Origin of the sequence: Janibacter sp. RAF52 (assembly GCF_052114035.1) — a bacterium.
GTDB classification, from domain to species: Bacteria; Actinomycetota; Actinomycetes; order Actinomycetales; family Dermatophilaceae; genus Janibacter; species Janibacter hoylei.
On the sequence record NZ_JBFRDY010000012.1, the window covers coordinates 1 to 55,248 of the forward strand.

The following is a 55,248-nucleotide window of genomic DNA, read 5'->3' on the forward strand; positions in this document are numbered from 1 at the left end:
CCAATCCATAACCCAACAAAGGGCTGAACCATGACTGAGCAAGAACAACCAGCGCAATCGCTGTTTGATTCATTGTCAACCAAAGGAAAAAAATTCGCTCGACCAACCACACCCAACCCCCACAACGAGGACCAGGCACAATCAGCCAAAACGAGGTATTGGCATCGATTTTTGACACGCTGTTGAGTTCTCAAGATTCACACGCACACCCCACACAACCCACCACATCAGGCGAACCGCACAAGGGGCAACTTCTCCAACTTACCGCTGTCCACGCTTGGGCGTCAACTCCGTGACCCGCTCTCAGAGCGGCCGGAGACCTACGCGCTTGGATCTTCAGCGGTGGCCCACCGTAGCAGTCTCGCTGCTCGGCTCCAAGTCCGCTTCCCTGACCTTGACGGCCAAGCCGATGGACCAAGATTCACTGGGCTGTCAGCCTGCGGGACCGGCCTGCCTGGGGCGACTGCGAAAGCCACCGCTTGGTGTCCGTTCCTCCCTCTCGGGCTGACATCGAGAACACTAGATCACGCCCGCCGCAGAAACCAAATCGGCGCCCGAGAGGGTGCTGATCGCCCCTCCGGGGTGGGTGGACGGGGGGCCCGGGCCCGTCAGCGACAGTCGGCCGGCCGGCCTCCCCAGTGCTCCGACCGTTCACTCGTCTCCCCCATCGGGGTCCACACCCCGCGGCCGATCATCACGGAGCGCAGGACGTCGGGACGGTCGGTGATGATCCCGTCCACCCCCATGTCGAGGAGCTCGTGCATCCGGGCGGAGTCGTCGACTGTCCAGACGACGACTCGCACGCCCAGGCGGTGGGCCCGCCGGAGCAGGGAGGCCGAGTGGATCGACAGCCGGCCGAGGTGGACCGGCACGTGGGCGAAGCGGCCACGCACGACGGAGGCCGGCGGCTGGACGCCCGCCTTGGAGGCCGAGATGAGGGTGACGAGCGAGCGCCAGCCGAGCGCGGTCCGCACGTGCGGGGCCTGGGAGGCGAGCATCTGCAACCACCCGTCCCAGGCCCCGGCGACACACACCCGCTCCGCGTAATCACGGCGCTGGAGCAACCGGGCCATGGGCGCGATGGCCGCGCGGTCCTTGAGGTCCACCGTGAAGCAGGCGTCGGGGAAAGAGACGAGCGCCTCCTCGAGGGTGGGGATCGGCTCGGTCCCGCCGACGCGCACCCGACGCTCCAGGTCGCGCAGGGACCAGTCACCCAGTCGACCCCGCCCCGTCGTGCAGCGATCGAGGGTCTCGTCGTGGAAGCAGACGAGGTGACCGTCCGCCGTCAGCTTGATGTCCGACTCGAGGTAGCGCAGTCCGAGAGCCGTGGACATCGCGAAGGCTGCCAGCGTGTTTTCCGGGGCGAGCAGCGCCCCACCGCGGTGCGCGATGGCCAGCGGCTCGCTCTCCTCGCCGTAGCTCATGTCTCGATGATGGACCCTGCGGAGAGCCTCCGGGCCGTGCTGGGGACGTCTGCGCCAACCGTTCACCGGGACTTCCCGGTCGCGTCGCCAGCAGGTCGCCGCGGGGCCCCCGGTCGCGCCGTGTCACTGCCTGATGTCGCGCAACCCGACCGGTGGGTAGGCTGATCGTCGAACTCACGTCACCCTCAGGTGGCTCGCACCGTCGACCAGGAGCAGCATGAGCAACGATCACGCCCGCACCGCCAGCACCGACCCCGCCGCCCGGCGCCTCGTCGGCCAGCCGGCTCCCGGCGACACCGAGCGCACCGTCGGCCAGCTCGTCGCCGACGCCTCGCACGACATCTCGGCCCTCGTCCAGAGCGAGATCCAGCTCGCCAAGGCGGAGGTCACCAAGGGGCTGTCCTTCGGCGGCAAGGGCGCCGGCCTCCTCGGGGGCGCGGCCTTCGTCGGGCTGCTCGGCCTGATCTTCCTCTTCCACACCCTCGCCCAGGTGATCGCCGTGTGGCTGCCGATGTGGGCCGGGTACCTCATCGTCACGGTGCTGCTCTTCGTCATCGCCGCCGTCGCCGGTCTGCTCGGTCTCAAGGCGCTGAAGAAGGCCAAGGAGAACACCGTGCCGCAGAAGGCGATCCGCAACGCGCAGGAGACGGTCGCCGCCATCAAGCCGGGCAGCTGAACCCGCCCGACGCCGCGGCCGCCCTCGTCGAGGGCCCGTGGGAGCACCGCTTCATCTCGGCCAACGGGGCCCGGTTCCACGTCACGTCGACGGGGACCGGGCCCGTTGTCCTCTTCGTGCACGGGTACCCGCAGTTCTGGTGGAGCTGGCGTGACCAGCTGCCAGCCGTGGCTGCAGCCGGGTACCGCGCGGTGGCGGTTGACCTGCGCGGCTTCGGGGCCAGCGACAAACCCCCTTCGGGCTACGACGCACCCACGGCGTGCGACGACCTCGCCGCCGTCATCCGCAGCCTCGGCGCCGAGCGGGTAGCGCTCGTCGGCCAGGGCCTGGGCGCCACCTTCGTCTGGAGCATGCCGACCCACCACCCCGGCGTGACCGCCGCGATCGCGCCCATGGGGATGCCGCACCCCGCAGTCTTCCACCACTCCATGTGGCGCCACCCCGTGCAGTGGCGCGCCAACCGCTACCTGCGGGCGATGCAGACCCCCTTCGCCTCGGAGCGGCAGTCGGTGAGCGTGGCGCGCCGGCTGCACGACTGGTCCGGCCACGACCGGTCCTGGATCACCGACGAGGTCGAGCGCCGCTACACCGAGGCGATGGCCTTCCCCTTCGCCGGGGTCGCCGCGGCGGAGTACCACCGGTGGTTCTACCGGTGCCGGCTCACGCCGACCGGCCTGCGGTACCTGCAGCGGGTCAAGGCTCCGGTGGAGGTGCCGGTCCTGCACCTGCACGGTGCGGAGGACCCGACCTCGCTGACGACGATGGCGGCGGAGTGCGAGCGGCACGTCACCGGGCCGCTCGAGGTGCGCACGGTGCCGGGCGCAGGGGCATTCGTCCCCGAGGAGGCGCCGCGGACGACCAACGAGGCGCTCATCGCCTGGCTGGCGGCCGTCCACCCGGCCCGGTGAGGTACTGCCGGACGAACCGCCACGGGAGGCGACGACGCCGGTCCGTGTCCCACGACTGGGTCAGACCGGCCGCGTCGAGGAGCACGCTGAGCAGCTGCGCGGTGAAGCCCCACACGAAGAGGCCGGCCACCTCGAAGCCCGGCCCCACGTAGCCGCTCGGCCCCTTGACCATGAAGCGGTTGGCGGGGTCGACGAGCTGTGCCACCGGCACCTGCTCGACCCGGGCCACCTCGCCGGGGTCGACCACCCGGAGCGAGCCGCCCTCCGGCCACCACCCGAGGACCGGGGTCACGGCATTGCTGCTCGGCCCGAGCCAGAGGTCCGGGAAGGACCCGACCACCTCGACGCGCTCCGGGTCGACGCCGACCTCCTCCCACGTCTCACGCAGCGCCGCCTCCACCGGGGTCTCCCCCGGGTCGAGCTTCCCGCCCGGGAAGGAGACCTGACCAGCATGACTGCGCAGGGACCCCGAGCGCTCGGTGAGGACGATGTCGTGCCCCGACTCCCCCGGGGTCACGAGCATGAGCACCGCGGAGCGACGCGGAGGCGCCTCCGGCGGGGCGAACTGCGTGAACCACCCCGGCAGGTCGGCCCGCAGGGAGTCCTCCGCGGTGAGCAACCAGTTCGGCGCGGCGGCGCTCACCCTTCGCTCCCGGCTGCGCTCGGCGCGAGCTCGTACCGCAGCAGGGACGCGGCCACCACGGGGTCGGTCTCTCCCACGCCGTAGGAGGGGCACCACCGGGCGACCGGGCAGGCGCCGCAGGCGGGCCGACGCGCGTGGCACGTGCGCCTGCCGTGGAAGATGATGACGTGGCTGAGCATCGTCCAGTCCTTGCGCGGGATGAGCTCGCCCACGGCGTGCTCGACCTTGACCGGGTCCTCCTCCGCGGTCCACCCCATGCGGCGCACCAGCCGCCCGAAGTGGGTGTCGACGGTGATCCCCGGGATGCCGAAGGCATTGCCCAGCACGACATTGGCCGTCTTGCGGCCCACTCCCGGCAGCTTGACGAGATCGGCCATGCGCGGTGGCACCTCGCCGTCGTGGCGCTCGACGAGGGCGGCTCCGAGTTTGATGACCGAGTTGGTCTTGGCGCGGAAGAAGCCGGTCGGCCGCAGCACCTCCTCCATCTCGGTGCGATCGGCGTCGGCGAGCGCCGCCGCCGTCGGCCACCGCGCGAAGAGCGTGGGCGTCACCTTGTTGACCGTCACGTCCGTCGTCTGCGCGGACAGGACCGTCGCCACGAGCAGCTGCAGCGGGGTGTCGAAGTCGAGCTCGCAGTGCGCGTAGGGGTACCGCTCCTGGAGCGTGCGGTACATCTTGCGGGACCGACGGGTCAGGGCCAGCTCGGACTCCTCGCGCACGACAGACACCCCCGCAGCCTAGGCCCCCTTGATGCGTGACACGTGGCACACTGCCCCCTGTGAACCTCGATGTCGTACGCCGCGCCCCGCTCTTCGCGACCCTTGACGACGCCGATGCCGCTGAGGTGATGGCGACGATGACTCCTGTGCGCATGGAGCGCGGGGACGTCCTCTTCAACGAGGGCGACCAGGGGGATCGTCTCTACGTGATCACCGAGGGCAAGATCAAGCTCGGCCGCTCGTCGAGCGACGGGCGGGAAAACCTGCTCGCGATCCTCGGGCCCTCCGAGATGCTCGGCGAGCTCAGCCTCTTCGACCCGGGCCCGCGCACGGCCACTGCGACCGCCGTCGCGGAGACCCAGCTCATCGGGCTGGGCAACGAGCAGCTCAGCCAGCTGCTCGGGGCGCACCCGCGCATCGCCGGCACGCTGCTCGCAGCGCTCGCCCGCCGCCTGCGTCGGACCAACGAAAACCTCGCCGACCTCGTCTTCACCGACGTCCCCGGTCGCGTGGCCAAGGCCCTCCTCGAGCTGAGCCAGCGCTTCGGGCGTCCGGTCGAGGACGGCGTGATGGTCGCCCACGACCTCACCCAGGAGGAGCTGGCGCAGCTCGTCGGCGCCTCCCGCGAGACGGTCAACAAGGCCCTGGCCGACTTCGCCGCCCGCGGCTGGCTGCGCCTCGAGGCCCGCGCGGTCCTCCTCACCGACGTCGAGCGCCTCCAGCGGCGCGCCCGCTGACCCCAGACTCCCCGCGAAGGGCCCGGCCGCCTCAGGCGCCGGGCCCTTCGCGCGTCCATCTGGATGAAGCGCGGATGGGGTGGCCAGCCCACGATCGGGAGATGGACCCAGCCAGCGGACGGTCCGCAGGCGCCTCAGGCGCCCTCGAGGTACCGCAGCTGCGCGAGCACCGACATCTTCGCCGCCGGCCAGACCGAGCGGTCGACCTCGGCGTAGACCGTGGCGACGACGGCGTCGGCGTCGGTCGCGCCGGCCGCCATCGCGGCCCGCACCTGCTCGAGCCGCTCCCGGCGGTGCAGGCGGTAGAAGTGGACCATCGCCGCCGCGTCAGGGACCGTCGGCCCGTGGCCGGGGAGGATCGAGGTCACGGCGCCGTTGCCGGTGAGCGCCGCGATGCGCTCGAGCGAGTCGAGGTAGGCCGCGAGCTCACCGTCCGGGTGGGCCACGACCGTCGTGCCGCGCCCGAGGACGGTGTCCCCCGTGAGCAGCGCGTGGTCGGCCTCGATCGCGAAGGAGACCGAGTCGGACGTGTGCCCGGGCGTCGCCACGACCCGGACCTCCAGCCCTCCGGCGCGCAGCACGGCGCCATCGGCGAGGTCGTCGTGGCCGCGTCCGACGGCGCTGACCGGCGCACCGGTCAGCGCGACGAGTCGCGGCACGCCCTCGTCGTGGTCACGGTGACCGTGGGTGACGACGATGCGCGCGACCCGGGCGCCGAGACCACTCACGTGATCGACGACGCGCTGCTGGTGCTCCGGCTCGTCCTCGCCGGGGTCGATGACGATGGCCTCGGTCCCCCCGGGCGCCAGCAGGACCCAGGTGTTGGTGCCGTCGAGGGTCATCGGCCCTGGATTGCCCTGCACGAGGCAGTGGGCGTGGTCCGTGATCTGTCCGCCCACCCACTGGCCGAAGGGAGCGGTGGGCTCGGGTGCGACGGCGCCGGTCACGGCAGTTGCACCCGCATCGCGGGCCCGGCGTCGGTGTCGACGAGGACAGGCATGACGGGGGCGATCGTCAGGTCGACGGCGAGCGCAGCGCTCACCGTGCTCGTGGCCGCCAGCTCCTCGAGGCAGACGAGCGTCGGGGGCATGAGCAGGATGTCGCCGTCCTCGAAGGCTCCCAGGGCGGCCGCCGGGCGCAGCCACTCGGAGCGGTCAGCCTCGCTCGTCTCCCCGTCGGGCTCCTGCCCCGCCGGCACGGCGGCGATGAAGAAGCGGGTGTCGTAGCGACGCGGCTCGACCTCGGCGGTGATCCAGTGCGCGCGGTAGCGCAGCAGATCGCTGCGCAGCACGAGGTGCTGGTCCAGCAGGACCTGGCCGAAGCCGATCTCGTGGGCGACGAGCTTGGCCCGCAGGTCGGCGGCGACCTCGGCGTCCAGGCGCGCGGGCTCCCCCTTCGTCGTGCCGTCGTCTGCGGCGGGCGAGGCGAGGAGGACACCGGTCTCCTCGAAGATCTCGCGGACCGCGGCCGCGACGAGCATCTGCGCGCTCGCCTCGTCGGTGCCGAGGAGCTCGGCCCACTCCTCGACGGGCGGGCCGGCCCAGGGCAGCTCGTCGTCGGCATCGCGGCGGTCGACGCCACCGCCCGGGAAGACGTGCAAGGACGGGGCGAAGGCCATCGACGAGACCCGACGCAGCATGAAGACCTCGAGCGGGCCCTCGTCGTCACGCACGAGCATGACCGTCGCCGCCAGCTTGATCGGCGCCGGCTCGAGCACCTCCGGACGCTCGCCGTCCAGCCCGAGCAGGGCCTCGCGGGCCTGCCCGAGGAGGAAGTCCCGCTCGGCCATCAGGACCGGACCCGGACCGTCACCTCGACCTCGACAGGCGCCCCGAGGGGCAGTGCTGCGACGCCGACCGCGGAGCGGGCGTGCTCGCCGGCCGCGCCGAAGACCTCGCCGAGGAGCTCACTCGCGCCGTTGATGACGCCGGGCTGCCCGGTGAAGTCAGGAGCGCTGGAGACGAAGCCGACGACCTTGACGACCTGCTCGATGCGGTCGAGGTCGCCGATGACCGAGCGGATCGCGGCGATCGCGTTGATGGCGCAGGTGCGCGCAAGATCCTTGGCGACCTCGGGGTCCACCTCCGCCCCGACGTGGCCGGTCGTGGGCAGCGCGCCGTCGACGAGGGGCAGCTGGCCCGAGGTCAGGACGTGGTCACCGTCGACGATCGCGGGCACGTAGGCGCCCGCGGGGGCGGGCGGGTCGGTCAGCGTGATGGACAGCTCTGCCAGGCGGTCGTCGATGCGTCCCATCAGGCGGCCTTGGGGCGCTTGAGGTAGGCCACGAGGTTGCCCCCGTCACCCTGCAGGACCTGCACGAGCTCCCAGCCGTCCTCACCCCACTGGTCGAGGATCTGCTTGGTCGCGTGGACGATGAGCGGAACGGTGACGTACTCCCACTGGGTCATGTCGGCACCTTACTCGTAGGCTGTCGGGCGTGACCCGCCGCTCCGACTCCCCCGTCCGCCTGCACGTCGTGACGGGCAAGGGCGGCACGGGCAAGACGACCGTCGCCACCGCCATGGCACTGGCCCTCGCCGCGCGCGGCCAGCGGGTACTTCTGGCCGAGGTCGAGGGACGCCAGGGTCTGTCGCAGGTGCTCGACGTCGCTCCGCTCGGCACGGAGGAGCGCACCCTCGTCACCGACCCCTCGGGTGGCGAGGTGGTCGGCCTGTCCGTCGATGCCAAGACCGCCCTGCTCGAGTACCTGCAGAAGTTCTACAAGCTCGGCCGCGCCGGCTCCGTCCTCGAAAAGGTCGGCGCCGTCGACTTCGCGACGACGATCGCCCCGGGCGTGCGCGACGTCCTGCTCATCGGTCGCGTCTACGAGGCGGTCGGCCGCGTGACGAAGGGGGCGAAGAAGCGCCCCGTGTACGACGCCGTCATCCTCGATGCCCCGCCCACCGGCCGGATCGGCCGCTTCCTCAACGTCAACTCCGAGGTGTCGGAGGTGGCGAGGGTCGGACCGGTGCGCAACCAGGCCGACTCGATCACCCGGCTGCTGCAGAGCCCCACGACCGCGGTGCACCTCGTCACCCTCCTCGAGGAGATGCCTGTGCAGGAGACGCTCGATGCCATCGAGGAGCTCGGCGGCCTCTCGCTGCGGGTCGGCTCGGTCATCGCCAACGGTGTCCGCGAGCCGCTCGTCGCCGACGCCGACGCCCCGGCCGTCGCGGCGCAGGACGACGACGTGCGCGCCCGGCTCGAGGCAGGACTCGCGGCCGTGGACGTCACCGCCGGCCCGGCCCTCGTGCGCGGGTTGCTCCAGGAGGGCGCCGACCACGTCCACCGGGCCCGGCTGCAGGCGGAGCAGCGGGAGGTACTCGACCAGATCTCCCTCCCGGTGCGGGTCCTGCCCCACCTCAGCGACGGGGTCGAGTCGGGCGAGCTGCGGTTGTTTGCCGACACCCTGACCGAGCAGGGAGCACTCTGATGGCCAAGGACCTCGGCCCCGGACTCGACCTCGACGAGGTCATCGGTGACCCGGAGCGGCGGATCATCGTCTGCTGCGGCTCGGGAGGAGTGGGCAAGACGACGACGGCGGCCGCGCTCGCGCTCCGTGCCGCCGAGCAGGGACGCCGCGTCGTCGTCCTGACGATCGACCCGGCCCGGCGCCTCGCGCAGTCACTCGGCCTCGAGGCGCTCGACAACACCCCCCGCCCGGTGGCCGGCATCGACACGTCGGCCGGCGGCTCGCTCGACGCGATGATGCTCGACATGAAGCGGACCTTTGACGAGGTCGTCGAGGCGCACGCCTCCCCCGACAAGGCCGCGCAGATCCTCGCCAACCCCTTCTACGTCGCCGTGTCGAGCTCCTTCGCGGGGACGCAGGAGTACATGGCGATGGAAAAGCTCGGCCAGCTGCGCGGCCTGATGGCCGACGGCACCCGGGACTGGGACCTCGTCATCGTCGACACCCCGCCCTCCCGGTCCGCGCTCGACTTCCTCGACGCGCCCCAGAGGCTCGGTTCCTTCCTCGACGGACGCTTCATCCGGCTGCTCACGGCACCGGCCAAGGTCGGTGGCCGGGCCTCGCTCAAGGTCTTCAGCGCCGGGGTCTCCCTCGCGAGCGGCATCATGACCAGGCTGCTCGGCGGCGAGTTCCTCCGCGACGTCCAGACCTTCGTCGCGGCGATGGACACGATGTTCGGCGGCTTCCGCCAGCGCGCCGACGAGACCTATGCCCTCCTCTCCCGGCCCGAGACGGCCTTCGTCGTCGTCGCCGCCCCCGAGCGGGACGCCATGCGGGAGGCCGGCTTCTTCGTCGAGCGTCTGGCGAGCGATCGGATGCCGCTGGCCGGGGTCCTCGTCAACCGGGTGCACGTCGCCGCGGCCAAGCAGATGGGGGCCGGGCGCGCGGACGACGCCGCCGCCCAGCTCGAGGAGCTGGGCGGCCACGACGTCGCCGCGGCCCTGCTGCGGGTGCACGCCGAGGTCGCCGAGACCGCAACGCGGCACCGTGGTGTCGTCACCCGATTTCGCACCTCGCACCCCGGAGTGCCGGTCGGGACCGTGCCCGCCCGCTCGGTCGACATCCACGACCTGGAGGGACTGCGCGAGGTCGGCGCATCGCTCGGGGGAGGCTGACCCCCTTCGTCGGCCCGCGCGGGCTCCCGGCCACGCTCAGGTAGCCCGGTTACCCTGTCGGCATGTCTGACTCCGGGATGCCTCACCTCGTCCGGCTGCTCGGCGCCTTCCTGGCGGTCGCGGTCGGGATCGGACTCATCGGCGCCGGCATCGTCATCCCGCTCGCGGGGGCGACCGGTGGGGCCGCGAAGTCGACGGCGACGGGCTTCAACAACCTCGACGACGAGTTCACCGCCAACCCGCTGGCCCAGCAGTCGAAGATCTACTCGGCCGACAACAAGCTGCTGGCGACGCCCTACGACGCCAACCGCATCGTCGTGCCGCTGAACAAGATCTCGCCGACGATGCGCAAGGCGCAGATCGCCATCGAGGACAGCCGCTTCTACGAGCACGGCGGCATCGACGTGCGTGGCACGACGCGAGCCCTCGTCTCCAATGCCTCGTCGGGCCAGACCCAGGGTGGCTCGTCGCTGACCCAGCAGTACGTCAAGATCATGCTGCAGGAAAAGGCGATCCGTGAGGACGACCAGGACGCCGCCCGCGCGGCGACCGAGAAGACCTACAGCCGCAAGCTCCAGGAGCTCAAGTACGCGCTCAACGTCGAGAAGACCCACACCAAGGACCAGATCCTCTCCGGGTACCTCAACCTCGTGTACTACGGCGACCTCGCCTACGGCGTCGAGGCAGCCTCGCTGCACTACTTCAGCAAGCACGCCAAGGACCTCAACCTCGGCGAGTCCGCGACCCTCGCCGGCCTGGTCCAGTCCCCCGACACGCTCAACCCGGTGAAGAACCCAGAAGGCGCCCAGGAGCGCCGCGACGTCGTCATCACCCGCATGCAGCAGCTCGGCATGGTGACCCCCGAGGCGGCGGACAAGGCCAAGTCGAAGTCGGTCAAGAGCATGCTCAAGGTGCGCAAGAACGAGGGCGGCACCTGCTCCAAGGCCGCTGACCCGTACTTCTGCAACTACGTCATCCAGTACCTGCGCCAGATGCCCGAGCTCGGGCCCGACCCGGACGCCCGTATGCAGGCCGTCAACACCGGTGGTCTGACGATCAAGACGACGCTGCGTCGCGACTGGCAGAAGCAGCTCAAGGAGGACCTCACCGACCGGGTCCCGGCCGGCACCGACAAGTTCGGCGCCGCCGGTGCGCTCGTTGAGCCGGGCACGGGCAAGGTGCGGGCCATCGCCCAGACCTCGACCTACAAGGTCGGCCTGAAGAAGGCCTCGACGAAGTACTCCGAGCAGGCCTGGAGCGTGCCCGCGCAGTACGGCGGCACCAACGGCTTCGCCATCGGCTCGACGGCGAAGATGTACGCCCTCGTCGCGGCGCTCGAGAAGGGCAAGCCGCTCAACTCGACGGTCAACGCTCCGCCGGCCGGCGTGAAGAACCCGCACACCTTCCAGGCCAGCGAGTTCCAGTCCAAGTGCACCGGTGACGTCGCCGGGTGGCCGGTCTCCAACGACTACCAGATCGGCGGCACCATGACGCTGGCCGAGATGACGAAGAAGTCGATCAACACCGCCTTCGCCCAGCTCGCCTCGGACGTCGGCTCGTGCAACATCCCCAAGGTCATGTCCAAGATGGGGCTGACCGACGGCTACGGCCTGCCCTACGGCCTGAGCTACGCCGACGGCAAGAAGGTCAAGGACGACTACGCGATCTCCAACCTCGTCCTCGGCTCCGACTCCACGTCGCCCCTGCAGCTCGCTTCCAGCTACGCGACCCTCGCCGCCGACGGCAAGTACTGCCCGCCCAACCCGATCGAGTCGATCACGACGGCGAGCGGCAAGAAGATGAAGATCAAGAAGCCCGCATGCAAGCAGGTCATCGAGCCCGACGTCGCCCGCGGCGTCACCCAGCTGCTGCTGGGCCCGCTCGAGCCGGGCGGCACCGCGGCCGGCAACGACCTGGACGGCGGCCGCCAGGCCGCTGGCAAGACCGGCACGACGGACAACCACAAGCAGTCCTGGTTCGCCGGCTACACCCCGCAGCTGTCGACCGCGATCTGGGTCGGCTCCCCGATCCGCGAGTACGACATGGACGGCATCACCCTCGGTGGTCGCTACTACGGCCAGGTCTTCGGTGGCACCATCGCCGCCCCGATCTGGAGCGAGATCATGAACGAGGCCTCCAAGGACATGCCGAAGAAGACCTTCAAGAAGCCCGGCCAGAAGGTCGTCAACGGCGACATGCGGGACATCCCCGACGTCACCGGTCTCGGCCCGACGCAGGCCGAGGAGCAGCTGAAGAAGGCCGGCTTCAAGGCCAAGGTCGGCAGCCAGGTCAACAGCGGCGTCCAAGCCGGAGCGGTCGCCTACACCCAGCCGCGGGGCAAGGCTCTCAAGGGCGCCACGGTGACGATGTACATCTCCAACGGCACACCGCCCTACACCCCGCCGCCGGCGCCGTCGACGACGCAGGCACCCCCTGCACCGTCAACGACCCAGCGCCCTTCCTCGAGCAGCTCGTCGTCGAGCTCGGCACCCACGTCGACGTCGAAGACCAGCTCGAAGACGAAGAACCGGCCCAGCCCGTCGTCGTCGAGACCCAAGCGGACGGCGTCACCCGACGAGGACTGACGCATGACGAAGGGGGTCGGGCCAGTGGCCCGACCCCCTTCGTCGTGTCCGTGGCTCAGCCGGCGAGGCGGGCCTTGACCCGGGCAGCGATGGCGCCGCCGTCGGCCCGGCCGGCGGCCTCGCCCTGCGCGAGCTTCATGACCTGCCCCATCTGGGCCATCGACGTCGCGCCGACCTGCTCGATCGCCCGGTCGACGATGGCGGTCAGCTCCTCGTCGCCCATCTGCTCGGGCAGGTAGCCCTCGAGCACGGCGAGCTCCGCCTCCTCGCGGTCCGCGAGCTCGGGGCGCTGGGCGTCGCGGTAGGCGGTGGCCGACTCCTTGCGCTTCTTGGCCTCCTTGGCCACGACCTTGAGCGTCTCCTCGTCGCTGAGCTCGCGGGCGGTGGTCCCGGAGACCTCCTCGTTGCTGATGGCGGTGAGGGTCATGCGCAGGGTGGCCACGCGCACCTCCTCGCGGGCCCGCATCGCGGCGTGCAGGTCGTGCTGGAGGGTGGCCTTGAGGGTGTCGGTCATGACTCGATTGTCTCAGCCCTCGAGCATCCCGTCGCTCCCTTTGCAAGGATGGGGTCGTGACACTCCCCCCTTCGACGCGCCTCGTGGCCGGCGCGGCCGCTGCGGGCGCCGCCGCTTTGGCGTGGGGCACCCTCGTCGAGCCGCGGCTCTTCACCCTGCGGAGGTACGCCCTGCCGGTGCTCCGGCCGGGGTCCCTGCCGGTGCGGGTGCTGCAGCTCAGCGACATCCACATGGTCCCCGGGCAGCGGACCAAGGCGGAATGGATCCGCGGGCTGGCCGCCCTCGAGCCCGACCTCGTCGTCAACACCGGCGACAACCTCAGCCACCTCCAGGCCGTCCCCCACGCGCTCGAGGCACTGAAGCCGCTGCTGGAGCGCCCCGGGGTCTTCGTCATGGGGTCCAACGACTACTACGGGCCGACGCCGAAGAACCCCGGCCGGTACCTGACCAAGGACTACGCCAAGGTCGTCGCCGAGCGCGTCGCGCTGCCGACCGAGGAACTGCGCTCGGGCATGACCGACGCCGGCTGGGTCGACCTCGACAATGCGCGGACGAGCCTGCACCTCGGCGGCCAGCGGATCGACCTCGTCGGCGTCGACGACCCGCACATCGAGCGCGACGACTACGCCTCGGTCAGCGCCCCCGCTGCGGCCGACGCGACGACGGTGGGCGTCGCCCACGCCCCCTACCAGAGGGTGCTCGACGCGATGACCGCTGACGGAGCGCGCCTCGTCATCGCCGGGCACACGCACGGCGGGCAGCTGTGCGTGCCCGGCTACGGCGCGCTCGTCACCAACTGCGACCTCGACCGTGGTCGGGCGAAGGGGGTCTCCCGCTGGTGGCCGGGTGCCGGCACCTCGACACCCCGCCCGAGCGACGCGGCGTGGCTGCACGTCTCCGCCGGCCTCGGCGCGTCGCGGTACGCCCCCGTGCGCTTCGCCTGCCGGCCCGAGGCGACCCTGATGACGCTCGTCCCGGAAGGACTCGACCGATGAACCTGCGCGAAGTCGTCTCACTGGCAGCCGCGGTGGCCTTCGCCGGGGGGACCTCCACCTGGGCCCTGGCCGATGCCGCCCCCGCCGTGGACCTGCCCCCGGCCCCGACGCTGTCCACGTCGACCTCGGACCCCTCGCCCTCGACGACCAAGAAGAAGGCGAAGAAGAAGGCGAAGAAGACCTCGACCTCAAGCTCGACCACGTCGTCCGTCTCGTCGGAGCCCACCGAGACCGAGACCCCCGAGCCCACCTCCGAGACGTCGACGTGGACCCCGGAGACGACGAGCGAGCCGGTCGAGCCGACGACGACGTGGACGCCTCCACCGACATCGACCTGGACGCCTCCACCCGCGGACCCGCCGCAGGAGACGGGCACCCAGCCCGGCGACGGGACCACCGGGGAGACGACGGGTCAGGGCACGACCGACGACTCCACCGACGGCCTGACGACGACCCTCGAGGGCGGCCAGGGAGCCACCTCGTCAGAGCCCGGCTGACCTCGATTGTCACTCCGGACGGCGACTGGGTTATCCTTCCTTGTCGCCGCCTGACGCAGGTGGTGGACAGCTCGGGGTGTGGCGCAGCTTGGTAGCGCGCTTCGTTCGGGACGAAGAGGCCGCAGGTTCAAATCCTGTCACCCCGACCGTGTGATGTCTCAGGACATCGGCATAGCCGGACCTACAACATCGTAGGTCCGGCTCGTGCTTTTCGGCCGCCCGGCGGCGTTGGTGTCAGCTGGTCCCCCGTCTCCGGGCAGCCCGGTGACACCAACGGTCACCAGGCGACATCACCGACGTCAGGCAGGGCCAGGGCCCCGCGCACTGTGGCCGCGCCACAGGACCGGACGGCAGGTCTGTGACCGAGCCCCAAGCGCATCGTCAATCGCGCTCACGACGCTGGTCGGACAGCTCGAAGCCATCAACGGAGATCGCGAGTGAACATGTTCGACTACGTCATCGTCGGCGCCGGCTCGGCCGGCTGCGCCCTGGCCGCCCGGCTGACCGAGGACCCCGAGGTCTCGGTCGCCCTCGTCGAGGCCGGCCCGGCGGACACCGTGGACGAGGTCCACATCCCGGCCGCCTTCCCGAGCCTCTTCAAGGGCCCGCTCGACTGGGACTACGACACCGAGCCCGAGCCGGGGATCGACGGCCGCCGCGCCTTCCCCGCGGCGGTGACGCTGCGCGCCGGGTCGAGCGCGACCGAGGACGACGTGCGCCAGTTCGTCCGCGAGCGCGTGGCGCCCTACAAGTACCCCCGGGTCATCTGGCTCATGGACGAGCTGCCCAAGGGCCCGACCGGCAACTGCGCCGGGAGGTGCGAGCGGGCCACACCACACCCACCGTCGCGGCCGGCTGACCGCCGGCCCGAACCCCCAGCCGGGTCCTCCTCGGGATTGCATACAAGCCCCCCACTTGTATACATTGAGCGCACCGACGCCCCGAGGAGGACCCTTTCCATGACCGCACGTCCCTGCTTCCACCTGGCCATCCCCGTCGACGACATCACCAAGGCCCGCGAGTTCTACGGCGGCGTCCTCGGCCTCGAGGAGGGTCGCTCCGACACCCTCTGGGTGGACTGGAACTTCTACGGCCACCAGGTCGTCACCCACCAGACCGCCGCCGGCTCCCCCGGACCGGCCGGGCACAACTCCGTCGACGACCACCAGGTCCCCGTGCCCCACTTCGGAGCCGTGCTGTCGTACGACGACTTCCACGACCTGGCCGGCAAGATGAAGGCGGCCGGAGCCACCTTCGTCATCGAGCCCTACCTGCGCTTCGAGGGCCAGGCCGGCGAGCAGTGGACGATGTTCTTCCTCGACCCCGCCGGCAACGCCATGGAGTTCAAGGCCTTCGCGGACGAGTCGCAGATCTTCGCCAAGTAGGGTCCCCGCGTGACCGCCACCCCGTCGACGGAGACCAAGGCCGGCCGACTGCTCGCCGCCCTGCGCGACGACATCCTGAGCGGTCGCCTCGCCCCCGGTGACCCCGTCGACGAGGTGGCCACGGCGCAGGAGCACGAGGTCTCCCGCACCCCGGTGCGGGAGGCCCTGCGCGCGCTGACGAGCGAGGGCCTGCTCGTCCCCGGGCCGCGCCGCCAGCTGCGGGTCGTCGACGTCTCGCCCGAGCACCGACGCGAGGTGACCTCCCTGCGCGTCGCCCTGGAGTGCACCGCCGCCGAGCCGGCCTGCGAGCACCGCACCGACGACGACCTCGACCGGCTCCGCGGGCTCGTGAGCCGCCAACGCCGCGAGGCGAAGGGGGGCGACGTCGCCGCCTTCCTCGAGGCCGACGAGGCCTTCCACCGCGCGCTCGCCGAGGCCGCCGGCATGCCCACCCTGCTGCGCCTGCTCGACCAGCTCGGCGCCTTCGTCCGGCTCGCCCGGCTCGGGCAGCCCACCCCGCAGCGCCACATGGTCGCGCTGGCCCGCGAGCACGACCACCTCGTCGACCTGCTCGAGGCCGGTGACGGCCCGGCCCTCGAGGCGGCCCTCGCCGAGCACATCCGCAGCACCGCGCTGCGCGACTGACTAGCCTGCAGGCATGAGCGCCGACCCCTGCCCCTGCGGCACCGGCTCCCCCTTCGCCTCGTGCTGCGGCCCGCTGCTGGCGAGCGAAGGCCAGGCCGAGACCGCCGAGCAGCTCATGCGCAGCCGCTACACCGCCCACGTCTACGGCAACGCCGAGCACCTCTGGCGCACCTGGGACGGCCGGACCCGGCCCCCCGAGGTGCACCTCGACGACACCCGCTGGCTGGGGCTGGAGGTCCGCGAGGTGGTCGCCGGCGGCCCCGACGACTCCACCGGCGTCGTCGACTTCGTCGCCCGGTACGAAGGGGGCCAGCTCGCCGAGCGGAGCGAGTTCACCCGACGTGGCGGCCGATGGTTCTACACGAAGGAGATCCCGTGACCGAGGTGCAGTACGCCGTCGCCGAGCACATCGCGACGATCACGCTCGACGCACCTGACCGGCGCAATGCCCTGACCGTGGAGATGTCCCGCGAGCTCATCGACGCTGCGCGCACGGCCGAGGCCGACCCCGAGGTCTGCGCGGTCGTCGTCACCGGCGGCCGCCACTTCTGCGCAGGTGCCGTGCGCGAGGTCCTCGCCGACGTCGGCCGCGACCCCGTCGAGGACACCGCCTATCGCAACCTTGAGACCGTCTACGCGGCCTTCACGACGATCGGCACGATCGAGCTGCCGACGATCGCCGCGGTGCGCGGCGCGGCCGTCGGCGCGGGCCTCAACCTCGCGCTCGCGACCGACCTGCGGGTCGTCTCGACGACGGCGCGACTGCTGCCGGGCTTCGCCCAGATCGGGATCCACCCCGGCGGGGGCCACTTCTCGCTGCTCCACCGCACGACCGGCAGCCGCGAGCTCACCGCGGCGATGGGGCTCTTCGGCGAGGAGGTGCGCGGCGAGCGTGCCGTCGAGCTCGGTCTCGCGTGGTCCGCCCACGAGGACGACGAGGTCGAGCAGGCCGCTCGCGACACCGCCTCTCGCGTCGCCGCCGACCCCGAGCTCGCCCGCCGCCTCGTCCGCAGCTTCCGCCGCGAGACCGCGCCGGGCGGCGTGCCGTGGGAGGTCGCCGTCGAGCTCGAGCGCTCGCCCCAGATGTGGTCGCTGCGGCGCAAGCACGAGGGCTAGGGGTCGCGTGCAGCGGGTTCCGCGGAGGCAGGGCTGGGGGTGGCCCTAAGGAAAAGTCCGGACTGGTCGGCCTGCGATGTCGCCTTGGCCTGCAGGTCCGGACTTTCCCATGAGTCGGGCCGACCCCCACCCTGCCTCCGCTCTACGGCGCGCCCCGCCGTGGCTCGACCTCAGTCGGCGTGGGGCTGGCCGATGTCGTGCAGCAGGTCGGCGAACCAGGGGGTGGCGGGGTCGAAGGCACCGCCACCGGCGATCCGCTCGAACTCGATGAGGCGCAGCTCGTCGGCGCGCTCCTCGTCCTGGCCGACGACGCCTGATCCACCGTCGAGGGCCGCCCGGACGGCGAGCTCGGCGCTGCGGGCGATGAGGTCACGGTCCTCGGCGTTGGGCGCGCCGGAGCGGGCGAAGTAGCCCGACTTCCACACCTTCGACTTGTCCGCGCCGACCCGGTCGGCCAGAGCGTCCGCGATCCGCTCCCCCGGGTCGATCTCGTCGAGGCTGACGTGCCCGAAGGCATCGCGCGTCACGTCGGCGCCATCCGCCTCGAGGGAGGCCACGATCTCGTCGACGCCGGCACCCTCGGCGACGAAGACGTTGGCACAGTCGAGCTCGTCCATGACGGCCCGCAGTCGCCTCCCTTCGGCCTCGAGGTCGAGGTCGAGCTCGGGCACGTACACGGCGTGCACGTCCCACCGGCGGGGGTCGTTGCCGATGCCCGGGACGAACTCACGCGAGGCGAGGTCAGCCCGGTAGCGCCGCGCGGTCTCCGCGGTGAGCCAGCCGCTGTGGCGGCCCATGATCTCGTGGACGACGAGCATGCGCGGGCTGGAGGAGTGCTCTGCGATGACGTGGCGGGCGAAGAGTGCCCCCTGCTCGGCCGCAGTCCAGGCGCCGAGGCTCTGCCGGATCGGCACGATGTCGTTGTCGATCGTCTTGGGCAGACCGATGACCTGCAGCTCGTGGCCCTCGTCGGACAGGTGCGCCGCGAGGTCTGCGGCCGTCGTGCTCGTGTCGTCGCCACCGATGGTGTGCAGCACGTCGACTCCGTCGGCCACGAGCTGGTCCGCCGCCACCCGAAGGGGGTCGGCCCCCTCCGGCACGAGGCCGCGCCGGGCGGCGTCGGCGGCATTGGTCAGCTTGACCCGGGAGTTGCCGAGCGGGGACCCACCGAAGGCGTGCAGCCGGGTGGCGGTGGCCCGCACCTCGTCGGTGATCTCGACGTGCCGGCCGGTGAGCAGGCCTGCGTACCCGTCGAGGTAGCCGATGATGCGCACGTCGGGCGCGACCCGGGTGTACTCCTCGATGAGTGCCCCCACCGCCGAGGAGAGGCAGGGCGCGAGCCCCCCGGAGGTGAGGAGCGCGACGGTCCGGACCGTCACGAGCCCTCGGGCGTGCAGGGCTTCTGGATCGTCTCGGCCGGGCGGACGTAGGGCTTGACCTCCGGGACCTGCGAGGCTGGCTTGAGGTCGTCCCACTTGTTGCCGAGGACGAGGTCGACCTTGTTGGTCGTGCGGTCGTCCTTCTGCAGCTGGACACCCTCGACCTGCTGGGCGAGGCGCTTGGCGGCGCGCTGCCCCTCCGGGCCGAAGCGGATGATCGCGACCTCGTCCTCGAGGAAGCTCATCTTCGGGTCGTTGCCGGTGGCCTTGACCTTGAAGCCGCGGTCCTTGAGATCACCCGCCACCTCGGAGGCCAGCCCCTCCTGCCACGTCGTGTTGTAGACGTTGAGGGTGATCTCGGAGGGCGCGGGCAGCGGCGGCTCCGGCTCGGAGACGAGCTTGTCGAAGCCGTAGCCCAGGACGAGCTGCACGCTGTCACCGGGGCGCGCGTCGTTCCAGACCTTGGAGCCCGGGATCTGCTTCTGGAGGAGCAGCGCGTTGTCGCGGCCCTCGGGGCCGTAGTAGATCGTGGCCGCGCCCTTGACGTAGACCGAGCTGTCCGCATTGCCGACCGACGTGATCGAGAAGTCGCGCAGGGTCAGCTCTCGAGCGACGTCGGTGCCCAGCCCGTCGGTGTCGTTGCTGTTGAGCAGCTGGATGTCGAAGGAGTCGCGCTCGGGTGCCGGCTCGACGATCGGAGCGCACGTGGGGGTCTCGCTCCCGATGAGACCGGTGCCGTAGGCGGTCGCGACCGTGGCCGTGCCCAGGACGAGGCCGGGGAGGGTGACGAAGAGGAGGAGGCGACGGCGACGCTGGCGACGGTAGTGCTCGGCGGCTGCGCCCTCGAGCTCGTCGAAACCCACGACCCGGTAGGTGACCGGAGTGTCGTCCGAGTGCTGGTCCACGTGCTGACCCCTGTCCTTCCGTGCTGTCCCCGCCACAAGTGTACGTGGTGCTCACATTCACTCTGACCACACCAGTCACACAAGTCACACGGCGTGATCGTTCCCGGACCGAGACCGATCCGTCATCACCAGTGTTGACGCGCAGGGTGACGCGTCGGTTGCGCGCGGGTCACGACGCGGCGACGCCGCGGCCGCGCAGCGGGGTCAGCCGGCGCGGATCTCGTCCGCCACGAGCTCGGCGACGAGCAGCATCGCGCTCGCCCCGCGACGGGTGGTGTCCGCGCTGACGAAGAGGTCGACGTGGTGGCCCGCCCCCTTCGGCTGGCGGATCCGCCCGACGAACCGCGGGTCGATGCCGACGCTGTCCACCGGCGTCGGGACCTCGCCGGTCTGCTCGTCGAGGTGCACGAGAGAGGGAGCCGCGACGCAGGCCTGACGCACCTTGTCGATCGCCACCGGCCGCGCGCAGCGGGCGTGCAGCGCCATGGAGTGCGCGAGGACGACCGGCACCTGGACGAGCGTGGCGACCACCGGGACGCTCTCGTGCAGCCCGAGGACCTTGCGCACCTCCGCACCGACGGACAGCTCGGCGGAGGTGAAGCCCCCTTCGTCGGGCTGGCCGACCCAGGGGATGACGTTGAGCGCCAACGGCGCGGGGAAGGGAGAGCCGACCGGCAGGTCGGAGACCGCCGCACGCACGTCGCCCGGGTGCTGGCCGATCATCGGCTCGGCGGCGACGGTGTGCAGCTCTTCGCGCAGGCGGGCCACGCCGGCGTCGGACTTCGACACCGCCGCGATGAGACCGGTGACGACGAGGTGCTGCAGCTCCCAGCCCTGGTGCAGCACGTGCGCGGCGTCGATGAGCCCCCAGGTCACCGGCCCCGGCAGGGCGATGATGCCCTTGGACCGCTCGGCGACGAGGTGGGAGTTGATGCCCGGCACGACGAGCGGGACGTCCGGGTCGCCCCGGTGGGCCGCGCTGGCGTCCACGACGACGGCTCCGGCCGCGACGGCTCGGGCCGCCCACTCGGGCGTGATCTCCGGGGCGAGATTGAAGAGGGCGACGTCGACGCCCTCGAAGGAGTCCTCGCGGAGCACCTCGATCTGCTGCTCCCGGCCGCGCACGCCCAGGGTCCGGGTCGTGACGCCCGGTGCGAGCAGGCGGATGTCGCCCCAGCGGTCGTCACGCAGGGCGAGTGCGGAGACGATGGCCTCCGCGAAGCGCCCCGTCGCCCCCACCAGGGCCAGGGTCGGCCCGGTGGACGGCGACGGGGAGGCGGTCACCGACCCGTGCCCGCGTAGACGACGGCCTCGCCCTCGTCGGAGTCCAGGTCGAAGGCCGTGTGGAGCGCCCGCAGGGCGTCGTCGAGCTGGTCGGCGCGGGTCACCACGGAGATCCGGATCTCCGAGGTCGAGATCATCTCGATGTTGATGCCCGCGTCGGCGAGCGCCTTGAAAAAGGTCGCCGAGACGCCGGGGTTGGTGCGCATGCCGGCACCGACGAGGGAGAGCTTGCCGATCTGGTCGTCGTACTGGATCGACTCGAAGCCCACCTCCTCCTTGGTGCGCATGAGTGCCTCGACGGCGACCTGGCCGTCGCTCATCGGCAGGGTGAAGGAGATGTCGGTGCGGCCCGTGTCCGCCTCGGACACGTTTTGCACGATCATGTCGATGTTGACCTGCGCCTCGGCGATGGTCGTGAAGATCTGGCCGGCGCGCCCCGGCTGGTCGGGGACCCCGACGACGGTGATCTTGGCCTCGCTGCTGTCGTGGGCGACACCCGCGATGATCGGTTCTTCCATGTCCTCGGCTCCTTCAGCGTCGGGGGGCAGGACCCACGTGCCCTCCTTCGAGGAGAAGGACGAACGCACGTGGATGGGGATGTTGGAACGGCGCGCGTACTCGACGCACCGCAGATGGAGCACCTTGGCACCGCTCGCGGCGAGCTCGAGCATCTCGTCGTGGGAGATGCGGTCGATCTTGTGCGCGGTGCTGACGATGCGCGGGTCGGCGGTGAAGATGCCGTCGACATCGGTGTAGATCTCGCAGACGTCCGCCTCGAGCGCTGCGGCGAGGGCCACGGCCGTCGTGTCGGAGCCACCACGACCGAGCGTGGTGATCTCCTTGGTCCCCTGGCTCACGCCCTGGAAGCCGGCGACGATGACGATGTGCTTCTTGCCGAGGGCCTCGGTGATGCGGCCCGGGGTGACGTCGATGATCTTGGCCTTGCCGTGGGCGGTGTCGGTGATGACACCCGCCTGGCTCCCGGTGAAGGAGCGCACGCTGTGTCCCAGGTCGGCGATGGCCATGGCGACGAGAGCCATCGACATCCGCTCACCCGCGGTGAGCAGCATGTCCATCTCGCGCGGCGGCGGGACGGGGCTCACCTGCTCCGCGAGGTCGAGCAGCTCGTCGGTGGTGTCTCCCATGGCCGAGACGACGACGCACACGTCGTGGCCCGCCTTCTTCGTCTCGACGATGCGGTGCGCCACGCGCTTGATGCTCTCGGCATCGGCGAGCGACGAACCGCCGTACTTCTGGACAACCAGGCTCAAGGGACATCTCCGTGATGGTCTCGCGGGTCCGGCCCGGGCACGGGCCGGCACGACCCCTCGAGGATAACGACCCGAGCCTCCCAGACCGACTCACGTCCACGGGACGCGACGAGGCTCACCCGTGGAGGGCGTCGAACTCCGCCTCGCCGACGACCTCCGGGTCGGCGTCGAGACGCAGGTGGGCGAGCAGGGTCTGCAGGACCCGGACGGCCATCGCCGCGCGGTCGCCCCAGTCGGCGAGATAGCTGTACTGCCACCACCACAGAGCCTCGACGGTGCGACCGGCGTCGTGGTGCGCCAGACCGTGTGCGAGGGCGGCCGCGACGACTGCGAGGTCGTTGCTCAGCGACCCGCGGGTGGTCTCGACCGAGGTGACGGGGTCGACGACGTCGGCGTACTCGTCGACGCCGTCGAGGAGCCGGGACAGCCCCTCCCGCAGTGGGTCGAGCTCGGTGTCAGGGCCGGGGTCACGCTCGAAGCGCTCGTCGAGGACGACGTCGGCGATCGCCCCGAGCCGGGCCCCGACGAGCTGGATCTGGCTCGTCGTGAGCAGCAGGAGCGGGATGGCGCTCTCCGGCGCGGCACCCGAGGCGATCTCCGCCACGGTTGCCAGCCAGCTGCGGGCCTCGGCGGCGCACTCGTCCGCGAGCAGCGTGGTCTCGTCAGGCATTGAGCAGCTTCCTCCCTTCGAAGGCACGCCCGAGCGTGACCTCGTCGGCGTACTCGAGGTCGCCGCCGACCGGCAGGCCGGAGGCGAGTCGCGTGACCCGGATGTCGAAGGGGGACAGCAGCCGAGCCGTGTAGGAGGCGGTGGCCTCGCCCTCGAGGTTGGGATCGGTCGCGATGATCACCTCGGCGACGGTCCCGTCGGACAGGCGCGCCATGAGCTCGGTGAAGCCCAGGTCGTCCGGGCCGACGCCGTCCATGGGGCTGATGGCCCCGCCGAGCACGTGGTAGCGCCCCCGGAACTCGCGGGTGCGCTCGATGGCGACGACGTCCTTGGGCTCCTCGACGACGCAGATGGCACTGGCATCACGCCGCGGGTCTGCGCAGATCCGGCACTGGGGCCCCTCCGCGACGTTGCCGCAGGTCTCGCAGAAGGCGACCTTGTCCTTGACCTCGCTGAGGGTCTGGACGAGCCGCTGGACGTCCTGCGGGTCCGCCTGCAGGAGGTGGAAGGCGATCCGCTGGGCACTCTTGGGGCCGACCCCGGGCAGCCGCCCGAGCTCGTCGATCAGGTCCTGGACCACACCTTCGTACACGCCTCGACCCTACGCCCCGGCGGCCGCGGTCGGCAGCACCGGCATGCGGGTCGCCGTCACTCCTCGCGGATGACGGTGCCGCCGAGGATGCGCTCGATGACCGCCGGGCCGGCCGCACCCGCGTCGATGATGTCCTCGTCGTCGTCGCTCACCGAGGAGTCGTCGGGCTCCGCCGGCGGGCTCGGCTCCGGGGCGGGCTCGGGAGCGGGCGCCGTCGCCCAGGCCGGCGCCGAGGCTGCGCTCGACGGCGCACTCCCCCAGTCGGCGCCCATCGGCCCACCGGCCGGTGCGGGCACCCCGACGTCTGGCACCGGCGCCGCTGGCGCACCCGTCGGGGCTCCAGCCGAGGTGGCCTCGGGAGAGGGGCCCGCCGACGACGACTGGGGTGCAGCCGGTGCGGCGCTCGCCGGCTGCGAGGTGGCCTGTGCACCGCCTCCTGCCGGTGCCGTCCCCAGGTCGTGGGGCACCCCCTCGACGCGGGCGTCGACCCCGAGGGCGTCGACGAGGGCCTGCCGCACGACCTCGGCGTGGGACCCGTTGCGGAAGGCATTGGCCAGACCGACCGTGGCGATCCCGAGCACGAGTCGCTGCCCGTCGTAGCTGATGACCTGGGCGTGCTCGGACAGGAAGGTCCACGTGGCGCGACGCATCTGGTAGATCCGCCCGAGGACGTCGGGCCAGCTGCGGCGCAACGCCTCGACGTCGATGCCCCCGGTCGCCGGGGTCGACGCAGCGGGCGCGCTCTCGGCCTCGGGCTGCCCCGCCGCCGGGTCGGGCGTAGTGGCAGCGGGCTCGGGCTCGGCGGCAGCGGGAGGCTCGGCCGGCGCCTGAGGAGCGGACTGCGGGCCAGCGCTCGAGCGGCCGGGAGCGGGCTGCGCCCGCTGGTGCTCGGCCGACAGGGGCGCCTCGTCGGCCTGCGGTCGCGGCTGCGGCTCGCGCTGCTCCCTCTGCTCGGGCTCGGACGTCGCCGGCTCCGCGGGCGCTGCTGCCGGGGTCGGTGCGGGGGCGCCGGGCGCCGCGACGACGGGGGCCTGCGCGGGCACGGGCGCGACGGGTGCCGCCTGCGGGGGGCGGGGGGCTCCCCCTTCGCTCGTGGGGACGCCACCGACGTCGAGCCGACGCTCGAGCCGGTCGAGGCGCGCGGCGTACCCAGACTCGCCGGCTGCGGCCGGGAGCAGGACGCGCGCGGCGATGATCTCCAGCTGGACCCGCGGCGAGGTCGCACCGGTCATCTCGGTGAGGCCGGCGTTGATGATGTCGGCGGCACGGGAGAGCGACGCCGGCCCGAAGGTGGCCGACTGCTGGCGCATGCGGTCGATCTGGTCGCCCGGCAGCCCGCGCAGGATCGCGGCGGCGCCGTCCGGGGCCGCCGCCACGACGATGAGGTCGCGGAACCGCTCAAGCAGGTCCTCGACGAAGCGCCGGGGGTCGAGGCCGGTCTCGATGACCGAGTCGATGACGCGGAAGACGCCGGCGGCGTCGTCGGCGCCGAAGGCCGTCACCGCTGCGTCGAGCAGCTCGCCGTCGGTGAAACCCAGGAGGGCCGCGGCCCGCTCGTAGGTCAGGCCGGACTCGTCGCTCCCTGCCATGAGCTGGTCGAGGACGGACAGCGAGTCACGCACCGACCCGCCACCGGCCCGCACGACGAAGGAGAGGACACCCGGCTCGACGCGCACTCCCTCGGCGGCGCACAGCTGCTCCATGTACTCCTGCAGCCGCGCTGGCGGGACGAGACGGAAGGGGTAGTGGTGGGTCCGGGAGCGGATCGTGCCGATGACCTTTTCGGGCTCGGTGGTCGCGAAGATGAACTTCACGTGCTCGGGCGGCTCCTCGACGATCTTGAGCAGCGCGTTGAAGCCCTGCGGCGTCACCATGTGCGCCTCGTCGATGATGTAGATCTTGTAGCGGCTCTGCGCGGGGCCGAAGGAGGCCCGCTCGCGCAGGTCACGGGCGTCGTCGACACCGCCGTGGCTCGCGGCGTCGATCTCGATGACGTCGACGGTCCCGGCCCCGCCGCGGGAGAGGGCCGTGCACGAGTCACACTGCCCGCACGGGGTGGGCGTCGGCCCCTGCTCGCAGTTGAGGCAGCGGGCCAGGATGCGCGCACTCGTCGTCTTGCCGCACCCACGCGGCCCGGAGAAGAGGTAGGCGTGGTTGACCCGGCCCGACCGCAGTGCCTGCATGAGCGGATCGGTCACGTGCTCCTGCCCGATGACGTCGGCGAAGGTCTCGGGGCGGTAGCGGCGGTACAGCGCGGTGCTCACGGGCACGACTCTACGTGCGCACGACGACAGCGAGCTCCCCCGCGACCGCCTGTGGACGACGGCGCCCGACGGCGCGTCTACGGCGGCAGCGGGAGAGGTCGGTGCGGGACTGCGTCAGGAGCGAAGGGAGGCGGTCGCGTCCGTCAGGCGCGTCAGCTGGCGCAGGACGTTGCCCAGCTCCTTGGTGCGTCGCTCGGCCGGCGCGAAGACGTCGCCGTCCTCGCGCTGCTCGACCTCGAGCATCGTTGAGAAGGAGACCTGGCCGCGGACGACGTGCATCTGCGCGTTTGCGAGGATCGTGCGCCAGTGCTCGACCGCACGCACGCCGCCGTCGGCGCCGTAGGAGACGAGAGCGGCACCCTTGTGCACCCACTCGGGGTAGAGGACGTCGAAGGCATTCTTCAGCGCGGCCGGCACACCGTGGTTGTACTCGGGCGTGACGAAGACGTAGCCGTCGAACTCGTCGATCTTCGCGCTCCAGCGCCGGGTGTTGGGGTTGTCGTACTGCCGCTTCGCGGCGCCGGGGACCGTCGGCTCGTCGAGGAGGACGAGGCCGTAGTCGGCGAGGTCGACGAGCTCGTACTCGGCGTCATCACGACCGGCGGCCTGGGCCATGACCCAGTCGGCGACCTGGGCGCCGAAGCGGCCGGGTCGGGTGCTGCCGAGGATGATGGCGATCTTCACGGAGGGACTCCTTGGGGTGGCGCAGTCGGGGCGCGGACGGGCCCGCCACCGAGGAGGTGGCGGGCCCGCCGTCGTGGGGCTCAGCTGCGGGGCCGACCGTCGCCGCGCAGGTCCTCGACCTTACCACGCACCTTGTCGAGGAGGCCGGGCTCGGCGTGGTCCCCGCCCGCCCGCTCCTCGGGGGACAGGTGGTCGGGTCGCTGGCCGGGCGTCGCGCCGGCTGTGGGCTCGACCGTCGGGTCGGCCACGGGCTCAGCGGCCGGGTCGGCCACGGGTGCTGCCGCCTCGACGTCGCGTGCCGGAGCCACGCCGGGGTCGGACCAGCCCGACTCACCGGTCCGCGTCGTCTCGTCGGTGAAGGCGTCGTCCCGCGGGGCCTCGGTGAAGGCGTCGTCCCGCGGGTCGGCAGCCGTCGTGTCCGCCGGGACCGTGTCGCGACGGGAGGGGTCCGACGACTCCCACCCGGGAGCTGCCTCCGGTGCAGGCTCGACCGGCGGCGCGGGCTCGACGGGCTGCGCGGGCTCGACGGGGTCATGCCCCGCCTCGGTCCCGTGAGCAGCGGCGCCGGCGCCGACAGCGCCCGCTCCGACAGTGCCCGCGGCGGCCGTACCGGCACCGGACGGGCGCAGGTCGCTGCGGCGGGTCGTCGACTCGTCGACGTCATCGTCGTACGAGTCCTCGGACTCGATCATCCCGTCACCTCGCCCATCGACCTCGGCGTCGCGGCGCACGTCCGCGTCCTCGACGCGGCGTCCTTCGCGGTCCGTCGGCACGTCCGGGTCCTTGACGTCCGCCTCGCGGAGCTTGTCCTCGTAGGAGCGACGGTCCTCGTCGGCGACGGCGCTCTTGGCCCGGGCCTCCTCCTCGAGGCGCTCGGCGTCGATGCGACGCTGCTCGGCCTCGGCCGCCTTGCGCTCGGCCTCGGCGGCCTGACGGTCCGCCTCGGCGGCTGCTGCTCGGGCGTCGGCGTCGGTTGCCGCAGCAGTGGCCTCCGACTCGCGGGTGCGGCGCTCTCGCTCGGCGGCCTCGCGCCGCAGCTGCTCGGCCTCGGCGCGGTCACGCTCGACCCGCTTGGCCTTGGCGCCCTTCGACAGTGCCATGACGATGCCGATGATGATGAGCACCAGCACGACAGCGATGATGATCCAGATCCAGGTGTCCATGCTCCCCTCCTCGGGGTTGCTGCGGTCGCCGTTGCGATCGCTTGTTGCCAACCTACGAGGATCACGCCCGGATTTCGATCGGACGGGTGCATCACATCGAGCGGGCCCGTTGGCACGCCGTGAGCAAGAGGACACCCCGCGTACCTGGAAGAGCTCACCTACCCTTGCTGCATTCCTGCCCTGGGGGAGTTCGGCGAGGTACCACCACGCGGGGTGCCGATCGCAGAGTCTACGTCTCCCCCTTCGTCGGCGAAAGTCGGCCCCCGCCGCGGTCGTCCTCCGACAATGACGAAGCCCCGGTCCGCGGACCGGGGCTCATCGCTGGCGGAGGATAGGGGATTCGAACCCCTGAGAGCTTTCACTCAACGCGCTTTCCAAGCGCGCGCACTAGGCCACTATGCGAATCCTCCGCGGGAGAGATTACCTGAGCACCGCGCCACCTCGAAATCGGGCAGATTTCACTCCGCCGACACCTGTCGGCGACGATGGCGGCATGGCTCTCCCGTCCCCTCGCCGGCTCTACACGATCGTCGCCACCGCCGAGGCGGTGACGTGGACGCTGCTGCTCGTCGGCATGTTCCTCAAGTACGTCACCGAGACGACCGAGCTCGGCGTGCGGATCGGCGGCATGCTGCACGGCATCGTCTTCATCGCCTACGTGCTCGTGACGGTCATCGTGTGGATCGACGCGCGATGGAGCACCAAGCACGGCGTCGTCGCCCTGGTCTCGGCCATCCCGCCCCTCGTCACGCTGTGGACCGAGCGGTGGCTCGAGCGCGAGGGGCAGCTCGCCGACACGTGGCGGCTGCGGACGAAGGGAGCCGCCGGCACCCCGCTCGAGCGGCTCGTCTCCGGCGCGCTGCGCCGCCCGGGGCTGGCGGCGCTCGCCCTCGTCGTCGCGGTCGCGGTCCTCACCGGCGTCGCCCTGCTCGTCGGCCCGCCCGTCGGCTGAGCGAGGTCACACCAGCCCGGCGACGACCTCCTCGGCGATCGCCAGGCTGGAGGTCGCAGCCGGCGACGGAGCATTGCGCACCGCGGCCACCGGCCCCATCCGCTCGATGACGAAGTCGTCGACAAGCGACCCGTCCCGGCCGACCGCCTGGGCCCGCACCCCCGCGCCGCCGGGCACGAGGTCCGCGTCGGCGAGGCTCGGAACGTAGCGGCGGGCCGCATCGGCGAAGCGACGCACCGACAGCGAGCCGGCCACCTCCGCAACCCCCGAGCGCCAGTGGCACGCCGCGACCCCTGCGGAGCCCGGCCAGCTCACGGTCTCCAGGAGGTCGCGGGCATCGACGTCCCGCCAGCGGTAGCCCTCCCGGGACGCTGCCGGCACGGCATTGGGCCCGACGTCGACGGTGCCGTCGACCCTCCGGGTCAGGTGGATGCCGAGGAAGGGCAGCCGCGGGTCCGGGACCGGGTAGACGAGTCCGCGCACGAGATCGGACCGCTCGGGCGTCAGCAGGTGGTACTCCCCGCGGAAGGGCACGATCCGCGGGTCGGCGGAGCCGCCGGCCATGCGGGCGAGCCGGTCGACGTGGAGCCCCCCGCAGAGCACGAGCCGGTCGGCGGCGAGCCGGGTCCGCTCCCCCGCGTGGTCGACGAGCACCTCCACCCCCGAGCGAAGGGGGCGCATGCCCACCACCTCGTGACCGGTGAGGACCCTCCCTCCGGCCGCGACCACGTCGACCGCAAGGGCCCGCGCGACGGCGGGGAAGTCGATGATCGCAGTGGACGGCGAGTGCAGGGCGGCGCGTCCGCGCACGTGCGGCTCCAGGTCGCGCAGCCCGTCCGGCCCGACCATGGCGGTGCCGGGCACGCCGTTGGCGAGCGAGCGCCGGTGCACCTCGGCCAGTCGGGCCTCGTCGGCCCGGTCGACGGCGACGACCACCTTGCCCACCTCGACGAAGGGGATGCCCCGCTCGCTCGTGTAGTCGCGCAGCAGCCCGACCCCGCGCCGGCACAGGCGGGCCTTGAGCGAGCCCGGTGGGTAGTAGACGCCGGCGTGGACGACCCCCGAGTTGTGGCTGCTCTGGTGGGCGGCGACCGTCGGCTCCTTGTCGAGGACGACGACCTCGGCGTCGGGCCGGGTCCGCTGCAGCTGGCACGCGGTGGCCAGCCCGAGGAGCCCGGCGCCGACGACGAGGGTGCGCGACGAAGGGGGCAGGTCAGTCCCCTCCCGTGCCGGTGCTCGTGACGGTGCCGCGGTGACCTCGGGTCGTCCCCGTCACCGCCTGGTAGTCCTGGGCCAGCTGGGTCTGGAACTCGACGGGGCCCTTGCTCGACATCGCCCGGAGGATGTCGGCGTCGGACTGGGCGGCGAGCAGGTCGGTGGACGCCCGGTCGACACCGTCGAGACTGCGGGCCTTGTCGCCGTCACCCTCGACGTACTGGAGGACGTCGTCGGCGCTCCACTTCTGGCTCGTGTCGATGTCGCTGCCCCGGTACCACTCGGGCGACTCGTTGATCTTGGTCGCTGCCTGCTCCGCGGCCTGGTAGCGCATGGCCTGGAGATCGGTCGAGGTGAGCGACATCGCGACATTCTGCCGCTGGGTGGGCTCGGCATCGGAGCCCTGGAAGAAGTTGTACTGCCGGGCCACCTCTGGGTCGACGTCGCGCTCGCGCAGGTAGTAGCTCGAGGCGTCCTGGTCCTTCACGCCGGCGGCGTCGTAGACGGTGGTGCCGCCGATCTGGGTGCGCCCAGAGTCGCCGGACCACTCGACGGTCTGCCGGCCGTCCGCGTGGTGCTTCGTCAGGCCGCCCGCCTCCCAGCTGCTGCCGTCGCTCCCGAAGGTCTTGTCCCCGAGCGTGAGGGAGGACCCCGTGGACCGCGACCCGGAAAATGCCTCGACGTCGGCGATGTCGGTCACGCCGGCGGCGTCGGCCGACGGCACCTTGCCGAGGATGAGGAATCGGGTGTAGGCGTCCTGCCCTTCGGGGGTCGACAGGTCGAAGGTGACGTCCTTGGCCGTCCCCTCGGTGAAGGATGAGTCGGCGGACAGGCCGACATTGGCCTTGTCGACGCCGAGACCCATCGAGCTCTTGGCCTTGTCGAAGTCGGCGTCGCCGACGCGGACGGTCACCTCGTCCCCTTCGCCACGGGAGACCTCGACGTAGCGGTCGATCCCGGACTCCTTGCCCATGCTCGCCATGAGGGCGGAGTACTCGCCGCCGAGCTCGTGCCCGGTGTACCAGGTGCTGCCGAGGCGGATCGAGGACCCCTCCGGCATCCCCAGGGGGTCGAGGGGGTGGATCGACGTGGGGTCGAGGCCGTCCGGGCCGGTGACCGACCAGCTCGTCTCGGTGCCGGCGAAGAGCTTGCCGTCGACACCCACCCGACCGACCTTGGCACTCGCCTCGGCGCTGAGCTCCGCGGTCCCGGCGACGGTGTGGGTCTGCAGGCCTCGCCCCTTGGCGTCGACGCCGGCGTCCGTGGTCGACGCGGTGACGGTGCCCGAGACCTTGACGTGCTTGCCCTTGGACTCCGACTGCGACACCGAGCCGGTGCCCTCCTCGCGACCGCCGGGCCGCCCGTCGATGATGTTGCTCGGCTCGGCGTCCGGTGGCGCGTCGTGCCCGCCACGGGGCTTGTCGAGGGCGGCGAGGAGCGGGTTGTCCATGCCGGACCCGCGACCGTCCCCACTGGTGAGCTTGCTGGTGACGTCCTTGATCTTGTCGATGGCGTCCTGCCGGTCGGGTCGGGTGCTGGTCCCGCCCGACCCGCCGCGAGCGCCGCCGCCGGACCCCTGGGTCTGCTCGTCGGCCTGGTCGCGCAGCTCGTCCGCCCAGGCGATGATCGTCGACCCGATCGACGCGATCGCCGGGCGGACCTGCGCCACGTCGGCGGCGAGGCTCTCGGCGTCCGGGCCGCTCCACGAGGCCTCGAGAGCCTGCGCGGCCGGGCCGAGCCTTTCACCGATCTTTTCGATCTGGGCACCGTTGCCGCGCAAGGCTTCTGCGATCCCGCGCAGTCGCTCGGCATCCGCGCCGTGCGTCACACCGCTCATGACTCCCCTTCGTCCGTGGTGCACCCAGCCTCACCCGCGGGCGGGTCTCCGGCAATGGGGAGTGGTCCCCGTGGCGATGCCGTCGTAGGCGGCCCTCGTCAGGCCGAGCGCGCGCTCGTGATGTCGCCGACCGGCCGGACGTTCTTGCCCGTGGCGGTGTGGTAGTCCCCCGCGAGGTCGCGCTGCACGACCAAGGGTCCGTCGCCGAGCATCAACACCCGCAGCATCTCCTGGTCGCTCTGGGCTCCCAGGATCGTCATGGTGGTCTCACCCGTCGCGATGTCCCACAGGTCGGTGCTCGCGGTATCCGGATGTTCCTCGAAGTACCGCAGCACGTCCTCGCTGGTCACGTGCCCGTCCGCCGCGGCCGGGAAGTTCGGGAAGTTCTCGGGGTTGGCGTTGACGATCGATGCGTGGGTGGCGGCAGCCTGGTACCTCATGGTGGCCAGGTCGTCATGGGTGAAGTTGATGACGACATTTTGATCGTGCGTCGGGGTGACGTCCTCGCCGAGGTAGTTGCGGTTGTACTCAGCCGCTGTGGTCGGGTCCACCCCCTCCATGCGGATGTAGTAGGTGTTGTCCTCGACCACCATGTTGCCGTCGGCGTCGAAGCTCGCCGTGCCGCCGACCTGCCTGCCCTGGGCCTCGCCGGTCCAGTCGAGGGTCGTCGTCCCGTCGGCGTGCGTGCGCTGCACTCCCCCGGCGCCCCACTCCGCGAGCGTGCCGCCGGCAGAGACGTCGCCCGCCGTCATGCTGAGGTCCACCGACTTCGAGGCGTTGAAGACGGTGAGGTCGGCGACGTCGACGACTCCGGGGGCGTCGGCCGCCGGGGGCTTGCCGATCATCACGTCGTCGAAGGTCGCGCGCCCTCCCGGGGTGGACATGTCGATCGTCACCTCCCGGGCCGTACCACTCGAGGTCTCGCTGGACGCGCCGGCCTTGACGTTGGCGTCCGGTCTCCCGAGGCCCAGCTCCGACGAGGACCGCAGGAACTCCGCGTCACCGACCTGGACGACGACCTGGTCACCGTCGCCCCTGCTGATCTCGACGTAGCCCTCGGTGCCGAACTCGTACCCCGCGCCGGCCATGAGGCCGCGGAAGCGGGCCTCCGCGTCGAAGGCGGCGAAGTACTCCTCGCTGAAGCGGACGCTGACGCCGGGCGGCCAGGACATCGGGTCGTTGGGGTCGATGCTCAGCGGGTCCACCCCGACCGGAGCCGTCACCTCGTAGCTGGCCTCCTTGCCTCCACTGGCGCTGAAGCCCCCACCCGTCAGGTCGCCTCCGGCCTCGCCGGCGATGCCGGCCTCGGCCCGCACGCTCACCGTCGTCGTCTGGACGCTGCGCCCCTCGGAGTCGACGAACTCCCTCGACACCGCCACGGTCTCCGTGCCGGTGACCTGGCCCTTGATGACCTTGCCGCCCTCCACGTCATCGCTGTTCGACACGTATCCGGGCTGCTCCACCTCCCCCGGGTCGGTCTGGGGTCCGTCGCCGATCGCATTGGTCATCGCACCAGCCGGCAGGTCGAAGGGGGACCGCCCCTCCCCCGAGGTCATCCCCCCGACCAGGTCGCGGAAGCCCTGCGGCACACCCGTGATGTGCCGGCCACCACGGATGCCCTCGCCGTCACGCGCGCCGGGACGACCGGCGCCGCCCCCTTCGCCGGAGCCACGACGCTGCTCGTCCGCCTGATGACGCAGCTGGTCGGCGAAGGCCACGAGGGTCGACCCGGTGCGGGCCATCTCCGGACGCAGGTGGTCGGTCTGCGCGAGCAGGTACTCCATGTCGGGGCCGCTCCAGGACGCCCGCAGCACGGTCGAGGCGTGCCCCAGCGTCTCGCTCAGCTGGCCGATCTGCTCCGCGTGCCCCCGCATGAGCTCGCTGATCTCGTCGAGCCGATCCGGGTCCGCCCCGCTCGTCACACCGGCCATGCCCCTGCCCTCTCCCTCGCGTCACGTACTCGCGGGCATCCTGTCAGGACGGACCACGGCCCGGCGATGGGGAGTGCTCCCCTCCGCCGGGCCGTCCTGTCTCCTGCGTCAGCGGCGGCGGCGCGAGGTGCCGAAGATCGAGCGGGTGATCTCGCGCCCGATGACCGTGCCGGCCGAGCGCAGCGCCGACCTGAAGGCCGAGCTGCCGACGACCTTCTCGACGACGCCCGGCTCCTCCTTCGGCGGCGTGGGAGCCGTGGGCTGCGGTGGGGCGGCAGGCTCCCCCTTCGCCTCGTCCTGCGCCGGGGCGGCCTCGAGCTTGGCCGCGAGCTTTTCGTACGCGGACTCGCGGTCGAGGGCCTCCGCGTACTTCGGGGCGAGCGCGGAGCCGGCGGCCGTCTGCTCGAGCAGCTCTGGCGCTGACGGCGACATGAGGGACTGCGGCGCGCGCATCATCGTGTGGGCGACCGGGGTCGGTGTCCCCTTCTCGGAGAGCACGGTGACGACCGCCTCGCCGGTGCCCAGCTGGGTGAGCAGCTCCTCGAGGTCGTACTCGGTGTGCGGGTAGGTCTTCACCGCCGCCTTGATCGCCTTGGTGTCCTCCGGGGTGAAGGCCCGCAGCTGGTGCTGCACCCGGTTGCCGAGCTGCGCGAGGACGTCGGCGGGGACGTCCTTGGGGCTCTGCGTCACGAAGAAGACACCGACCCCCTTGGAGCGGATGAGGCGCACGGTCTGCTCGATGGCGTCCTGGAAGGCCTTGCTCGCCTCGTCGAAGAGCAGGTGCGCCTCGTCGAAGAAGAAGACGAGCTTCGGCTTGTCGACGTCGCCGACCTCCGGCAGGTCCTGGAAGAGGTCGGCGAGCAGCCACATGAGGAAGGTCGAGAAGAGCTGCGGCCGCTGCTGCACCGCGGGCAGCTCGAGGCAGGTGACGATGCCCCGGCCGTCGTCGGTCACGCGGATGAGGTCCGCCGTGTCGAACTCCGGCTCGCCGAAGAAGACGTCGGCGCCCTGGTCCTCGAAGGCGATGAGCTCGCGCAGGATCACCCCGGCCGTCGCGCTCGACAGACCACCCAGCGCCTTGAGCTCCGCCTTGCCCTCGTCGGAGACCAGGTGCTGGGTGACCGCCCGCAGGTCCTTGAGGTCGAGCAGCGCCAGACCCTGCTTGTCGGCGAAGTGGAAGACCAGCCCCAGGCTCGACTCCTGCGTCGCGTTGAGCCCGAGGACCTTGCTCAGCAGGGTCGGGCCGAAGCTCGTGATCGTCGTGCGGATCGGGACACCTGTGCCCTGCCCGCCGAGGGTGAGGAACTCGGTGGGGAAGGCGGTGGCCTGCCAGTCCTGCCCGATGGAGGTCGTGCGCGCGGCGAGCTTGTCGCCCCCTTCGCCGGGGGTGGCGATGCCCGAGAGGTCACCCTTGATGTCCGCGAGGAAGACGGGCACACCTGCCGCGGAGAGCTGCTCGGCCATGAGCTGCAGGCTCTTGGTCTTGCCCGTGCCGGTGGCGCCGGCCACGAGACCGTGCTTCGTCAGGCTCGCCAGCGGCACACGCACCGGCGCATCCGGCTGGGGAGCGCCGTCGAGCACCGTCGCGCCGAGGTCGACGGCGGGCCCCTCGAAGGTGTAGCCCGCACGGATCTGGTCCAGGTGTGAAGAGTCGGTCACAAGCCCGAGACTAGTGCGGCGTGCGGTGACCGCCCCTCTTATCGTGTCTGCGTGATCTTCCAGTCCGTCGGCGACGACCGCCCCTACCCCGCGCACGGGCGCGTGACCCCCCGGGACTGGGCCGACGTCCCACCGCGGCCCGTACGGCTCGAGCAGCTGACGACGACGAAGAGCTCGCTCAACCTCCACGACCTGCTCGCCGAGGACTCGACCTTCTACGGCGACCTCTTCCCGCACGTCGTCGTCTGGCGTGGCCGGCACTACCTCGAGGACGGTCTCCACCGCGCCCTGCGCGCCGCGCTGCAGCAGCGCTCGACCCTGCACGCCCGCGTCCTCGAGCTCGCCGACTGACACCGTCATGGCCCAGGACGAGTACGACACCCCCGGCGACGAGGGGCGCGCCCGGCGCCGACGGTCCGTCGTGACCTTCGCCGTCGTGCTGCTCCTGCTCTTCTTCGCCGTGTGGTACGCGCTGTCGTACATCCGCGCCGACCGGGCCAGCGGCAGCGCCTCGACGTCGACGAGCACACCGGCACCGACGTGCACGCGCTCTCCGTCGGACGTCGAGGTCAACGTCTACAACGCGACCAACCGCGACGGGCTGGCCGCCCAGGTCGCCCGCCAGCTCAAGGCGCGTGGCTTCACCGTCAAGACCGTCGCCAACGACCCCAAGAAGGTGACCGTCGAGGGAGCGGGCCAGCTGCGCTACGGCCGGGCCGGCAAGCCCGACGCCGACTTCGTCGCCGGGCACACCGGCCCCCTGCGCAAGCTGCAGGACTCCCGCACGCGCACCACGGTCGACATCGTCCTCGGCCCGGACTTCGAGCGGCTCGTCCGCTCCAGCGACGTCACTGCCTGCTGACCCGCACCCCCGGCACGGGGCGCTCCCTTCGGTCAGGGGCGGGTCGTCGTCAGCTCGACCTTGTCGTCGCCGACGACGTCGCAGGTGATCGTCGTGTCGACGATCTGGAAGCTGCTGCCCTGGGTGCACGTGCTCTCCACGCCGCCGGCCTGGATGAGCGCCTCGCCACCCTGCTTCGCCGACACCAGCCGGATCCGGTCAGCCGACTTCAGCCCGTGGTCCTTGTCGTACGGCCGCGGGAAGTCGTGGAACTGGTCGCCCTGGATCTTGATCTTGCAGGTGTTGTCGGTGTCGCACTTCGAGCTCCACGTGTCGCAGGCGGCCAGTGGCAGGACCGCCACGACCACGGCGGCGGGGACGAGGGCTCGCATGATCTGACGCATGCCCCCAGACAACCAGACGCGGCGCGGTCCGTCCCGTCACGACCGTGTGACACGACGAAGGTCCCACCCGGCGAGCCGGGTGGGACCTTCGGTCAGCTGGCGGTGGCGGTGGGATTTGAACCCACGGTCGGCGTCAACCGACAAACGCTTTCGAGGCGTTCTCCTTAGGCCGCTCGGACACGCCACCGCGGAGCACAATACAAGGTCGAGGCGGTCTGCCCCCAATCGGGCGAAGGGAGCACCCCCTCCCCTCATCGCTGCGCGGCCCCGCGGTGCTCGGCGAAGAAGTCCAGGAGGAGGCGGGCGCACTCCCCTTCGCGCACCCCGCCGACGACCTCGGCGCGGTGGATAGATCGGCGGTCGCGCACGATGTCCCACACCGACCCGCAGGCGCCGGCCTTGGCGTCCCACGCGCCGAGGACCACCCTCGGGACGCGGGCCGCGACCACCGCACCGGCGCACATGGCGCAGGGCTCGAGGGTGACGACGAGGGTGCACCCCTCGAGGCGCCACTCCCCCTTCGCCTCGGCCGCGGCACGCAGGGCGACGACCTCGGCGTGACCGGTCGGGTCACCGTCCCGCTCACGGGTGTTGCGCCCTTCGCCGATGATCTCGCCGGCCGCGTCGACGACGACGGCACCGACGGGGATGTCGCCGTCGGCGACCGCCGCTGCCGCCAGCTCGAGGGCACGACCCATCCACGTCTCCTCCGCGGGGCGGGACGGGCGGGTGCGGTCGCAACTCACGGGACCAGTGTCGCGCACGGTAGTTTGCGAGGCATGCGCGTCATCGTCGCGGACCACCCGCTCATCGCCCACAAGCTGACCTACCTGCGGCACAAGGGCACCGACAGCCCGACCTTTCGCCGGCTCGCGGACGAGCTCGTCACCCTGCTCGCCTACGAGGCGACCCGTGAGGTCCGCACCGAGCCCTTCGACATCGAGACGCCCGTCGGCCCGACGACCGGGATGCGGCTGTCGACGCCCAAGCCGCTCGTCGTGCCGATCCTGCGTGCCGGCCTCGGCATGCTCGAGGGCATGGTGCGGCTGCTGCCGACCGCTGAGGTCGGCTTCCTCGGCATGCTGCGCAACGAGGAGACGCTCGAGGCGGTGACCTACGCCAACCGGCTGCCCGACGACCTCTCGGGCCGTCAGTGCTATGTCATCGACCCCATGCTCGCGACCGGCGGCACGCTCGCCATGTCGATCCGCTACCTCGTCGAGCGGGGCGCCGACGACATCACCGCCGTCACCCTGCTCGCGGCGCCCGAGGGCATCGAGGCGCTCGAGCGCGAGCTCGCCGACCTCCACGTGCCGATCACCCTCGTGACGGCGGCCGTCGACGAGCGGCTCGACGAGCAGGGCTACATCGTGCCCGGCCTCGGCGACGCCGGTGACCGGCTCTACGGCGTGGTCTGACCGTCACACCTGTCACATCTGCAACACTGGGGCGGATCCACGCCCCCGTGGACCCGAGCAGCGACCGCAGACGACGGAGAAGAACGAGCCCATGAACACGCCGCCGATCAAGAAGATCGTCCTCTGGCTGCTCACGATCTTCCTCCTCTACGCCATCCTCACCTCGCCGACCGAGGCCGCCAACATCGTCGGCTCCGCCTGGGACGTCGTCGCCAACGGCGTGACCAACATCGGCAGGTTCTTCGACTCGCTCATCGCGAGGTAGCCGTGGCGGCGGAGGTCGGGCACCGGGGCCTGCGCAAGTACCTGCTGCCCGGCGAGACCCCCGTGGCCGAGATCCGCCACCACCGGATCGTCCTGCTCAAGCCCTTCGCGATCACCGTCGCGGCGCTCGCGCTCGTCGTCTGGCTCGACATCTCGGTCAGCGATGCGGGCAGCACGATCCTCCCCTACCTGTGGTGGGCCTGGCTGGCCGTCGTCGGCTGGGCCGCCTGGCAGTGGATCGAGTGGCGGCACACCCGCGTCGTCGCCACCGACAAGCGGATCGTCCTCTTCGAGGGGTGGATCAACCACAAGGTCTCGATGATGCCGCTCAAGAAGGTCACCGACATGGGCTACGAGCGCTCCCTGCTCGGCCGCATCCTCGGCTACGGGACCTTCGTCCTCGAGAGCGCCGGCCAGGACCAGGCGCTCTCGAGCATCGAGTTCGTGCCCGACCCCGACGACAACTACCGGGCCATCTGCTCGGTCGTCTTCGGCATGGGTGTCGTCGACGACGAGGACGAAGGGGGCCCCGCGGACGAAGAGCCTGCGTGGGAGACCTCGGCCGACTTCACCACCCGCCTCGGCGTCGTCGACGGCGTCTACGTCGGCGGGCCGCCGCCGGCGGCCGACGGGTCCGCAGTCGGGCACCGCGCCTCCATCTACCGCAGCCGCGACCTCGTGCGCGAGGACCGCGACGCCGACACCGGCGAGCTGCCGCCCTACGACCCCGACGCCTACTGACGCCCCTCCCCCCTTCGTATTTTCCTAGGGAAATAAGGGCCCGAGTGCGCATCTCCCTAGGGAGATGCGCCCGGGGGGTGCGATTTCCGTAGGGAAACGTGCAGGGAGGGGAAGCGGGGTCGGGCGGGTCAGGCGGGGTCGGAGTCGCGCATGCGGCGCAGCGCCGTAACCGCCTCCCAGCCGCAGATGACGACGATGCCGACGGCCACGGCCGGCAGCGAGACGCTCCAGTCCTCGCTCCACCCGAAGGTCTCGTGGAACTGCGCCGGCAGGTCGGTCAGCAGCAGGTCGGTGAGCAGCAGCCAGACGAGCGCAACACCCGAGACGACAGCGCTCGCCAGGCTCACGGCCGCGAGCGGGGCGGACCAGCCGCCGCGCGCCCACGCCGCCACGGTGACGAGGACGTCGACGGCGAGGAAGCCGATGATCAGCCCCTGCCAGCCCATACCCAGCGCCGGGTCGAGCACCTGGACGGCGTGCGCCCCGACCCCGCTCCACTGCCACACGCACAGGCCGATGACGACGAGGGTCGAGACGACCTCGAGGAGCATCTCCGCCATCCCGGCACGACGCGCGCGGTCGGCTGGATCCGCGAGCTCGTCCGGGTCCCACGTGCCGACGAGGCCCTGCTGCTCGCCGGGGCTGCCGTAGCGCTCGGCGACCGCGAAGACGAGCGTGGTCCAGAAGACGACGTGCACCGCCACGTGGAAGGCGAGCACAGCACCCTCACCAACGATCTCGCCGAAGCCCGCGTCGCTGCCGAAGGCGTGCGCGACGACGGTGCCGAGCACCGCGAGCGGGACGAGGATGACGAGCAGCAGCCGGACCAGCCGCACCCACGAGGGGAAGTACACCGGCCCGACGAGGTGGTTGGGCCGACCTCCGTACTCACGGGCCAGGACGTCGGGGTCGCCGAGACCCACGATCGTCTCGCGTTCGGCCGCAGCCGGCGCCTCACCGGCAGCGACCTTCCCTTCGACCGTCTCCTCGATCGTGCCGCGCAGCTCGCGGGCGACGTCCGGCCCGGTCTCCGGCGGGAGCTGGCGGGTCACGGTCCACACATATCGGTCGGTCAGGCTCGTGCCACTCATGACTGGTCTCCGTCCAGTGCCGCGACCGCCGCATCGAGCGATCGCCATTCGGTCATCAGGTGGGCGCGCAGGTCGGCGCCGGCCGGGCTCGTGCGGTAGAACTTCCGCGGCCTGGCCTCGTCGGTGTTCCACTCGCTCGTCAGCAGGCCCTGCTTCTCCAGGCGCCGCAGGAGCGGGTAGAGCGTGTTGCCGTCCACCGCGAAGCCCGCGGTGTCGAGCGTCTCGAGCAGCGCGTAGCCGTAGCGCGGCTCGTCGAGGATCGCCAGAGCGGCGAGCACGACGGTCCCCCGCCTCAGCTCCTGCAGGTGCCCTGCGAGCAGTTCATCGTCCATGCGTCACACTCTAGTGTGTGACGCACAGTGTTGTCCATGGCACTTCGTGGAGATGCCGAAGGGCGGCGCCCACCCGACCGGGTGAGCGCCGCCCTTCGCTGCGGTCGGCTGACCTCAGAGGGCCTTGAGGATCTCGCCGACCTTGTCCTTGGCGTCGCCGAAGAGCATCTGCGTGTTGTCCCGGAAGAAGAGCGGGTTCTGCACGCCGGCGTAGCCGGTGGCCATGGAGCGCTTGAAGACGACGACGTCCTTGGCGTTCCACACCTCGAGCACGGGCATGCCGGCAATCGGGCTGCTCGGGTCCTCCGCCGCAGCCGGGTTGACCGTGTCGTTGGCACCGATGACGAGGACGACGTCGGTCTCGGGGAAGTCGTCGTTGATCTCGTCCATCTCGAGCACGACGTCGTAGGGGACCTTCGCCTCGGCGAGCAGCACGTTCATGTGCCCGGGCAGACGGCCGGCCACCGGGTGGATGCCGAAGCGGACGTCCACCCCCTTCGCCCGCAGCTTGGCGGTGAGGTCGGCGACGGGGTACTGCGCCTGCGCCACGGCCATGCCGTAGCCCGGGGCGATGACGACGGACGAGGCGTCGGAGAGCAGCTCGGCGACCTGCTCGGCCTGGATCTCGCGGTGCTCGCCGTAGTCCTTGTCCTCACCCGTCACCTGACCGTCGGAGCCGAAGCCACCGGCGATGACGGAGACGAAGGAGCGGTTCATCGCCTTGCACATGATGTACGAGAGGAAGGCACCGGAGGACCCGACGAGCGCACCGGTGACGATGAGCAGGTCGTTGGAGAGCATGAAGCCCGCGGCGGCCGCGGCCCAGCCCGAATAGCTGTTGAGCATCGACACGACGACCGGCATGTCGCCGCCGCCGATGGAGGCCACGAGGTGCCAGCCGAAGAGCAGGGCGATGACCGTCATGATCGCGAGCGGGATGATCGACGGGGAGACGACGAACCACACGCACAGCGCGACCGAGACGAGCACGGCGAGCAGGTTGAGCCAGTGGCGGGCCGGGAGCACGAGCGGCGAGGACTTGATCTTCGCGCTGAGCTTGAGGTAGGCGACGATCGAGCCGGTGAAGGTCACGGCACCGATGAAGACACCGATGAAGACCTCACCGTTGTGGATGCCGACCATGTCGATCGCCTCGAGCCGCTTGTGCTCGGCGACCGCCTCCGGGCTGTCACCGTGCGACGCGAAGAAGGTGTTGTAGCCGACGAGCACGGCGGCCAGACCGACGAAGGAGTGCATCATGGCGATGAGCTCCGGCATGCCGGTCATCTCGACCCGACGGGCGATGCGGATGCCGATGAGACCACCCAGGGCCATGGTGACGACGAGGACGCCGAGGCCCCACTTGCCGGCATCGGTGGCCGCACCCTCGCCGTAGACCCCGTCGACGACGAGGGCGATCGTGGCGAGGAGGGCGATGGCCATGCCGGCCATCCCGAACCAGTTGCCGTGCTTGGCCGACTCGTGCTTGCTCAGGCCGGCGAGGGAGAGGATGAAAAGGAGCGCCGCGACGATGTAGGCGGCGGTGACGACGGTGGACAGCACGACTCAGCCCTTCCGGAACATGTTGAGCATCCGGTTCGTCACGGTGAAGCCACCGAAGACGTTGATGCTGGCGAAGAAGATGGCAGCAGCGGCGATGACCTGGATCAGCAGGTTGGTCGACGTCACCTGGAGCAGGGCGCCGACGACGATGATCCCGGAGATCGCATTGGTCACGGACATCAGCGGCGTGTGGAGCGCGTGGTGGACGCTGCCGATGACGTAGAAGCCGATGACGACCGCGAGCGCGAAGACGATGAAGTGCGACAGGAAGGCCATCGGCATGAAGGCGGCCGCCACGAGGAAGAGGACCGCCGCAGCACCGATGAACCAGAACTTGCGGTTGGGGTCGACCGGCTTGGCCGGCTCAGCCTCCGCAGTCGGCGTCGCGGCTGCGGGAGCAGCGGGCGCAGCGGAGACCTGCACGGGCGGCGGTGGCCAGAGCGTCTCCTCGCCCTGCGTGACCGTCATGCCGCGCACGACCGTGTCCTCCATGTCGAGGACGGGCTGGCCGTCCTTGTCGGGGGTCACCAGCTTGAGCAGGTTGACGACGTTGGTGCCGAAGAGCTGGCTGGCCTGCGTGGGCAGGCGACCGGCCAGGTCGGTGTAGCCGATGATCCGCACGCCGTTGTCCGTCACGACGCGCTCGTCGGCGACGGACCCGGCGACATTGCCGCCGGAGCCGGCGGCCATGTCGACGATGACCGAGCCGGGCTTCATCGAGGCGACCATCTCCTCGGTGATCAGCCGCGGCGCGGGCTTGCCGGGGATCAGGGCCGTCGTGATGATGATGTCGACGTCCTTGGCCTGCTCGGCGTAGAGCTCGGCGGCCTTGCGGTTGAAGTCCTCACCGGTCTCCTTGGCGTAGCCGTCGCTCGACACCTCCTGCTCGACGTCGATCTGCAGGAACTCGGCGCCCATCGACTCGACCTGCTCGGCCACCTCGGGCCGCACGTCGAAGGCCCGCACGATCGCACCGAGCGAACCGGCCGCGCCGATCGCCGCCAGACCGGCGACACCGGCGCCGCAGACGAGCACCTTGGCCGGCGGGACCTTGCCCGCGGCCGTGACCTGGCCGGTGAAGAGACCACCGAACTCGTGGGCGGACTCGACGACCGCGCGGTAGCCGGCGATGTTGGCCATCGAGGACAGGACGTCGAGGGACTGGGCGCGCGAGATGCGCGGCACGGCGTCCATCGCGAGCGCGGTGACGCCCTGCGCCCGCAACGCCTCGACCTTGTCGGGGTTGAGCGCTGGCGCGAGCAGCGAGGCGAGGATCGCCCCAGACCGGAGGAGCGGCACCTCCTCGTCGGAGGGTGCGTTGACCTTGGCGACGACGTCGCTGGCCCACACCTGCTCCGCGGGCTCGAGGGTCGCTCCGGCGTCGACGTAGGCCTCGTCGGGGTAGGCGGACGCCTCGCCCGCGCCGGCCTCGACGACGACGTCGTAGCCGAGCTTGATCAGCTGCTCGACCGTTTTGGGGGTCGCCGCGACGCGGGTTTCTCCGCGCTTCGACTCCTTGGGCACGCCAAGTCGCATCGTCACTCCTGGTCAGGGGTGGTGGGTGTGGTCGGTCGGCAACCTACGACAGCCCACGGTCGGGCGGCGCTCTTTGTGACGGGGACGATGCTCACACCGCCACGTGGTGAGACGGCGCGTCGCGTCGAGAGCTAGGGGCGCTAGGCCCGGGGCGGCTCCCCGTCGCCCTCCGCGGCGGTCTCGTCATCGACATCACTGCCGAGGACATCGCCGGCGAGGGCGGCCTCGCGGGCCTCTTCCTCGTCGTCCCAGACGGTGTGCGGGAGATCGGTGCTCACCTGCTCAGGCTAGCCGACCTACCAGCGAGTAACATCGTGCGGGTGGATCACTACGACGAGGTCAGTGGCGGCGCCCGGGCCGTGCGCGCAGCAGCGGCGCACGGGGTCGAGACGATGTTCACCCTCTCCGGAGCACACGTCTTCCCGCTCTACGACGGCGCGGTGCAGGCCGATCCCCCGATGCGTCTGCTCGACGTGCGGCACGAGCAGACCGCCGTCTTCGCGGCCGAGACGACCGGCAAGCTGACCCGCACCCCGGGGCTGGCCGTCCTCACCGCCGGGCCCGGTGTGACCAACGGGGTGAGCGCCGTCGCCCAGGCCTGCTTCTCGGGCTCGCCGCTCGTCGTGCTCGGGGGCCGGGCGCCGGCCTACTCGTGGGGCCGGGGCGCGCTCCAGGAGCTGGAACACCCGAGCATCCTCGCGCCGGTGACCAAGCACTCCGGCACGATCGAGTCGGTCGACGAGATCGCCGGAGAGGTCACCGCGGCCTTCCGACTCGCGGCCGCCCCGCACCGGGGCCCGGTCTTCCTCGACGTCCCCCTCGACGAGCTCTACGCCGACGCCGAGGACGTACCCGTCGTGGCGGACCCCGTCGCGCCCGCTCTGCCCTCCGACGACGACGTCGCGACCATCGCCCGGCTGCTGGCCGGCGCTGAGCGCCCGCTCGTCGTCCTCGGCACCGACGTGTGGAGCGACCACGCCGAGACCGCGGCCCTCCGCTTCGTCACCGACCTCGGCCTGCCGACGATCACCAACGGCATGGGCCGCGGCATCCTCCCGGGCGGCCACGAGCTCCTCGTCGGACGTGCGCGGCGGACCGCCGTCGGCGAGTGCGACCTGGCGCTCGTCGTGGGCACCCCTCTGGACTTCCGCCTGGGCTACGGGTCCTTCGGCGGGTCGGCCGGCGGGCCCGAGGCTAACGTCGTCCACGTCGCGGACTCCCCCGGCCAGCTGAGCGCCCACGCCTCCCCGACCGCGACCGCCGCCGGGGACCTCACCTCGTTCTTCGACCTGCTGCAGGTCGCGGTCGAGAAGCTCGACCGGCCGGGCTGGTCCGACTGGTCCACGCAGCTGGCCGACGAGGCGCGCGGCCGCGCGGCGCAGGACCTCGAGCTGCTGCGCAGCCCCGTCACACCGACCCACCCGGCGCGGATCTACGGCGAGCTCGCGCCCCGGCTCGCCGAGGACGCGGTCGTCATCGGTGACGGGGGCGACTTCGTCTCATGGGCCGGCCGCTTCATCGAGCCGCAGCGGCCGGGCTCGTGGCTCGACCCGGGCCCCTTCGGCTGTCTGGGCGCGGGCCTCGGCGCCGCCATCGCGGCCCGCATCGCCCGCCCTTCGTCGCAGGTCGTGCTGCTCCTCGGCGACGGCGCCTCCGGCATGTCGCTCATGGACGTCGACACCCTCGTGCGCCACGACCTGCCGGTGGTCATGGTCATGGGCAACAACGGCGCGTGGGGACTGGAGAAGCAGCCGATGCAGATGCTCTACGGCTACGACGTCGCCGCCGACCTCGCCCCGCAGACCCGCTACGACGAGGTCGTGCGCGCCCTCGGTGGCGCGGGCGAGATGGTGACCGACCCCCGGCAGATCGGGGCGGCGCTCGACCGGGCCTTCGCCTCCGGGGTGCCCTACCTCGTCAACGTCGTCACGGACCCGCAGATCCCCTACCCCCGCGCGACGACCGGGATGTGAGCCGAAGGGGAGGCCGCCTCAGCGCGTGAGCCGGTCGAGCACCGCCGCGAGCAGCGCCTCGCGCAGGGCCGCCGGCACCGCGTCGAGCAGCGCGTTGACCTCGGCCATGCGATCGGGCACCTGCAGCGGCCCGTCGCCTCCCCCGAGACCGGCGATGGCGAGCAGGCCGTCGAGGGTCGCCTCGTCGAGACCTGCGGGGTCGATCTGCCCAGCGGCCGCGACGAGGTCCGGGTCGACCACGACCGGGCCGGACTCCCTGGCCGCAGCGACGGACTCGGTCAGGGCGGCGACGAGCTCGTCGGTGTGGGCGGCCGTCGCCGCGCACAGGGTGAGGTGCACAGTGGCCGGGTGCCCGGCGAAGGCCATCTGCGGCTGGACGAGCCACCCGCGCGAGGCCATCTCGTCGGCGACCGTGAAGACGTCGCAGCCCGAGGTCGCCTCGAGGGCGAGCAGCGTCGAGTCGGGGGCGACGACGACCTGCAGCCCGTCGATCGCCTCCACGGCCGCGGCGACGTCCAGCGTCGCCCGCCGGGCCACGCCGGCCAGCTCGCGGTACCGCTCGAGCCCGATGGCGTGGACGACGGCCCAGGCCGCGGCGAGCGGGCCACCCGACTTCGTCGACTGGAGGGTCGTGTTGAGCATCGTGTAGCCCGGCCACGCCGCCGAGGCGTAGACGTGCCCGCGACGCAGGGCGGGGTCGCGGTGCAGCAGCAGCGAGACCCCCTTGGGCGTGTAGGCGTACTTGTGCAGGTCGACGGAGATGCTCGTGACGCCCTCGACGGCGAAGGTCCACGGCGGCGCGTCGTCGAGGAAGGGCAGCACCCACCCGCCGATGCACGCGTCGACGTGGCAGCGGATGCCATGCTCCCGGGCGATCGCGGCGACCTCTTCGACGGGGTCGACGACGCCGTGGGCGTAGGAGGGAGCGGAGGCGACGAGGAGCACCGTGTCGTCCGTGACGGCGGCCGCCATCGCCATCGGGTCGGCGCGGAAGGTCGTCGGGTCGACCGGCACGCTCACGACGTCGACGCCGAGGAGGTGCCCCGCCTTGTGCACCGCCGCGTGGACGGTGCTCGGCGCGACGACCTGCGGACGCTCGACGTGGGGCGAGCCGTTGCGCGCGGCGAGCACCGCGAGGACGAGCGACTCGGTGCCGCCCGAGGTGGCGACACCGACCGTGGAGGGCGGGCCGTGGAGCAGGCCGGTGGCGAGCTCGACGAGCTCGGACTCCAGCCGGGCCAGTGATGGGAAGGCCGTCGGGTCGAGCCCGTTGGTCGCGGCGAAGGCTGCGAGCGCCTCGCGCCCGATGGCGTCGGCCTCCGCGAGGCCGGAGTCGTAGACATAGCTCAGCGTGCGGCCTCCGTGGGTCGGCAGGTCCTGCGCGCGAAGGGAGTCCAGCGCTGCTCTGATGTCGTCGGTCGGTGCGGGGCGGGTCGGGTCGAAAGTCATCGGGCGGCCTCTCCGGCAGCGACGACCGCTGCCTCGTCGATGCGGTAGCCCCGCAGGAGGAGCAGGGAGCCGAGCACGAGCAGCGCCGGCAGGACGGTGAAGCCCAGGGTCATGGCGGTGATCGCCGGGTCCGGTTGGGCCGCAGCTCCGTCCGTCGACGAGACGTACCCGCCGAGCATGAGGACGAGACCGTAGACGCCCGGGCCGAGGGCGAGGCCGAGCGTCTCCGCGGCGGTCCACACCCCCGTGTAGACACCGACCCGGCTCTCACCCGTGCGGTCGGCGTCGACCGCAGCAGCATCCGGGAGCATCGCCATGGGGAACATCTGCGCGCCGGCATAGCCGACCCCGACGAGGGCGAGCGCCAAGGCGACCGGGGCCAGCCCGAGGTCGTGGGTGACCCAGACGAGCACCGCCCCCATGGCGAGGCAGAGCGAGGCGACGACGAAGGCGGGCCGCTTGCCGGTCCTGCGCCCCACCCGCTCCCACAGCGGGGTGACGACGAGCGCGGGCCCGACGAAGGCGACGAAGAGGATCGTCGCGGCACCGGGGTCGCCCAGCACCCAGCGCGCCATGTAGTCGACACCGGCGAGCATGACGCCGGTGGCCAAGGCCTGGACCGCGAAGGTCAGCAGCAGCGCGCGGAAGTCCGGGGCGCCCGCCACGACCCGCAGTTGGTGGGCCAGCGAGCCACCGGCGGCGACGTGCTCGACGGGGGGTACCCCCTTCGTCCCCCACCAGGCGCCGACGGCACCGACGACGATGAGCAGACTGACGAAGACGCCGACCGCGCGGTAGCCCCACTCGGGGCCGAGCGCATCCCGCAGGGCCGGGGACAGCCCGCCGGCGACGAGGATCGTCAGCGCCAGCACGGCGACCCGCCACGTCATCAGGCGCGTCCGCTCCCCGTAGTCGCGGGTCAGCTCGGCCGGCATCGCGACGTAGGGCACCTGGAAGAAGGCGTAGGCGCTGGCGCACGCGAGGAAGAGGACCGCCACCCACCCGGCGGCCAACGCCGACGGTGAGGTCGGCCCCGCGAAGAGCAGCGCGAAGAGCACGGCCAGGGTCAGCCCCGCGCGGACGAGGAAGGGTCGCCGGCGACCGTCGGGGTGGGTGCTGCGGTCCGAGACCCGCCCGGCGATCGGGTTGAGCAGCACGTCCCACGCCTTGGGGAGCAGGACGATGAGGCCTGCCAGACCGGCCGCGATGCCGAGGCGGTCGGTGAGGTAGGGCAGCAGGAGCAGCCCGGGGACGGTGCCGAAGGCCCCCGTCGCGACCGACCCGAGGCCGTAACCTCGCCGCACCCGCCCCGGCAGCACTGCCGTGTCCTCCGCCATGTCGGAAGGCTACCCACGGGTCACCGGGCGAGACGGTGCACGCGCCCGTCGCCGGTGCTGAGAGACTGCGGCCATGCGTCAGATCCGACAGAGCCGCAAGTTGAGGGATGTCCGCTACGACGTGCGGGGTCCGATCCTCGTCGAGGCCCAGCGCCTCGAGGCCGAGGGCCACAAAATCCTCAAGCTCAACATCGGCAACACCGCACCCTTCGGCTTCGAGGCGCCCGAGGCGATCATCGCCGACATGACGCGGCACCTGCCCGACGCGCAGGGCTATGTCGACAGCAAGGGCATCTACTCGGCCCGCACCGCGGTGGCGCAGTACTACCAGTCCCGCGGGCTCAAGGACACGACCGTCGAGGACGTCTACATCGGCAACGGCGTCTCCGAGCTCATCTCGATGGTGCTGCAGGCCTTCGTCGACGACGGCAACGAGATCCTCGTGCCCGCCCCCGACTACCCGCTGTGGACCGGCGCGGTCTCCCTCGCCGGGGGCACGCCCGTGCACTACCGGTGCGACGAGGGCAACGGGTGGAACCCCGACCTCGCCGACATCGAGGCCAAGATCACCGACGCCACCCAGGCGCTCGTCATCATCAACCCCAACAACCCGACGGGCGCCGTCTACTCGCCGGAGATCGTCCGCGGCCTCATCGACATCGCCCGCCGCCACGACCTCGTCGTCATGGCGGACGAGATCTACGAGAAGATCGTCTTCGACGACGCGGTCCACCACCACGCCGCCGAGTACGCGGGCGACGACGTCCTGTGCCTGACCTTCTCCGGCCTGTCCAAGGCCTACCGGGTGTGCGGCTACCGCGCCGGCTGGGTGATGATCTCCGGACCCAAGCACGAGGCCGCCGACTTCCTCGAGGGCCTGACGCTGCTGGCCAACATGCGCATGTGCGCCAACGTCCCCGCGCAGCACGCGATCCAGACGGCGCTCGGCGGGTACCAGTCGATCAACGAGCTCATCGTCCCCGGCGGCCGCTACCACGACCAGATCAAGCTCGCCTCGCGCCTGCTCAACGAGATCCCCGGCGTCAGCTGCGTCGAGCCGCGCGGCGCGCTCTACTGCTTCCCCCGCCTCGACCCCGAGGTCTACCGGATCGACGACGACGAGGCCTTCGTCATCGAGCTGCTGCGGGCGAAGAAGATCCTCGTCACCCACGGCACGGGCTTCAACTGGCCCGAGACCGACCACTTCCGTCTCGTGACGCTGCCGGACGAGGACGTGCTCACCGAGGCGATCGGCCGCATCGCCGAGTTCCTCGAGACCAAGCGGGCATGAGCGAAGGCGTCGGCCCGAGGCGCGACGCAGGAGACTCTCGGAGGAGGACCCTCGCCGCGGTGGCGGCGGGCGGTGCGATCGGCTCGCTCGGGCGGTGGGCCGCCGCCCTGGCGGCTGGCGGCTCCCACGCAGCGACGCTGCTCGTCAACGTCACCGGGGCCTTCACCCTCGGGGTGCTCGTCGTCTGGCTCGGTCGGGGCACCGCCCACCCGCTGGCCCGACCCTTCCTCGCGGTCGGGCTGCTCGGCGGGTGGACGACGTACTCGAGCTTCGCGCTCGACGCGCACGCGCTGGCCGGGGAGGGGCTCGGCGGCCTGCTCGGGTACCTGCTGCTCACGCTGGGGCTGGGCGTCGCCGCCGCGGTCGCCGGCCTCGTCGTGGGCGACCGGGTGTGGGGCGGCGACCCGTCTGCCGACGAGGCCGTCGCGGAGGGCGAGCTGTGACCGCGCTGCTCGTCGCGATCGGTGCGGCACTCGGGGCGGTCTGCCGGCACCTCGTCGTCGAGCGCCTGCGGGCCGGCGGCGCCACGGCTGTCGGCGCGGTGCTGGCCGTCAACACCACCGGGTCCTTGCTCCTCGGCCTCGTCGCCGGCCACGCATCCGGCGCGGCACCAGGATGGCTGCTCCCCTGCGTCGGCATCGGCTTCTGCGGGGCGTACACGACCTTCGCGACGCACGCGGTCGAGGTGGCGACCGCCCTTCGCTCCGGCCGGACCCGGCACGCCGTCGCCGACCTCGGGCTCAACCTCACCCTCGGCCTGCTGCTCGTCTCGCTCGGCTGGACGCTCACCGCCTGACGCCCCCTCCTGCGCATCTCCCTAGGGAAATACGGCCCTCCTTGCGCATCTCCCTAGGGAAATGTCAGCGGGCACGGCTGTGCCCGGGCCCCCACAGGGACCCGGGCACGGGGCCGGCAGAGCCGACCAGCGGAGGCGGTCAGGCCTTCGTGGCGGCCTCGAGGCGGGCGGAGACGTCGTTCCAGTTGACGATGTCCCAGAGCTTCTCGATGTAGTCCGGCTTCACGTTCTTGTACTGCAGGTAGTACGCGTGCTCCCAGGCGTCGAAGGCCAGGAGCGGCGTCATGCCGGCAGCGACGTTGCCGTGGTGGTCGTAGACCTGCGTGACGAGCAGCCGCTTGCCGATCGGCTCCCACGCGAGGACACCCCAGCCGGAACCCTGCGTCGTCTGCGTCGCGGCGGTCAGCTGCGCGCGGAACTTGTCGAAGGAGCCGAAGTGCTCGTCGATCGCGGTGCCGAGGGCGCCGTCGGGCTTGTCGCCACCGTCCGGGGAGAGGTTCTCCCAGAAGATCGAGTGCAGCACGTGACCGGAGACGTTGAAGGCCAGCGTCTTCTCGAGGCCGACGATGCCGGAGAGGTCACCCTTGTCGCGCGCCTCGGCGATCTTCTCCGTGGTGTCGTTGGCGCCCTTGACGTAGGTCGCGTGGTGCTTGTCGTGGTGCAGCTCGAGGATCTCGCCGCTCATGGCCGGCTCGAGGGCGCCGTAGTCGTAGGGAAGGTCAGGAAGGGTGTACATGGAGCCTCCGATGCGTGCGGAACTGCTTGCCCTGCCTACCTTTCCATGTCGTCTGGAATGAGTCCACGAAAGGGCACCCTCACCCGGCGCGGGCGGGCCTAGGATCGAGCCCCATGACCGACCGCGACCCCATCTCCGCCGCCCACGACCAGTGGGTGGCCCACGGCTGGGGCGACGCCGCCGACGGCATGGCCCTGATGACTTCCGTGGTCCGCGCCCAGCAGCTCGTGCACGAACGGGTCGAGTCGGTCCTGCGGCCGCACGACCTGACCTTCGCCCGCTTCGAGATCCTGCGGCTGCTCGCCTTCAGCCGGCGTCGCGAGATGCCGATGAGCCGCCTCGGGTCCCTGCTCCAGGTCCACGCGACGAGCGTGACGAGCGCCGTCGCCCGCCTCGAGAAGCAGGGCCTGGTCGAGCGACGGCAGAGCCCCGACGACGGTCGCGTCGTCCTCGCCTCCCTGACGACGAAGGGGGCGCAGCTCGTCGAGTCCGCCACCCACGACCTCAACGAGCAGGTCTTCACCTCCCCCGGCCTGACGGAAGCAGAGGTGCGGCAGGCGACGGCGCTGCTGTCCTCCCTTCGCGCCGCGCACGGGGATGACGTGGACTGAGACTCCCTTCGAGACGGCCGCAGGCGGCCTCCTCAGGGAGCGGGTCGAGACGGCCGCAGGCGGCCTCCTCAGGGAGCGGGTCGAGACGGCCGCAGGTCGCCGAGGAGCGGACGGCCGGGAGGAGTGGCGCAGCCTCAAGCCGAAGTCGAAGACGACAACCGGAGCACACGACGACGAAGGACTTCGGCAGCGCGCCGCCCCTGCTGGCCGGAAGCGGGTGCGACTTTCCAGAAATACTTGGATGTCCTAGCATCTGAGGTGACCCGCACTTCGACGACGAGGTAGGACATGCCCACGCCCGAGCTGCACACCCCGACCCACCCGGTCCGGTTCGTCACCGCCTCCGCCCTCTTCGACGGCCACGACGCCTCGATCAACATCATGCGGCGGATCATGCAGAGCCAGGGCGCCGAGGTGATCCACCTCGGGCACAACCGCTCCGTCCAGGAGGTCGTCGACGCGGCGATCGACGAGGACGTCCAGGGCGTCGCCGTCTCGTCCTACCAGGGCGGGCACGTCGAGTACTTCGAGTACCTCACCCAGCTGCTGCGCGAGCAGGGCGCCGGCCACGTCAAGGTCTTCGGCGGCGGCGGCGGCGTCATCGTCCCGGAGGAGATCGCGCGCCTGCGCGAGGCCGGTGTGACGATCTTTTCCCCCGAGGACGGCCAGCGACTGGGCCTGCCCGGCATGATCAACACGCTCATCGCCGACTGCGACACCGACGTGTGGGAGGGCGGCCCGGTCGCCCTCGAGCCGGTGCTCGCCGGCGAGCGCGCCGCCCTGGCGCGCGCCATCTCCGGCGCCGAGCTCGGTCACCTCGACGAGGCCTTCCTCACCGGCGTGCGCGAAGCCGCCGAGCGCTCCCACGCCCCCGTCCTCGGCCTGACCGGCACCGGCGGCTCGGGCAAGTCCTCGCTCACCGACGAGCTCGTGCGCCGCTTCCGCGTCGACCAGCAGGACAAGCTGCGCATCGCGGTCATCGCCGTCGACCCCACCCGCCGGAAGGGGGGCGGCGCCCTGCTCGGCGACCGCATCCGGATGAACTCCCTCGGCGAGAGCACCTCCGGCTCCTCCCCCGTCTTCTTCCGGTCCCTGGCGACCCGCGGTGACCGCGAGGTCCCCGAGGCCCTCTCGACGGTCATCGACCTGACCAAGGCCGCCGGCTTCGACCTCGTCATCGTCGAGACGCCCGGCATCGGGCAGGGCGACGCCGCCATCGTCCCCTTCGTCGACGTGCCGATGTACGTGATGACGCCTGAGTTCGGCGCCGCCAGCCAGCTGGAAAAGATCGACATGCTCGACTTCGCGGAGGTCGTCGCGATCAACAAGTTCGAGCGTCGCGGCGCCGCCGACGCACTGCGCGACGTCGGCCGCCAGCTCGTCCGCAACCGTGAGGCCTTCGGCCAGCGCCCCGAGGACATGCCGGTCTTCGGCACCTCGGCGGCGACCTTCAACGACGACGGTGTCACCGGGCTCTACCAGCACCTGCGCGACCTGCTCGCCGACAAGGGACTGCCCGTCGACGAGAGACAGCTCGCCCCGGTCGACACCAAGCACTCGACCCGCTTCGGCCAGGTCGTCCCCGCGACGCGGGTGCGCTACCTCGCCGAGATCACCGAGACGGTCCGCGGCTACCACGAGCGCACCCGGGCGCTGGCCGCCAGCGCCCGCCGGGTGCAGCGCCTGGCCGCCGTCGACGACGAGCTGACCGCCGCGGGCAAGGACGGCCACGGCGTCGACGAGCTGCTCGACGCCGCGCGCCAGGAGCTGCCCACCGAGGTCGCCGAGCAGATCGAGCGCTGGCCCTCGGTCGTCGAGTCCTACTCCGGCGACGAGCAGGTCGTGACGATCCGCGGCAAGGAGCTGCACACCAAGCTGACCAAGGAGTCGCTGTCGGGCAACAAGATCCCGCGCGTCGCCCTGCCCAAGCACACCGACCACGGTGACCTCGTCACCTTCTGGCGGTCGGAAAACCTGCCCGGCTTCTTCCCGTACACCGCCGGCGTCTTCCCCTTCAAGCGGGACAACGAGGACCCGGCCCGCATGTTCGCCGGGGAGGGCGACCCCTTCCGCACCAACCGCCGCTTCAAGCTGCTCTCCCAGGGGCAGCCGGCCACCCGCCTGTCGACGGCCTTCGACTCGGTGACGCTCTACGGTCGCGACCCCGGCGAGCGCCCCGACATCTACGGCAAGGTCGGCACCTCCGGCGTGTCCGTCGCGACGCTCGACGACATGAAGGAGCTCTACTCCGGCTTCGACCTCGTCTCCCCCACGACGAGCGTGTCGATGACGATCAACGGGCCCGCTCCGACCGTGCTCGCCTTCTTCCTCAACACCGCCATCGACCAGCAGCTCGACGCCTTCCGCGAGCGGGAGGGGCGCGAGCCCTCCGTCACCGAGGCGGAGGAGCTGCGGGCGCACGCCCTGCACAACGTCCGCGGCACCGTCCAGGCCGACATCCTCAAGGAGGACCAGGGACAAAACACCTGCCTCTTCTCCACCGAGTTCAGCCTGCGGATGATGGCCGACATCCAGGAGTGGTTCATCGAGCAGGGGGTGCGCAACTTCTACTCGGTGAGCATCTCCGGCTACCACATCGCCGAGGCCGGGGCGAACCCCATCAGCCAGCTCGCCTTCACCCTGGCCAATGGCTTCACCTACGTCGAGGCCTATCTCGCGCGCGGCATGGACATCAACGACTTCGCGCCCAACCTGTCCTTCTTCTTCTCCTCCGGCATGGACCCGGAGTACTCCGTGCTCGGTCGCGTCGCCCGCCGCATCTGGGCCGTCGCCATGAAGGAGAAGTACGGCGCCAACGACCGCAGCCAGAAGCTGAAGTACCACATCCAGACGAGCGGCCGGTCGCTGCACGCGCAGGAGATGGACTTCAACGACATCCGCACGACGCTGCAGGCGCTCAACGCCCTCTACGACAACGCCAACAGCCTGCACACCAATGCCTACGACGAGGCCGTGACGACCCCGTCGACAGAGTCGGTGCGCCGGGCCCTGGCGATCCAGCTGATCATCAGCCGCGAGTGGGGCCTGTCGATGAACGAGAACCCGCTCCAGGGCTCCTTCGTCATCGACGAGCTCACCGACCTCGTCGAGGAGGCCGTGCTCACCGAGTTCGACCGGATCAACGACCGCGGCGGGGTCCTCGGCGCGATGGAGACCGGCTACCAGCGCGGCCGGATCCAGGACGAGTCGCTGATCTACGAGCACCGCAAGCACGACGGGTCCCTGCCGATCGTCGGCGTCAACACCTTCCTGCGGGAGGACGGCGCGAAGGGAGAGCCCGACGAGATCGAGCTGGCCCGCGCCACCGAGGACGAGAAGGTCTCCCAGCTGGAGCGCGTGCGTGCCTACCAGGAGACCCACCGCGAGTGCGCCGAGGCCGCCATCGCCCGGCTCAAGGAGGCGGCGACGACCGATGCCAACGTCTTCGAGGTGCTCATGGACGCCGCCCGCGTGTGCAGCCTTCAGCAGGTGACCGACGCCTTCTTCGAGGTCGGCGGCCAGTACCGCCGCAATGTCTGAGTCGTGACCACCGGGTGGGCGCATTTCCCTAGGGAGATGCGCCCACCCGGCGTCATCTCCCTAGGGAGATGCGCACGTCGGTACCCTG

General features: G+C 71.4%; 55 protein-coding genes, 3 tRNA genes and 1 other RNA gene. 25 read left to right on the forward strand and 34 right to left on the reverse strand.

Annotated features, from left to right (window positions below; genetic code table 11):
* Positions 1-608 precede the first annotated feature (608 nt).
* Positions 609-1,424: a glycerophosphodiester phosphodiesterase family protein gene (locus AB4Y78_RS13775; protein ID WP_007926744.1), complete on the reverse strand. Its 816-nt coding sequence runs from the start codon at positions 1,422-1,424 to the stop codon at positions 609-611.
* A 217-nt stretch (positions 1,425-1,641) separates the two neighbouring features.
* Between AB4Y78_RS13775 and AB4Y78_RS13780 the strand changes: the two genes are divergently transcribed.
* Both AB4Y78_RS13780 and AB4Y78_RS13785 read left to right on the forward strand, forming a co-directional pair.
* On the forward strand, positions 1,642-2,100 hold the full coding sequence (locus tag AB4Y78_RS13780; protein WP_007926746.1) for a phage holin family protein: 459 nt from the start codon (positions 1,642-1,644) through the stop codon (positions 2,098-2,100).
* A 53-nt stretch (positions 2,101-2,153) separates the two neighbouring features.
* Positions 2,154-3,008, forward strand: a complete 855-nt coding sequence (locus AB4Y78_RS13785) for an alpha/beta fold hydrolase (RefSeq protein WP_441715534.1) — start codon at positions 2,154-2,156, stop codon at positions 3,006-3,008.
* Here the strand turns inward: AB4Y78_RS13785 and AB4Y78_RS13790 are convergent.
* Both AB4Y78_RS13790 and nth read right to left on the reverse strand, forming a co-directional pair.
* Entirely contained in the window at positions 2,971-3,651 is a 681-nt protein-coding gene (locus AB4Y78_RS13790; protein ID WP_007926749.1) for an NUDIX hydrolase, read from the reverse strand. The genes AB4Y78_RS13785 and AB4Y78_RS13790 overlap by 38 nt on opposite strands.
* Positions 3,648-4,325: an endonuclease III gene (nth, locus tag AB4Y78_RS13795; RefSeq protein WP_083853685.1), complete on the reverse strand. Its 678-nt coding sequence runs from the start codon at positions 4,323-4,325 to the stop codon at positions 3,648-3,650. Before nth ends, AB4Y78_RS13790 begins: the two co-directional genes overlap by 4 nt.
* A 104-nt stretch (positions 4,326-4,429) precedes the next feature.
* Here nth and AB4Y78_RS13800 point away from each other — a divergent pair, with 104 nt between their 5' ends.
* Positions 4,430-5,107 (forward strand): Crp/Fnr family transcriptional regulator, encoded by a 678-nt coding sequence (locus AB4Y78_RS13800; RefSeq protein WP_007926753.1) that lies wholly within the window; start codon positions 4,430-4,432, stop codon positions 5,105-5,107.
* 134 nt (positions 5,108-5,241) lie between these two features.
* On the opposite strand, the gene AB4Y78_RS13805 is transcribed toward AB4Y78_RS13800, so the two are convergent.
* From AB4Y78_RS13805 to AB4Y78_RS13820, 4 genes are read right to left on the reverse strand one after another with little or no spacing between them, the layout of a single operon-like run.
* Positions 5,242-6,054, reverse strand: a complete 813-nt coding sequence (locus AB4Y78_RS13805; protein WP_441715516.1) for an MBL fold metallo-hydrolase — start codon at positions 6,052-6,054, stop codon at positions 5,242-5,244.
* On the reverse strand, positions 6,051-6,896 hold the full coding sequence (locus tag AB4Y78_RS13810) for an NUDIX hydrolase (protein ID WP_441715518.1): 846 nt from the start codon (positions 6,894-6,896) through the stop codon (positions 6,051-6,053). Before AB4Y78_RS13810 ends, AB4Y78_RS13805 begins: the two co-directional genes overlap by 4 nt.
* Positions 6,896-7,360, reverse strand: a complete 465-nt coding sequence (locus tag AB4Y78_RS13815) for a RidA family protein (RefSeq protein ID WP_259911467.1) — start codon at positions 7,358-7,360, stop codon at positions 6,896-6,898. The genes AB4Y78_RS13810 and AB4Y78_RS13815 overlap by 1 nt, the downstream gene beginning before the upstream one ends.
* Positions 7,360-7,515, reverse strand: a complete 156-nt coding sequence (locus AB4Y78_RS13820) for a DUF4177 domain-containing protein (RefSeq protein ID WP_007926759.1) — start codon at positions 7,513-7,515, stop codon at positions 7,360-7,362. Before AB4Y78_RS13820 ends, AB4Y78_RS13815 begins: the two co-directional genes overlap by 1 nt.
* A gap of 29 nt (positions 7,516-7,544) precedes the next feature.
* Between AB4Y78_RS13820 and AB4Y78_RS13825 the strand changes: the two genes are divergently transcribed.
* From AB4Y78_RS13825 to AB4Y78_RS13835, 3 genes are all read left to right on the forward strand, one after another.
* Complete coding sequence (locus AB4Y78_RS13825; RefSeq protein WP_259911465.1) at positions 7,545-8,540, forward strand: ArsA-related P-loop ATPase; 996 nt, start codon at positions 7,545-7,547, stop codon at positions 8,538-8,540.
* Complete coding sequence (locus AB4Y78_RS13830) at positions 8,540-9,694, forward strand: ArsA family ATPase (protein WP_259911463.1); 1,155 nt, start codon at positions 8,540-8,542, stop codon at positions 9,692-9,694. Before AB4Y78_RS13825 ends, AB4Y78_RS13830 begins: the two co-directional genes overlap by 1 nt.
* A gap of 62 nt (positions 9,695-9,756) precedes the next feature.
* On the forward strand, positions 9,757-12,279 hold the full coding sequence (locus tag AB4Y78_RS13835; RefSeq protein WP_259911461.1) for a transglycosylase domain-containing protein: 2,523 nt from the start codon (positions 9,757-9,759) through the stop codon (positions 12,277-12,279).
* Positions 12,280-12,334: 55 nt separating this feature from the next.
* On the opposite strand, the gene AB4Y78_RS13840 is transcribed toward AB4Y78_RS13835, so the two are convergent.
* Complete coding sequence (locus tag AB4Y78_RS13840) at positions 12,335-12,793, reverse strand: GatB/YqeY domain-containing protein (protein WP_259911459.1); 459 nt, start codon at positions 12,791-12,793, stop codon at positions 12,335-12,337.
* A 56-nt stretch (positions 12,794-12,849) separates the two neighbouring features.
* Between AB4Y78_RS13840 and AB4Y78_RS13845 the strand changes: the two genes are divergently transcribed.
* The 7 genes from AB4Y78_RS13845 (at position 12,850) to AB4Y78_RS13875 (ending at position 17,431) form a co-directional block, all read left to right on the forward strand.
* Positions 12,850-13,788: a metallophosphoesterase gene (locus AB4Y78_RS13845; RefSeq protein ID WP_441715522.1), complete on the forward strand. Its 939-nt coding sequence runs from the start codon at positions 12,850-12,852 to the stop codon at positions 13,786-13,788.
* Positions 13,785-14,285 (forward strand): hypothetical protein, encoded by a 501-nt coding sequence (locus AB4Y78_RS13850; protein WP_441715524.1) that lies wholly within the window; start codon positions 13,785-13,787, stop codon positions 14,283-14,285. The genes AB4Y78_RS13845 and AB4Y78_RS13850 overlap by 4 nt, the downstream gene beginning before the upstream one ends.
* Positions 14,286-14,357: 72 nt before the next feature.
* Positions 14,358-14,431: transfer RNA gene (locus AB4Y78_RS13855), tRNA-Pro, on the forward strand.
* A 297-nt stretch (positions 14,432-14,728) separates the two neighbouring features.
* Positions 14,729-15,670, forward strand: coding sequence for a VOC family protein (locus AB4Y78_RS13860; RefSeq protein WP_441715526.1), 942 nt, complete (start codon positions 14,729-14,731; stop codon positions 15,668-15,670).
* A 9-nt stretch (positions 15,671-15,679) separates the two neighbouring features.
* On the forward strand, positions 15,680-16,315 hold the full coding sequence (locus AB4Y78_RS13865) for a GntR family transcriptional regulator (RefSeq protein WP_259911446.1): 636 nt from the start codon (positions 15,680-15,682) through the stop codon (positions 16,313-16,315).
* Positions 16,316-16,328: 13 nt separating this feature from the next.
* The gene (locus AB4Y78_RS13870) at positions 16,329-16,694 is read left to right on the forward strand and encodes a YchJ family protein (RefSeq protein ID WP_259911445.1); all 366 of its coding nucleotides are present in this window, start codon (positions 16,329-16,331) and stop codon (positions 16,692-16,694) included.
* Positions 16,691-17,431: an enoyl-CoA hydratase-related protein gene (locus tag AB4Y78_RS13875; protein ID WP_441715528.1), complete on the forward strand. Its 741-nt coding sequence runs from the start codon at positions 16,691-16,693 to the stop codon at positions 17,429-17,431. Before AB4Y78_RS13870 ends, AB4Y78_RS13875 begins: the two co-directional genes overlap by 4 nt.
* A 170-nt stretch (positions 17,432-17,601) precedes the next feature.
* Here the strand turns inward: AB4Y78_RS13875 and AB4Y78_RS13880 are convergent, their stop codons facing one another.
* The 11 genes from AB4Y78_RS13880 to AB4Y78_RS13930 form a co-directional block, all read right to left on the reverse strand.
* On the reverse strand, positions 17,602-18,810 hold the full coding sequence (locus AB4Y78_RS13880; protein WP_282072386.1) for a pyrophosphate--fructose-6-phosphate 1-phosphotransferase: 1,209 nt from the start codon (positions 18,808-18,810) through the stop codon (positions 17,602-17,604).
* Positions 18,807-19,715, reverse strand: coding sequence for a LytR C-terminal domain-containing protein (locus AB4Y78_RS13885; protein ID WP_007929506.1), 909 nt, complete (start codon positions 19,713-19,715; stop codon positions 18,807-18,809). Before AB4Y78_RS13885 ends, AB4Y78_RS13880 begins: the two co-directional genes overlap by 4 nt.
* Positions 19,716-19,919: 204 nt before the next feature.
* A complete protein-coding gene (locus tag AB4Y78_RS13890; RefSeq protein ID WP_441715531.1) occupies positions 19,920-20,999 on the reverse strand; it encodes an aspartate-semialdehyde dehydrogenase in 1,080 nt (359 codons plus the stop codon).
* The gene (locus AB4Y78_RS13895) at positions 20,996-22,270 is read right to left on the reverse strand and encodes an aspartate kinase (protein ID WP_007929517.1); all 1,275 of its coding nucleotides are present in this window, start codon (positions 22,268-22,270) and stop codon (positions 20,996-20,998) included. The genes AB4Y78_RS13890 and AB4Y78_RS13895 overlap by 4 nt, the downstream gene beginning before the upstream one ends.
* A 115-nt stretch (positions 22,271-22,385) precedes the next feature.
* Positions 22,386-22,940, reverse strand: coding sequence for a DUF5063 domain-containing protein (locus AB4Y78_RS13900; protein ID WP_259911435.1), 555 nt, complete (start codon positions 22,938-22,940; stop codon positions 22,386-22,388).
* A complete protein-coding gene (gene recR, locus AB4Y78_RS13905; RefSeq protein ID WP_306514359.1) occupies positions 22,933-23,532 on the reverse strand; it encodes a recombination mediator RecR in 600 nt (199 codons plus the stop codon). The genes AB4Y78_RS13900 and recR overlap by 8 nt, the downstream gene beginning before the upstream one ends.
* 56 nt (positions 23,533-23,588) lie before the next feature.
* Positions 23,589-25,796 carry a DNA polymerase III subunit gamma and tau gene (locus AB4Y78_RS13910; RefSeq protein ID WP_441737230.1) on the reverse strand — a complete coding sequence of 736 codons (2,208 nt, stop codon included), beginning with the start codon at positions 25,794-25,796 and terminating at the stop codon, positions 23,589-23,591.
* Between the two features lie 114 nt (positions 25,797-25,910).
* Positions 25,911-26,480, reverse strand: a complete 570-nt coding sequence (locus AB4Y78_RS13915) for an NADPH-dependent FMN reductase (protein ID WP_007927683.1) — start codon at positions 26,478-26,480, stop codon at positions 25,911-25,913.
* An 80-nt stretch (positions 26,481-26,560) separates the two neighbouring features.
* Positions 26,561-27,643: a hypothetical protein gene (locus tag AB4Y78_RS13920; RefSeq protein WP_441715400.1), complete on the reverse strand. Its 1,083-nt coding sequence runs from the start codon at positions 27,641-27,643 to the stop codon at positions 26,561-26,563.
* A gap of 124 nt (positions 27,644-27,767) precedes the next feature.
* Positions 27,768-27,864, reverse strand: an RNA gene (gene ffs, locus AB4Y78_RS13925) — signal recognition particle sRNA small type.
* 101 nt (positions 27,865-27,965) lie between these two features.
* Positions 27,966-28,053 (reverse strand) — tRNA-Ser (locus AB4Y78_RS13930).
* A gap of 83 nt (positions 28,054-28,136) precedes the next feature.
* Between AB4Y78_RS13930 and AB4Y78_RS13935 the strand changes: the two genes are divergently transcribed.
* On the forward strand, positions 28,137-28,595 hold the full coding sequence (locus AB4Y78_RS13935; protein ID WP_007927687.1) for a DUF3817 domain-containing protein: 459 nt from the start codon (positions 28,137-28,139) through the stop codon (positions 28,593-28,595).
* 6 nt (positions 28,596-28,601) lie between these two features.
* On the opposite strand, the gene lhgO is transcribed toward AB4Y78_RS13935, so the two are convergent.
* The 4 genes from lhgO to AB4Y78_RS13955 all read right to left on the reverse strand — a co-directional run bounded on the left by lhgO (position 28,602) and on the right by AB4Y78_RS13955 (position 35,237).
* The gene (gene lhgO, locus AB4Y78_RS13940) at positions 28,602-29,807 is read right to left on the reverse strand and encodes an L-2-hydroxyglutarate oxidase (protein ID WP_441715460.1); all 1,206 of its coding nucleotides are present in this window, start codon (positions 29,805-29,807) and stop codon (positions 28,602-28,604) included.
* A gap of 1 nt (position 29,808) precedes the next feature.
* Complete coding sequence (locus tag AB4Y78_RS13945; protein WP_441715402.1) at positions 29,809-31,647, reverse strand: hypothetical protein; 1,839 nt, start codon at positions 31,645-31,647, stop codon at positions 29,809-29,811.
* Positions 31,648-31,745: 98 nt separating this feature from the next.
* Complete coding sequence (locus AB4Y78_RS13950) at positions 31,746-33,578, reverse strand: hypothetical protein (protein ID WP_441715403.1); 1,833 nt, start codon at positions 33,576-33,578, stop codon at positions 31,746-31,748.
* A gap of 108 nt (positions 33,579-33,686) precedes the next feature.
* A complete protein-coding gene (locus AB4Y78_RS13955) occupies positions 33,687-35,237 on the reverse strand; it encodes a helicase HerA-like domain-containing protein (protein ID WP_441715405.1) in 1,551 nt (516 codons plus the stop codon).
* Between the two features lie 51 nt (positions 35,238-35,288).
* Here AB4Y78_RS13955 and AB4Y78_RS13960 point away from each other — a divergent pair, with 51 nt between their 5' ends.
* The gene (locus AB4Y78_RS13960) at positions 35,289-35,588 is read left to right on the forward strand and encodes a type II toxin-antitoxin system VapB family antitoxin (RefSeq protein WP_128277196.1); all 300 of its coding nucleotides are present in this window, start codon (positions 35,289-35,291) and stop codon (positions 35,586-35,588) included.
* Positions 35,589-35,595: 7 nt separating this feature from the next.
* Positions 35,596-36,099, forward strand: coding sequence for a LytR C-terminal domain-containing protein (locus AB4Y78_RS13965; protein WP_007927695.1), 504 nt, complete (start codon positions 35,596-35,598; stop codon positions 36,097-36,099).
* A gap of 32 nt (positions 36,100-36,131) precedes the next feature.
* Here the strand turns inward: AB4Y78_RS13965 and AB4Y78_RS13970 are convergent, their stop codons facing one another.
* The 3 genes from AB4Y78_RS13970 to AB4Y78_RS13980 form a co-directional block, all read right to left on the reverse strand.
* The gene (locus AB4Y78_RS13970; protein ID WP_007927696.1) at positions 36,132-36,482 is read right to left on the reverse strand and encodes a hypothetical protein; all 351 of its coding nucleotides are present in this window, start codon (positions 36,480-36,482) and stop codon (positions 36,132-36,134) included.
* Positions 36,483-36,579: 97 nt separating this feature from the next.
* Positions 36,580-36,669 (reverse strand) — tRNA-Ser (locus AB4Y78_RS13975).
* A 64-nt stretch (positions 36,670-36,733) separates the two neighbouring features.
* Positions 36,734-37,180: a nucleoside deaminase gene (locus tag AB4Y78_RS13980; RefSeq protein WP_282072470.1), complete on the reverse strand. Its 447-nt coding sequence runs from the start codon at positions 37,178-37,180 to the stop codon at positions 36,734-36,736.
* Between the two features lie 81 nt (positions 37,181-37,261).
* Here AB4Y78_RS13980 and upp point away from each other — a divergent pair, with 81 nt between their 5' ends.
* From upp to AB4Y78_RS13995, 3 genes are all read left to right on the forward strand, one after another.
* A complete protein-coding gene (gene upp / locus AB4Y78_RS13985; protein ID WP_007927698.1) occupies positions 37,262-37,900 on the forward strand; it encodes a uracil phosphoribosyltransferase in 639 nt (212 codons plus the stop codon).
* Between the two features lie 91 nt (positions 37,901-37,991).
* Positions 37,992-38,165: a hypothetical protein gene (locus AB4Y78_RS13990; RefSeq protein WP_259911414.1), complete on the forward strand. Its 174-nt coding sequence runs from the start codon at positions 37,992-37,994 to the stop codon at positions 38,163-38,165.
* Positions 38,166-38,167: 2 nt separating this feature from the next.
* Positions 38,168-38,905, forward strand: coding sequence for a PH domain-containing protein (locus tag AB4Y78_RS13995; protein WP_282072406.1), 738 nt, complete (start codon positions 38,168-38,170; stop codon positions 38,903-38,905).
* 128 nt (positions 38,906-39,033) lie between these two features.
* Here AB4Y78_RS13995 and AB4Y78_RS14000 read toward each other — a convergent pair whose 3' ends face one another.
* From AB4Y78_RS14000 to AB4Y78_RS14020, 5 genes are all read right to left on the reverse strand, one after another.
* Positions 39,034-39,996, reverse strand: a complete 963-nt coding sequence (locus tag AB4Y78_RS14000; RefSeq protein WP_441715409.1) for a permease prefix domain 1-containing protein — start codon at positions 39,994-39,996, stop codon at positions 39,034-39,036.
* Positions 39,993-40,328, reverse strand: coding sequence for a PadR family transcriptional regulator (locus AB4Y78_RS14005; RefSeq protein WP_007927704.1), 336 nt, complete (start codon positions 40,326-40,328; stop codon positions 39,993-39,995). The genes AB4Y78_RS14000 and AB4Y78_RS14005 overlap by 4 nt, the downstream gene beginning before the upstream one ends.
* 114 nt (positions 40,329-40,442) lie before the next feature.
* Positions 40,443-41,891, reverse strand: a complete 1,449-nt coding sequence (gene pntB / locus AB4Y78_RS14010; protein WP_007927705.1) for a Re/Si-specific NAD(P)(+) transhydrogenase subunit beta — start codon at positions 41,889-41,891, stop codon at positions 40,443-40,445.
* Positions 41,892-41,894: 3 nt separating this feature from the next.
* Complete coding sequence (locus tag AB4Y78_RS14015) at positions 41,895-43,427, reverse strand: Re/Si-specific NAD(P)(+) transhydrogenase subunit alpha (protein WP_265230062.1); 1,533 nt, start codon at positions 43,425-43,427, stop codon at positions 41,895-41,897.
* A 140-nt stretch (positions 43,428-43,567) separates the two neighbouring features.
* A complete protein-coding gene (locus AB4Y78_RS14020) occupies positions 43,568-43,705 on the reverse strand; it encodes a hypothetical protein (protein WP_156811770.1) in 138 nt (45 codons plus the stop codon).
* A gap of 42 nt (positions 43,706-43,747) precedes the next feature.
* On the opposite strand from AB4Y78_RS14020, the gene AB4Y78_RS14025 reads away from it, so the two are divergent.
* On the forward strand, positions 43,748-45,400 hold the full coding sequence (locus AB4Y78_RS14025) for an acetolactate synthase (protein ID WP_441715414.1): 1,653 nt from the start codon (positions 43,748-43,750) through the stop codon (positions 45,398-45,400).
* Between the two features lie 18 nt (positions 45,401-45,418).
* On the opposite strand, the gene AB4Y78_RS14030 is transcribed toward AB4Y78_RS14025, so the two are convergent.
* Both AB4Y78_RS14030 and AB4Y78_RS14035 read right to left on the reverse strand, forming a co-directional pair.
* Positions 45,419-46,849, reverse strand: a complete 1,431-nt coding sequence (locus AB4Y78_RS14030) for a pyridoxal phosphate-dependent decarboxylase family protein (RefSeq protein ID WP_441715416.1) — start codon at positions 46,847-46,849, stop codon at positions 45,419-45,421.
* A complete protein-coding gene (locus tag AB4Y78_RS14035) occupies positions 46,846-48,186 on the reverse strand; it encodes an MFS transporter (protein WP_441715418.1) in 1,341 nt (446 codons plus the stop codon). The genes AB4Y78_RS14030 and AB4Y78_RS14035 overlap by 4 nt, the downstream gene beginning before the upstream one ends.
* Positions 48,187-48,259: 73 nt before the next feature.
* On the opposite strand from AB4Y78_RS14035, the gene AB4Y78_RS14040 reads away from it, so the two are divergent.
* From AB4Y78_RS14040 to AB4Y78_RS14050, 3 genes are read left to right on the forward strand one after another with little or no spacing between them, the layout of a single operon-like run.
* Entirely contained in the window at positions 48,260-49,477 is a 1,218-nt protein-coding gene (locus AB4Y78_RS14040) for a pyridoxal phosphate-dependent aminotransferase (RefSeq protein WP_441715419.1), read from the forward strand.
* A complete protein-coding gene (locus tag AB4Y78_RS14045) occupies positions 49,474-49,920 on the forward strand; it encodes a fluoride efflux transporter FluC (RefSeq protein ID WP_441715421.1) in 447 nt (148 codons plus the stop codon). The genes AB4Y78_RS14040 and AB4Y78_RS14045 overlap by 4 nt, the downstream gene beginning before the upstream one ends.
* A complete protein-coding gene (locus AB4Y78_RS14050) occupies positions 49,917-50,273 on the forward strand; it encodes a fluoride efflux transporter FluC (protein ID WP_441715423.1) in 357 nt (118 codons plus the stop codon). The genes AB4Y78_RS14045 and AB4Y78_RS14050 overlap by 4 nt, the downstream gene beginning before the upstream one ends.
* Positions 50,274-50,412: 139 nt before the next feature.
* On the opposite strand, the gene AB4Y78_RS14055 is transcribed toward AB4Y78_RS14050, so the two are convergent.
* Entirely contained in the window at positions 50,413-51,009 is a 597-nt protein-coding gene (locus AB4Y78_RS14055; protein WP_007927714.1) for a superoxide dismutase, read from the reverse strand.
* A gap of 113 nt (positions 51,010-51,122) precedes the next feature.
* On the opposite strand from AB4Y78_RS14055, the gene AB4Y78_RS14060 reads away from it, so the two are divergent.
* Entirely contained in the window at positions 51,123-51,620 is a 498-nt protein-coding gene (locus AB4Y78_RS14060; RefSeq protein WP_441715425.1) for a MarR family winged helix-turn-helix transcriptional regulator, read from the forward strand.
* Between the two features lie 288 nt (positions 51,621-51,908).
* A complete protein-coding gene (gene icmF, locus AB4Y78_RS14065; RefSeq protein ID WP_441737235.1) occupies positions 51,909-55,160 on the forward strand; it encodes a fused isobutyryl-CoA mutase/GTPase IcmF in 3,252 nt (1,083 codons plus the stop codon).
* Positions 55,161-55,248 lie beyond the last annotated feature (88 nt).

What these genes read in the sequence shown, in the direction of transcription:
- icmF (WP_441737235.1), top strand. Translation starts at nt 51,909, where the DNA reads ATGCCCACGCCCGAGCTGCACACCCCGACCCACCCGGTCCGGTTCGTC.
- AB4Y78_RS14030 (WP_441715416.1), bottom strand. Translation starts at nt 46,849, where the DNA reads ATGACTTTCGACCCGACCCGCCCCGCACCGACCGACGACATCAGAGCA.
- upp (WP_007927698.1), top strand. Translation starts at nt 37,262, where the DNA reads ATGCGCGTCATCGTCGCGGACCACCCGCTCATCGCCCACAAGCTGACC.
- AB4Y78_RS13900 (WP_259911435.1), bottom strand. Translation starts at nt 22,940, where the DNA reads ATGCCTGACGAGACCACGCTGCTCGCGGACGAGTGCGCCGCCGAGGCC.
- AB4Y78_RS13920 (WP_441715400.1), bottom strand. Translation starts at nt 27,643, where the DNA reads ATGGACACCTGGATCTGGATCATCATCGCTGTCGTGCTGGTGCTCATC.
- AB4Y78_RS13775 (WP_007926744.1), bottom strand. Translation starts at nt 1,424, where the DNA reads ATGAGCTACGGCGAGGAGAGCGAGCCGCTGGCCATCGCGCACCGCGGT.
- AB4Y78_RS14015 (WP_265230062.1), bottom strand. Translation starts at nt 43,427, where the DNA reads ATGCGACTTGGCGTGCCCAAGGAGTCGAAGCGCGGAGAAACCCGCGTC.
- AB4Y78_RS13970 (WP_007927696.1), bottom strand. Translation starts at nt 36,482, where the DNA reads ATGCGTCAGATCATGCGAGCCCTCGTCCCCGCCGCCGTGGTCGTGGCG.
- AB4Y78_RS13810 (WP_441715518.1), bottom strand. Translation starts at nt 6,896, where the DNA reads ATGGCCGAGCGGGACTTCCTCCTCGGGCAGGCCCGCGAGGCCCTGCTC.
- AB4Y78_RS14055 (WP_007927714.1), bottom strand. Translation starts at nt 51,009, where the DNA reads ATGTACACCCTTCCTGACCTTCCCTACGACTACGGCGCCCTCGAGCCG.
- AB4Y78_RS13990 (WP_259911414.1), top strand. Translation starts at nt 37,992, where the DNA reads ATGAACACGCCGCCGATCAAGAAGATCGTCCTCTGGCTGCTCACGATC.
- AB4Y78_RS13935 (WP_007927687.1), top strand. Translation starts at nt 28,137, where the DNA reads ATGGCTCTCCCGTCCCCTCGCCGGCTCTACACGATCGTCGCCACCGCC.
- AB4Y78_RS14040 (WP_441715419.1), top strand. Translation starts at nt 48,260, where the DNA reads ATGCGTCAGATCCGACAGAGCCGCAAGTTGAGGGATGTCCGCTACGAC.
- AB4Y78_RS13835 (WP_259911461.1), top strand. Translation starts at nt 9,757, where the DNA reads ATGTCTGACTCCGGGATGCCTCACCTCGTCCGGCTGCTCGGCGCCTTC.
- AB4Y78_RS14005 (WP_007927704.1), bottom strand. Translation starts at nt 40,328, where the DNA reads ATGGACGATGAACTGCTCGCAGGGCACCTGCAGGAGCTGAGGCGGGGG.
- AB4Y78_RS13780 (WP_007926746.1), top strand. Translation starts at nt 1,642, where the DNA reads ATGAGCAACGATCACGCCCGCACCGCCAGCACCGACCCCGCCGCCCGG.
- AB4Y78_RS13840 (WP_259911459.1), bottom strand. Translation starts at nt 12,793, where the DNA reads ATGACCGACACCCTCAAGGCCACCCTCCAGCACGACCTGCACGCCGCG.
- AB4Y78_RS13950 (WP_441715403.1), bottom strand. Translation starts at nt 33,578, where the DNA reads ATGGCCGGTGTGACGAGCGGGGCGGACCCGGATCGGCTCGACGAGATC.
- AB4Y78_RS14000 (WP_441715409.1), bottom strand. Translation starts at nt 39,996, where the DNA reads ATGAGTGGCACGAGCCTGACCGACCGATATGTGTGGACCGTGACCCGC.
- AB4Y78_RS13965 (WP_007927695.1), top strand. Translation starts at nt 35,596, where the DNA reads ATGGCCCAGGACGAGTACGACACCCCCGGCGACGAGGGGCGCGCCCGG.
- AB4Y78_RS13870 (WP_259911445.1), top strand. Translation starts at nt 16,329, where the DNA reads ATGAGCGCCGACCCCTGCCCCTGCGGCACCGGCTCCCCCTTCGCCTCG.
- AB4Y78_RS14045 (WP_441715421.1), top strand. Translation starts at nt 49,474, where the DNA reads ATGAGCGAAGGCGTCGGCCCGAGGCGCGACGCAGGAGACTCTCGGAGG.
- AB4Y78_RS13850 (WP_441715524.1), top strand. Translation starts at nt 13,785, where the DNA reads ATGAACCTGCGCGAAGTCGTCTCACTGGCAGCCGCGGTGGCCTTCGCC.
- AB4Y78_RS14060 (WP_441715425.1), top strand. Translation starts at nt 51,123, where the DNA reads ATGACCGACCGCGACCCCATCTCCGCCGCCCACGACCAGTGGGTGGCC.
- AB4Y78_RS13820 (WP_007926759.1), bottom strand. Translation starts at nt 7,515, where the DNA reads ATGACCCAGTGGGAGTACGTCACCGTTCCGCTCATCGTCCACGCGACC.
- AB4Y78_RS13980 (WP_282072470.1), bottom strand. Translation starts at nt 37,180, where the DNA reads ATGGGTCGTGCCCTCGAGCTGGCGGCAGCGGCGGTCGCCGACGGCGAC.
- AB4Y78_RS13860 (WP_441715526.1), top strand. Translation starts at nt 14,729, where the DNA reads ATGTTCGACTACGTCATCGTCGGCGCCGGCTCGGCCGGCTGCGCCCTG.
- AB4Y78_RS13815 (WP_259911467.1), bottom strand. Translation starts at nt 7,360, where the DNA reads ATGGGACGCATCGACGACCGCCTGGCAGAGCTGTCCATCACGCTGACC.
- nth (WP_083853685.1), bottom strand. Translation starts at nt 4,325, where the DNA reads ATGTACCGCACGCTCCAGGAGCGGTACCCCTACGCGCACTGCGAGCTC.
- AB4Y78_RS14035 (WP_441715418.1), bottom strand. Translation starts at nt 48,186, where the DNA reads ATGGCGGAGGACACGGCAGTGCTGCCGGGGCGGGTGCGGCGAGGTTAC.
- AB4Y78_RS13830 (WP_259911463.1), top strand. Translation starts at nt 8,540, where the DNA reads ATGGCCAAGGACCTCGGCCCCGGACTCGACCTCGACGAGGTCATCGGT.
- AB4Y78_RS13945 (WP_441715402.1), bottom strand. Translation starts at nt 31,647, where the DNA reads ATGAGCGGTGTGACGCACGGCGCGGATGCCGAGCGACTGCGCGGGATC.